The organism is Streptomyces sp. NPDC006296, assembly GCF_040613235.1.
GTDB lineage: Bacteria > Actinomycetota > Actinomycetes > Streptomycetales > Streptomycetaceae > Streptomyces.
Genome location: NZ_JBEXRT010000034.1, coordinates 1 through 57671, shown reverse-complemented (window position 1 = coordinate 57671; position 57671 = coordinate 1). Strand labels below are relative to the sequence as shown.

The following is a 57671-nucleotide window of genomic DNA, read 5'->3' as shown; positions in this document are numbered from 1 at the left end:
GGCGCACCTGCCCAGTGCGGTGTGGGAGTCCGCGGCCTCGAACGCCGACGGCGCCCGGCTGGTTCAGGAGGGCCGGTACGACGCCGCCTTCGCCGGTGAGTTCGCGGCGGCGACCTACGGGCTGGAACCCCTCGTGACGGAGATCCACGACGCGGAGAACGCCCAGACCCGCTTCGTGCTGGTGGGCCGCCCGGCCAGGCCCTCCGCCCCCACGGGTGCCGACAAGACCTCGGTGGTCATCTGGCTCGGCGAGGACCACCCGGGCGCGCTGCTGGAACTGCTCCAGGAGTTCGCGGTGCGCGGCGTCAACCTGATGCTGATCCAGTCCCGGCCCACCGGAGCGGGCATCGGAAACTACTGCTTCGCCGTGGACGCGGAGGGGCACATCGCCGACCGCCGCGTCGGCGAGGCGCTGATGGGGCTCAAGCGGATCTGCCCGAACGTGCGCTTCCTCGGCTCGTATCCGCGTGCGGGAGTGACGCCCGACGAGGTGGGCCCCCTGCGCATCGGGACCTCGGACACCGACTTCACCGAGGCGTCCGACTGGCTCGCGCGCAGCCAGGACGGCCGGGTCTGACGTCCTCCGGGTAGGACCGGCCCCGACCTCGTCGGTCCTACCTGCGGATTTTCACACCCCACACAGAGTTATCCACAGGGCACCGCCGGGACCTGGGGACAAGTCGACATCACTATGCGACATCGTCGACAAATCGCCCCACTCACCCTGGATCACCCACAGGACCCCAGGGCCCCCCGGACCCTCCCTATTGCCGGGATCAGCACACCGAGAGGGGCAATACCCACTCGAATGAGTGCGTGATTCAGGTTTACGTCGCGGATCCCTGTCACTTCATGCCGCTTTCGGAACGATCTCTTCCGACATCCACAGGCCTTCTTCACAGCCTGTGGATAACTAATCGAATCCGCCCCCACCTGTGGACAACCCACCCCCAGGAGCGCCAACTCCCCGCGTCCGCACCGCCGATGCGTCAAGCGGCCATCGCGTCCGCTCCCTTTTCGAGGCAGCGGGACCCTTTTATTGACGGCGCGCACACCAACCCCCGCAAGAATTAACTATTCCGGCAATTCGTGCAAAGCGCCACGCTCGTCGATATCGGTTCGAGCGGCGGATCCCCGCACCGGTAGCCTTGAGGGGTGATTGACCTTCGCCTGCTCCGTGAGGACCCCGACCGTGTTCGCGCCTCCCAGCGCGCCCGTGGAGAGGACGTCGCACTCGTCGACGCCCTGCTCTCCGCCGACGAGCTGCGCAGGTCGTCCGGCGTGCGCTTCGACGAACTCCGCTCCGAGCAGAAGTCGCTCGGGAAGCTGATCCCCAAGGCCACCCCGGAGGAGCGCACCGAGCTCCTCAAGAAGGCCGATCAGCTCAAGGCCGAGGTCAGGGCCGCGGACGCCGCACAGGGCGAGGCGGACGCCGAGGCCAAGCGGCTGCTCCTGCAGCTCGGCAACATCGTCCACGAGGACGTGCCGGTGGGCGGCGAGGAGGACTTCGTCGTCCTGGAGACGCACGGCACCGTCCGCGACTTCGGTGCGGAGGGCTTCGAGCCCAAGGACCACCTGGAGCTCGGCGAGGCGCTGGGCGCCATCGACATGGAGCGCGGCGCGAAGGTCTCCGGATCGCGCTTCTACTACCTGACGGGCATCGGCGCGCTGCTCGAACTGGCCCTGGTCAACGCGGCGATCGCGCAGGCCACCGAGGCCGGTTTCGTCCCCATGCTGACCCCGGCCCTGGTGCGTCCGCGGGCCATGGAGGGCACGGGCTTCCTCGGCCAGGCCGCGGAGAACGTCTACCACCTGGAGAAGGACGACTACTACCTGGTCGGCACCTCCGAGGTCCCCCTCGCCGCGTACCACATGGACGAGATCATCGACGCCGACAAGCTGCCCCTGCGGTACGCCGGCTACTCGCCGTGCTTCCGCCGCGAGGCCGGCACCTACGGCAAGGACACCCGGGGCATCTTCCGCGTCCACCAGTTCGACAAGGTCGAGATGTTCTCGTACGTCGACCCCGCGGACGCCGCGGCGGAGCACCGCAGGCTCCTCGACTGGGAGAAGCAGTGGCTCACCGGCCTGGAACTGCCGTTCCAGGTGATCGATGTCGCCACCGGTGACCTGGGCGCCTCGGCCTCGCGGAAGTTCGACTGCGAGGCGTGGATCCCGACCCAGGGCAAGTACCGCGAGCTGACCTCCGCGTCGAACTGCGACGGCTTCCAGGCACGCCGGCTCTCCGTCCGCATGCGGGACGGCAAGAAGGTCCAGCCGCTGGCGACGCTGAACGGCACCCTCTGCGCCGTGCCGCGCACCATCGTGGCGATCCTGGAGAACCACCAGCTGCCCGACGGTTCGGTGCGGGTGCCCGAGGCCCTCCGCCCGTACCTCGGCGGACGCGAGCTGCTGGAACCGGTCTCCACGTGACCTTCTCCTACAAGCTCGTCGCGACCGACCTCGACGGCACCCTGCTGCGCGACGACCACACGGTCTCCGACCGCACCCGCGAGGCCCTGGCCGCGGTCACCTCCGCCGGCGCCGCGCACATCGTCGTCACCGGACGCGCGGTGCCCTGGACCCGGCACATCCTGGACGACCTGGGATACCGGGGCCTCGCGGTGTGCGGTCAGGGCGCGCAGGTCTACGACGCGGGCGAGCACAAGCTGCTGACCTCCCTCACCCTGGACCGGCAGCTCGCGGGCCTCGCCCTGTCCAAGATCGAGGCGGAGGTCGGTCCGCTCACCCTGGCGGCCAGCCGTGACGGCCTCGACGGCGAGGTGCTGGTCGGGCCGGGTTACCGGGTGCAGGAAGGGCCGCTGCCGGCCCGCTACATGAGCGATCCCGCCGAGATGTGGACCGCTCCGCTGAACAAGGTCTACATACAGCACCCGGAGCTCGACGACGACGCCCTCGCGCACGCCGCACGGCAGGCCGTCGGCAGCCTGGTCAACGTCGTCATGGCGGGTCCGGGCGTCGTGGAGATCCTGCCGCTGGGCCTCAGCAAGGCGACCGGGCTCTCCCTCGCGGCACGCCGCCTGGGGCTCAAGGCCGCGGACACCGTGGCCTTCGGCGACATGCCGAACGACATCCCGATGTTCGGCTGGGCGCAGCACGGCGTCGCCATGGCCAACGCCCACGACGACCTGAAGGCCGTGGCGCACGAGATCACCGCGTCGAACGAGCACGACGGCATCGCGCTCGTGCTGGAGGAGCTGCTCCGGACGGCCTCGCGCGCGTAGCGCCAACGGGCTCGGTACCGGGCGGCACCGGCCGCGACGGCCTTGCGCCCAGCGCGCACGGACAGCTCCGGGCGGCGTCCGACGGCGTGAACCGGCGTTCCGGCAGCGGCCGGGCGTCGGCGCCGCCCCGCCGTGTGCGGGGAGGCACGCACCGGGCAGGCGCGGCGCGACGCCCCTTCGCCGAGGCCGTGGCCCGGGCCGCCCGGATGTTCCGGAGTGGCCCCGGGCCGCCCCTCAGCCGCCCGTGCGGCGGCTCGGATCCCGCAGCCGGCGGTCCCCGGATTCACGCGAGCCCGGCGCCACGGATTCCCGTTGCCCCCACGCACCCTGCCGCCGGGCCGGCCCGGCGTCCGTCACGCCGTCCACCCGCCGGACAGGGGACAACCCCCGCCCGAGGGGCGGGGGTTGTACGGAGGCGGCAGGTCTCACTCCTCGCCGGCGAGCTTCAGCCCGCGCAGCTTCTGACCCGCGTACCAGGTGGCGGCGATCGTGACACCGGCCAGCAGGACGGTCGCCAGCGGCAGGCCGACGTCCGAGGTGACCAGGCCGTCCCCGGCGACCTTCTCGGCGACCGAGAGGGACCACTGCTGCACGCTGAGCGTCCGCGCACCCGGCACCAGGCTGCCGAACAGGGCCTCCCACACCAGGGCGTACACGAGGCCGAACACGACCGCGTGCCGGCTGACCGTGCCGAGCAGCAGGAACAGCGCGCTGTACGCGATCGAGGCCACCAGTGCCGCGATCGTGTAGGCGACGGCGATCTGCCCGCCGTTGCCGTTGAGGATCAGCCCCGCGATCAGGGTCGGCAGGGCGGAGAACAGCATCGTCACACCGATGGCCACGATGAGCTTGGTGAAGATGATGGTGGGCCGCTTCACCGGCTTGGCCAGCAGGTAGACGATCGAACCGTCATCGATCTCCGGTCCGATGGCACCGGTCCCGGCGATGACGCCGATGAGCGGCACCATGGTGGCGAGGGCGAAGCCGCCCAGCACACCGGAGGCCACCTCGTCGTCGGCTCCGGCGAACGCGCGCACCGCCACGGCGATGGCCACCAGCAGCACCGGCAGGACGAACAGGATGGCGGCCCGGCGCCGGCCGAGCAGGGCCCGGTAGGTGAGCCGGGCGACTGTGGGGTCGTACATGACGCTTCACAGCTCCTTTCAGGCCACTACTCAGGCCGCTACGAGATAGGAAAAGACCGATTCGAGGGACTCGTCGGACGGCGACACGGTCAGCAGCCGGATGCCGTGCTGACGCGCGACCTCCGGGAGCAGCGTCGTGAAGCGGCCGAAGTCGACCGCCTGGATGCGCAGGGCGCCTTCCGTCACGTCGACCTCGATACCGGCGGTCGAGGGGTCCGCGATGAGCGCGGCGGCGAGCGCCCGGTCGTCGCTGGACCGCACGAGGTAGCGGTGCGGCCGGTCCGTCATCAGCCGGCGGATCTTCCGGAAGTCGCCCGAGGCCGCGTGCCGGCCCGCCACGATCACCTCGATGTGCGAGGCGAGCTGCTCGACCTCCTCCAGGATGTGCGAGGAGAAGAGCACCGTGCGTCCCTCCGACCCCATCCGGCGCAGGAGCTCCATCAGCTGCATCCGCTGACGGGGGTCCATGCCGTTGAACGGCTCGTCCAGGAGCAGCACGGAGGGGTCGTGGACCAGGGCGGACGCCATCTTGACGCGCTGCCGCATGCCCTTGCTGTACGTGGAGATCTTGCGGTCCTGGGCGTCCTCCATCTCGACCGTGGCCAGCGCCTTCGCCGCGGCCGCGTCGCCCAGGCCGTGCAGCTCCGCGTTGGCGACGACGAACTCGCGGCCGGTCAGGAAGTCGTACATGCCCTCGCGCTCCGGCACGATCCCGATGGCCCGGTAGACCGATTCGTTGCGCCAGATCCGCGTGCCGTCGAGCGTCACGCTGCCGGTGGACGGGGCGAGGAACCCGGCCATCATGTTGATCAGCGTGGACTTGCCGGCTCCGTTGGGGCCGAGCAGTCCGGTGACCCCCGGGCCCACGGTCATGCTCACGTCGTTGACGGCGACCACGTTGCCGAACCAGCGCGAGGTGTGGTCGATCTCGATGGTGGTCACAGCCCGACCCTCCGGTAGCGGCGCATCAGGACGGCGTACGAGCCGGCGACGAGCGCGAGAACAACGATCAGGTAGACCACACCGGCCGCGGCTCCCGGGCCCTCGCCGCCGGGGAAGGCGGAGGCGGCACCGAGGAACGCGGTCTGCACCCCGTCGATCAGCGTGATCGGGGAGAACAGCCCCAGCCAGGTGATGGCATCGGCCGAGTCCGTCTGCCAGGCGATCGCCTGGACCGTGGACACGGCGCCGTAGGTGATGGTCAGGACCGCGATCACCGCGGCGACCCCGAAGCCCCGGCGGGGTGTCAGGGCGGCGACGACCAGGCCCAGCCCGGCGAACAGCACGGAGAGCAGCGCCACCGACACCATCCCCTGCCCGAATCCCGCGGTCTGGTCGGCGAAGTCGAACTTCGCGAGCAGCGAACCCACGTAGAGGATGACGAGGGGCAGCCCGGTGAGGATGAGCAGGGCGGAGGCCATGGCGGCGTACTTGGCGACGACGTAGTCGACCCGCTCGATCGGCCGCGAGAAGTACAGCGGCACGCTCTTGAAGCGCAGGTCCCTGGACACGGACTGCGGCGCCTGGGAGGCGACGAAGAGACCGATCACGGCCTGCAGGTAGAGCGCGAAGTCCGTGTACTTGATGGGGAGCTTCGTCATGTTGGGCGTGGCGATGGCCACCGCCACGAGGATCAGTGCCACCAGGCACATCACCCCGCACAGGAGCATCGGCAGCACCTTGGACTTCGCGGACCTGCCGAGTCCGAACGAGCCCCGCAGGGACTGCGAGTAGAGCGAGCGGCGGGCGTAGGCCCGGCCCAGCCGGACACCGTCGTAGGAGCGGTATCCGATGTTGTGGATGCGGGAGGCGTCGCTCCCGGCCACGGTCCCGGTCTCAGTGCTCATGGTGACCGCTCCCCTTCTGCTGTCCGACGCCGGCCGTCACGGCCGGGGCCACCCGGTGCGCCTCTCCGGCGCGGAAGACCTCGGCGATGCGGTGGCGGCGCTGTTCCATCCGGACGAGGCCCAGTCCGAGCCCGGCGACACTGTCGCGGACCAGGTCGTAGGTCTCCTCGCCGGTCGCCTCGACCAGGAGGATGTGGCCCGCTCCCGGCAGCCCCTCGGCGTCGAGTCCGTCGTGGCCCACCAGCGTGAGGCCGGCCTCGGTGAGGATCGTGCGCAGGGCGGCCGTGCCGTCCGGGTGGTCGTCGCTGTCGGTCACCTCGACCGCCAGGGTCGTGGTCACCGAGGTGAAGTCGCTGGTCGAGCTGGACCGCAGCAGTGCGCCGCCGTCGATGACGACGACGTGGTCGCAGGTCCGCTCCAGCTCCCCCAGGAGGTGGGAGGTCACCAGCACCGAGATGCCGAAGTCCCGGTGGACGCGGCGGATGAGTCCGAGCATCTCGTCCCGGCCGACGGGGTCCAGGCCGTTCGTCGGCTCGTCGAGGAGGACCAGCTTCGGGTCGTGGACCAGGGCCTGGGCCAGCTTCACCCGCTGCTTCATCCCGGTCGAGTAGCCGCCGATGGGGCGGTAGCGCTCCTCGTACAGCCCCACGTGCCGCAGGGTGTCCGCGGTGCGCTCGCGCGCGGCGGTGGGCGGCAGCCCGGACATCCTCGCCATGTGGACGACGAACTCGGTCGCCGAGACGTCGGGGGGCAGACAGTCGTGCTCGGGCATGTATCCGACCCGCTCCCGGATCGCCGCGCCTTCGGTGGCGACGTCGAGCCCGAGCACCGCGGCCCGGCCTTCGGTGGCGGGGGACAGACCCAGCAGGATCTTGATCAGTGTGGACTTGCCGGCCCCGTTGGAACCCACCAGGCCGGTCACGCCCGGTCCGATGTCCAAGGAGAGCCGGTCAAGTGCGGTCACCCTCGGGAACCGCTTGCTCAGGCTTTCGGTTGCGATCACAGTCACGTCCCCGACGTTAGTGGCGTCCGCCACAGGAGTCGTCAGACCAGGCGGCTGGATGCACGTCCGTCTCCAGGCGTACGCACCCGTAGGGGGACCCCCACGGAGAACGACACCGGCCCCGGGTCCGCCCGGGGCCGGTGCGGGTGATCCCTTGACGCGGCGGCCCCCGGTTGCCACATTCGGCGGTGTCACGTTACGGACGCGTACCGCAACGCCGGCACAGGACGAGGAGGCGGCGTGGATCTGCGAAGCGCGCGTGAGCGCTGGGTGCGAACGGGCGGGGTCGAGCTGTGCGTCGCCGAGCTGGGTGAGGCGTCCCGGCCCACGGTCGTGCTGGTGCACGGCTATCCGGACAGCAAGGAGGTCTGGTCCGAGGTCGCCGGACGGCTGGCGGAGCACTGGCACGTGGTGCTCTACGACGTGCGCGGACACGGCAGGTCGACGGCGCCCGCACCGCTGCGCGGCGGATTCACCCTGGAGAAGCTGACCGACGACTTCCTGGCCGTCGCGGACGCCGTGAGTCCGGACCGGCCCGTCCATGTGGTCGGCCACGACTGGGGGTCCGTCCAGTCCTGGGAGTTCGCCACGGTGGAGCGCACCGAGGGCCGCATCGCGTCGTTCACCTCGATGTCGGGTCCGTCGCTGGACCACTTCGGTCACTGGATCAAGCAGCGCACCTCCCGTCCGAGCCCCCGCGGACTGGGGCAACTGCTGGGCCAGGGCGCCAAGTCCTGGTACGTGTACGCACTGCACACCCCCGTCCTCCCGGAGATGGCGTGGCGAGGAGTGCTCGGCAGGCAGTGGCCACGGATTCTGGAGCGGATGGAGAGACTGCCCGCGGACCGGTATCCGACGGCGTCGCTCCCGCGGGACGCGGCGCACGGGGCCTGGCTCTACCGTGACAACGTCCGGTCCCGGCTGCGCCGTCCGCGCGAGGACGCCCACGCGCACGTGCCGGTGCAGCTGATCACACCGACCGGCGACGCCTTCCTCTCCCCGTCGCTCCACGACGCGCTGGAGACCTGGGCGCCCAGGTCGGTGCGCCGCACGCTGCCGGCCAAGCACTGGGTTCCGCGCACCAGGCCGGACCAGCTGGCCTCCTGGATCGGGGAGTTCGTCCGGGACGTCGAAGCCGGCGCCTGGGACGCCCCCGCCGGTCCCGGCACTCCGGAACCGGCCGAACCGGCAGCCACGGTGGCCCGTGCCGGGCGGTTCGGCGGGCAGTTGGTGCTGGTGACCGGCGCGGCCTCGGGCATCGGCCGGGCCACGGCACTCGCGTTCGCCCGGGCGGGGGCACGGGTGGTGGCCGTGGACAAGGACGCCGAGGGGGTGGCCGGGACCGCGGAGGCCGCGCGCTCGGCCGGCGCACCCGGCGCATGGGCCGAGGTGGTGGACGTCGCCGACGAACAGGCCATGGAGGCGCTCGCGTCGAGGGTCGCCGCCGAACACGGCGTCGTGGACGTTCTGGTGAACAACGCCGGGATCGGACTGTCGGGTTCCTTCCTCGACACGACGAGCGAGGACTGGCGCAACGTCCTCGACGTCAATCTGTGGGGCGTCATCCACGGCTGCCGGGTCTTCGGCCGGCAGATGGCCGAGCGGGGACAGGGCGGCCACATCGTCAACGTCGCCTCGGCGGCGGCGTATCAGCCCTCGCGCGCGCTGCCGGCCTACAGCACCTCCAAGGCGGCGGTACTGATGCTCAGCGAGTGCCTGCGCGCGGAGCTGGCCGAGCGTGCGATCGGTGTCAGCGCGGTCTGTCCCGGGTTCGTCACCACGAACATCACCGGGACCGCGCAGTTCGCGGGTGCCGACGAGCCGGAGCAGGAGCGTCTCAGGAAGCGGACGACGCACCTCTACGCGCTCCGCAACTACCCGGCCCACAAGGTGGCCCGGGCGATCCTCGACGCCGTGGTGCACAACCGGGCCGTGGTCCCGGTGACGCCCGAGGCCCGTGCCGCACGGCTGCTGTCACGCATCAGCACCCGGATCCCTCGCGGTGTGGCCCGGCTGAGGCCACCGCTCTGACCGCCGGGCAGCTGGGACTCGGGAGCCACGGCTCCCGGTCGGCTTCGTGAGCCGCCCCTCCCCACGTCAGGACGCCTGTCGGCGGCACTCGTCCCGCCGCCGCACAAGTCGGCCTCGCGGAGGTTGTGTTGGGCATGTCCGTTCAGCCGCTGCCTGGTTGGGCATGTCGTCCTCCGTAGAGCCTCGTTGACCATGAGGGCTGACCACCAGTCACCTCAATCACACCCGGTCAGAACACAGTTTGCCAAAAGCCGCAAAAGGTAAGCCACTTGTCCACAGATTCGCCAAAACTCCTGTGGATAACCTGAGTTGGTTGTGGATCAAACCTCCGGACGCCCGAAGCTCCCGCGCCGTCCGGATGAAATCGGGATGCACCGGGGTACGTGTCGCGGGCATGCTCGCGGGATGGACGAACGACGCACCGTCGCGGTGTCGAAGTACCTGTCGAGGCATCTCCGGCATGAACCCGACAGGATCGGGATCAGCCTCGACGCGCACGGCTGGGTCCCGGTCGACGAGCTCCTGGAAGCCTGCGCCCGGCAGGGCTTCCCTCTCACCCGGGCCGAACTCGACCACGTGGTGGCGGCCGACGACAAGCAGCGGTTCGCCGTGGACGGGAACCGGATCCGCGCGAACCAGGGCCACTCCGTCGCCGTGGACCTCGGCCTGCCCCCGGCGGAACCGCCCGCCCGCCTCTACCACGGGACCGTCGCACGGGTGCTGGACGCCGTCCGCACCGAGGGGCTCCGGCCGATGAACCGGCACCACGTGCACCTCTCGCCCGACCGCGAGACCGCGGTCAGGGTCGGCTCCCGGCGCGGGGCACCGGTCGTCCTCCGCGTGGACGCGCGGGCCATGCACCGGGCGGGCCACGTCTTCCACGTGACCGCCAACGGGGTCTGGCTCACCGACTCCGTGCCGCCGCACCACCTGCGCCTCGGGGAGTGACACCTGCCGCGGAGACCGGGCCCCGGGCACGGGGCCTCCCGCCGGGCCGCACGGCCGGCCGCCCGCCTCCGTTTCCCCGGTGACCGGCCGGGCCCGCGGGAGACGGCCGTAGAGTCGTGACCATGACCTCCTCCCGTCGCCTGAGTACCGTGATCCTGCCCATCCACCGCTGGCACGAGGGCGGTCGCGACCGCTGGCAGCGCGCGGAGGAGCTGGGCTTCCACGCCGCCTACACCTACGACCACCTGGCCTGGCGGACCTTCCGCGACGGCCCCTGGTTCGGCGCCCTGCCCACCCTGACGGCCGCCGCCACGGCCACCGAGCGCCTGCGTCTGGGCACGCTCGTCACCTCACCCAACTTCCGGCACCCGGTGACGCTCGCCAAGGAGCTCATCACGCTGGACGACGTCTCCGACGGCCGGATCACGCTGGGCATCGGAGCCGGCGGCAACGGCTTCGACGCCACCACGCTGCGGGGGAGCACCGAGGAGCCCTGGACTCCGCGCGAGCGGGCCGACCACTTCGCGGAGTTCGTCCCGCTGCTCGACCGGCTGCTCCGGGAGCCCACCGTCACGCAGGAGGGCCGGTTCTACCACGCGCACGAGGCCCGGAACATCCCCGGCTGCGTGCAGCGTCCGCGGCTGCCCTTCGCGGTCGCCGCGACCGGGCCGCGCGGGATGAAGCTGGCGGCGCGGTACGGCCAGGCCTGGGTGACCACGGGTGATCCGAAGCTGTACGAGAACGGCACCCCCGAGCAGTCGGTGGCCGCCGTCCGCGGCCAGATCGACCGGCTCGGCGCGGCGTGCGAGGAGGCGGACCGCGATGTCGCCGGCCTCGACAAGATCCTGCTCACCGGCTTCACGCCCGGCAGCCCCCTGGAGTCCCTCGACGCGTTCGTGGACTTCGCGGGCACCCACTTCGAGCTCGGCTTCACCGAGATCGTCGTCCACTGGCCGGTCCCGGACTCCGTCTTCGCCCTGGACACCCAGGTGTTCGAGCGGATCGCCGGCGAGGCCCTGTCCCAGCTCGGCTGACCGCTCCCGCGCCCCGCCCCCGGCGCCGTCCGGCCCGGGACGGGGGCGGGGACGGGGGCGGGGACGGTGGTGGGGACGCTCCGGCCGGCCGGGCACCTCCCCCGGTCGGCGCGGACCGGTCGGCGGCCTTTGGCATAGGACAGAGGCATGTACCCAGCTCAGGCGCTCGCACTCTCAGATGTGCGCCCCTCTGCACGCCCGTGCGACTCCGTACGGGAGAATGACCGGGTGACCTCAGCTACCGACTCGCCTCTCCCCGCCGTGACCCGGCTGATCGCCACCGATCTGGACGGCACCCTCCTCCGGGACGACAAGACCCTGTCGGACCGCACGATCGCCGCGCTGACGGCGGCCGACGAGGCCGGGATCGAGGTCCTCTTCGTCACCGGGAGGCCCGCCCGCTGGATGGACGTCGTCACCCCGCACGTGCAGGACCACTCCCTGGCGATCTGCGCCAACGGGGCCGCCGTCGCCGACCTCCGGGGCGGGGTCCTCCTCCGGGTGCACCCGCTGGACCGCCCGGTCGCGCTGACCGTCGTCGACGCGCTGCGCGAGGCGGCCCCCGGGGTCTCGTTCGCCGTCGAGCTGTCCACCGGCATCCACTACGAACCGGCCTACCCCCCGTTCCACATGGACCCGGGTGCCACGGTCGCCGTCGCGGAGAAGCTGCTCCGGGAGGAGACTCCCGGCAGCGGGGCGCCCGTGCTGAAGATCCTCGCCCACCACCCCGAGCTGGCCCCCGACGCCTTCCTCGCGCTCGCCCGGGACACCGCCGGCGACCGGGCGTCCTTCACCCGGTCCAGCCCCACCGCGCTGCTGGAGATCAGCGGGCTCGGGGTCTCCAAGGCCGCCACGCTCGCCGCCTGCTGCGCGGAGCGCGGGATCTCGGCGGACGAGGTCGTCGCCTTCGGGGACATGCCCAACGACGTGGAGATGCTCGGCTGGGCCGGCGCCTCGTTCGCCATGGGCAACGCCCACCCCGCCGCCGTGGCCGCCGCGTCCGGGGTGACCCTCACGAACGACGAGGACGGTGTCGCGGTCGTGATCGAACGGATCCTCGCCACCCGCTGAGACCCACGCGCGGGCGGCGCGCACGGTCCGCCCGCGGGGGCCGTCCGCCCGGCCCGCTCTCCGGGGCCGTCTGCCGCCACCACCCGCCCGACCGGCGCGCCGGCCCCTTGCGACGGCGGCACGGGGGAGTGACCGCCGGGGGCGGTACGCGCCGGACGCCGGTCCCGTCGGTGCGCTCAGGCCGTCGCCGGCGCCGTACGGGCGGTCAGAGCGGGACCTCCCAGATCACTTGTGTGCCGCCGCCCTCGCCGGTTCCCGGACCGAACCGGCTCGCGCCGCCGAGGGACTCGGCCCGCCGGGCGAGGTTGCGCAGTCCGCTGCGGCGCCCGCCGTCCGGGATGCCCACCCCGTCGTCGGCGACCGTCAGCCGCACCGCGTCCCGGCCGTCCGGCAGCACCGCGGTCGCGTCCACCGTCACCTCCACCCGGGAGGCCCGCGCGTGGCGGAACGTGTTGGACAGCGCCTCCCGCAGTGCCGCGATGAGGTTCTTGCCCGCGAGCTCCCCCACCAGTGAGTCGACCGGCCCCAGGAAGCGGTGCGCGGGCATGAAGCCCAGGGGGACCCCGGCCATGTTGATCTCCCGCAGCACCCGGGTCCGCAGTCCCGACGGTGCCTCCGCGGGCTCCTGCTGCAGGGCGAAGATGGCGGTACGGATCTCCTGGATGGTCACGTCCAGCTCGTCGACGGCCCGCCCGATACCGGCCTGCACCGCGGGGACCGAAGAACGCCGCTGAGCGCCCTCCAGCATGATCCCGGTGGCGAACAGGCGCTGGATGACCAGGTCGTGCAGGTCCCGGGCGATCCGGTCGCGGTCCTCGTAGACGGCGAGCCGCTCCCGGTCCCGCTGGGCCTCGGCCAGCTTCAGGGCGAGTGCCGCCTGCGCGGCGAAGTGGATGGCCAGGGTGCGCTCGGCCCGGGTGAAGGGCCTCGCGCCCCGGGCCCGCGGCACGGACAGGGCGCCGAGCACCCGGCCGCCGCTGCGCAGGGGCAGCAGCATGTGCGGGCCGAACCCGTCCGCCAGCCGGGTCACCAGCCGGGTGTCGGTCGCCGAGTCGTCCAGGAACACCTGCTCCCCCCTCAGGAGCGCCGCGACCACCGGACTCTGCGGCGGGATGATCACCCCGAGGGACGCGGACGCCCGGTCCCCGGCGACGGCGACGATCTCCAGACCTCCGGCCGCCGCCGGCAGCATCACGATGCCGACCACGCCGTCGGCGAGACGGCGCGCCTGCTCGGCGACGACGCCCAGGGCCTCGTCGGCGTCCCCTCCGGAGAGCAGGGCCGTGGTGACGGCCACCGAGCCGTCGATCCACTGCTCACGCCGGCGGGCCGCCTCGTACGTCCGCGCGTGGCCCACCGCGATCCCGGCCTCCGTGGCCAGCACCCGCAGCATGTGCAGTTCGTCGTCGCCGAACGCGCCCCCGCCGTGCTTCTCCATCACGTAGAGATTGCCGAAGATCTGGCCCTGGACGCGGATCGGGACCCCGAGGAAGGTGCGCATCCTCGGGTGGCCCGCCGGGAACCCGGCGAAGCGCGGGTCCGCCTCCGGATCCTCCAGCCGGATGGACGCGCCCTCCTCGATCAGCGCGCCCAGCAGCCCGGTGTGCCCGTCGGGGATCCGGCCGATCGCCCGGGCGACCTCGTCCGGCACCCCGTACGTGACGAAGTCGGAGAGGTGTTCACCGGGCGCCTCGACGACCCCGATGGCCGCGTAGCGGGCGTGGGCCAGTTCGGCCGCGGTCGCACAGATGCGTTCGAGGGTGGCGCGGAGTTCGAGTCCCGTCCCGACCGACCTCGTCGCGTCCAGCAGTTCCGGCACACGGGCGGTCAGCTCCGCGGAGAGCCCCCGCAGACTCCCTGAGGTCTGGCGTGCGGCTCCGGTCGAGTCCTTCGGATCAGGCTCGGGCATGACCCGAGCGTAATGAGCGGCCCCTGGTCCGGAAAGTCGGAATCCTGACGGACCGGCCGTCCTCAGACCCGTGCGGGCGCCGGCTCCGTCCGTCCCGGCCCGGCACACACCGGCTGCGGCACGCCGCGCACCGGCTCGTGCTCCTGTTCCCGTTCGATCATCCGGCGGAACGGGCCGTCCTGCGTGGCGAGGGTGGCGTAGGGCCCCTGCTGCACCACCCGCCCCCCGTCCAGCACCAGAACCTCGTCGACCGCGTCGAGCCCGGCCAGCCGATGGGTGATCAGCACGGTCGTCCGGCCCTCGGTGGCGGCCAGCAGATCGGCGGTCAGCGCGTCCGCGGTCTCCAGGTCGAGGTGCTCCGCCGGCTCGTCGAGCACCAGCACCGGGAAGTCGGCCAGCAGCGCACGGGCCAGTGCCAGCCGCTGCCGCTGACCGCCGGACAGCCGTGCCCCGTGTTCGCCCACCAGCGTGTCGAGGCCGTCCGGCAGGGACTCGGTCCAGTCAAGCAGCCGGGCCGCGGCCAGGGCGTCCCGCACCTGCGCGTCCGTCGCACCGGTGCGGGCGAGCCGCAGGTTCTCGCGGACGGAACTGTCGAAGACGTGCGCGTCCTGGGCGCACAGCCCGACGAAGGTACGGACCGTGTCGCCGTCCAGCGCCGAGGCCTCCGTGCCGCCGAGGCGGTAACTCCCCTCCCGGGCGTCCAGGAAGCGGAGCAGGACCTGGGCGAGCGTGGTCTTGCCCGAACCCGAGGGGCCCACGACGGCGACCCGCTTGCCGGGGTACAGGGTCAGGTCGAGCGCGCGCAGCGCCTCGTGCTCCGCGCCCCGGTACCGGGCGGACAGTCCGCGCACGACGAGCGGGAAGGGCGAGGCGGGCGCGTCGGCCGGTGCGGCCGGCTCCCGGACCTGCACGGGGGCGTCGAGCACCTCGAAGACCCGCTCCGCGCTCCGGCCGATCCGCTGCCGGTACTGCACCGCGAGCGGCAGACCCGTCACGGCCTCGAACGCCGCGAGGGGCGTGAGGACGACCACGGCGAGTTCCACGCCCGCCAGCCGTCCGTCCGCCACCGCGGGCAGTGCGACGGCCGCCGCGCCCACGACGGTGAGCCCGCCGATGAGGGCCGAGAGCCCGCCGCCCAGCGCGGTCGCGGCCGCCGCCCGCGCGGCGATCCGGGTGAGGACCCCGTCCGCCGTGCGCACCCGCTCCCTGCGGGCGGGCAGCGCGCCCGCCACGGTGAGCTCGGCCGTCCCGCCGAGCAGGTCGGCGACCCGGACCGCCAGCGCGGACCGTGCGGGCGCCAGCCGGCGCTCGGCCCGGCGGGCGCAGACGCCGCTCAGCCAGGGCACGCCGACACCGGCCAGCAGCAGCCCGGCGGCCAGCACCGCGCCCGCCTCCGGCAGCATCCAGCCGGTGAAGGCCACCGCCCCCACGCCGACCGCGAGCGCGGTGCCGGCGGGCAGCAGCCACCGCAGCCAGTAGTCCTGCAGGGCGTCCACGTCGGAGACCAGACGGGACAGCAGATCTCCCCGCCGGGTGGTCCGCAGGCCGGCGGGGGCCACCCGTTCCAGGCCGCGGTACACGGCGACCCTGAGCTCGGCGAGCATCCTGAGCACCGCGTCGTGGGACACCAGCCGCTCCGCGTAGCGGAAGACGGCCCGGCCCATGCCGAAGGCCCGGGTCGCGGTCACCGCGACCATCAGATAGAGCACCGGGGGCTGCTCGGAGGCACGTGAGATCAGCCATCCGGAGACGGCCATCAGCCCGACGGACGACCCCACGGCCAGGCTGCCCAGCAGAAGGGCCAGTCCCAGCTTCCCGTGCTGGGCCCCGGCGGCCTCCCTGACCCTGGCGAGCACGCGGCCACCGGTCCGGGGCGCGGTCTCCCGGAGCAGTGCGGCGGCGGCCTCGACCGGCGCGGACCGCCCCGTGCCCGTACGCCCGTCACCGGCCGGGACCTCCTGGGCGCCGGCGTGGAGGGGCGCATCACCGGCGGAGGCGTCCAGGGCCCCCGCGTCCGGGGCACCCGGAGCCGTCACGCGGGCCGGGTCCTTCGCTCCGGTCGGCGCGCCCGGGGCCGGCTCCAGCGCCACCACCCGGTCCGCGAGCGGGAGGAGCGCCGGCCGGTGCACGACCAGCAGCACGGTGCGGCCCTCGGCCAGCCTCCGTACCGCCTCGACGATGCCCGCCTCCGTCTCGCCGTCCAGGCCCGCCGTCGGCTCGTCGAGCAGCAGCAGCGGACGGTCGGCGAGGAACGCCCGTGCCAGCGCGAGCCGCTGGCGCTGCCCGGCGGAGAGCCCGGCACCGTCCTCACCGAGCGGGGTACCGGCCCCCTCGGGCAGCGCCGTCACGAAGTCGTACGCACCCGCTTCCCGCAGCGCGGCCATGACCGCAGCGTCGTCCGCGTCCGGACGGGCCAGCCGGACGTTCTCCGCGATCGTCCCGGCGAAGAGGTGCGGGCGCTGCGGAACCCAGGCGATCCGCTCACGCCAGCGCTCCGGGGACAGCGCGGACAGATCGGTCCCTCCGATCCGTACCCGCCCCTCCTGCGGCACCGTGAACCCGAGCACCACGTCGAGGAGCGTGGACTTGCCGCTGCCGCTGGGGCCCGTGAGGGCGACCGTCTCCCCGGGCTCGACCACGAGGGAGGCCCCGGCCGGCGAGGGCTCGGTACGGCCCCGGTGGCGCACCGTCACCCCGTCCAGTTCCAGCCGCAGCGACTGCGGCACGTCCGCGGACCCGCCGGCCGCGGGCTGGGTCTCCAGCACCGCGAAGATCTCCTCCGCCGCCGAAAGCCCTTCCGCGGCCGCGTGGTACTGGGCGCCCACCTGGCGGATCGGCAGATAGGCCTCCGGCGCCAGGATGAGGACGACCAGCCCGGTGTAGAGGTCGAGCTCCCCGTGGACCAGCCGCATCCCGACCGTGACCGCGACCAGCGCCACGGAGAGCGTCGCCAGCAGCTCCAGGGCGAAGGAGGACAGGAAGGCGATCCGGAGGGTCTTCAGGGTGGCCCGGCGGTACTGCGAGGTGATGCTGCGGATCGACGCGGCCTGCGCCTTGGCCCGGCCGAACACCTTCAGCGTCGGCAGTCCCGCGACCACGTCGAGGAAGTGCCCGGAGAGCCGCGACAGCAGCTGCCACTGACGGTCCATCCGGGACTGGGTGGCCCATCCGATCAGGACCATGAAGAGCGGGATCAGCGGCAGGGTCACCACGATGATCGCCGCCGAGACCCAGTCCTCGGTGACGATCCGGGCCAGAACCGCCACCGGGACGACGACCGCGAGGCCCAGTTGCGGGAGGTACCGCGAGAAGTAGTCGTCGAGGGCGTCGACGCCCCGTGTGGCCAGCGCGATGAGCGATCCGGTGCGCTGTCCGCCCAGCCAGTCCGGCCCCAGCGCGGAGGCCCGTTCCATGAGCCGGCCGCGCAGCTCCGACTTGACCGCGGCACTCGCCCGGTACGCGGCCAGCTCGGTCAGCCAGACGACGAGCGCCCGCCCCAGCGCGACGGCGGCGAGCGGGAGCAGCGGTGTGCGGAGCCCGGCGGCGGACAGGCCGTCCTCGAACCCGCCCACCACCACCTCGGCGACCAGCATGGCCTGGGCGATGACCAGAGCGGCCCCGACCACCCCCAGCGCCACCACGGCCGCCAGGAAGAGCCGGGTGGTCCGGGCGTACCGGAGCAGACGCGGGTCGATCGGTTTCACGTGAAACAGCTCCCCAGTGCGCTCATGTCAGTGATCCGGCCGGTTCAGTGCGCGTCGGCGATGTGATGCGTGCCGATGCGCTTCCGGAAGACCCAGTACGTCCATCCCTGGTACAGCAGCACCACCGGAGTGGCGATGCCGGCGCACCAGGTCATGATCGTGAGGGTGTAGGGACTGGACGACGCGTTGGAGACCGTCAGGTTCCAGGCGTCGTTGAGCGAGGACGGCATGACGTTCGGGAAGAGCGTCAGGAAGAGCATCGCGACGGCCGCGGCGATGGTGACCCCGGAGAAGCCGAAGGACCAGCCCTCCCGGCCCGCCGCGACGGCACCGACGGCCAGGACCAGCGACACCACGGCGACGAGCAGCGCGACCAGGCTCCGGACGTTGCCGTTGTCCGCCTGGGTCCAGACGAGGAAGACCAGCGCGAGCACCGCCGTCACCGGCCCCAGCTTGACGGCCAGCCCGCGGGCCCGCGCCCTGATGTCCCCGGCGGTCTTGAGCGCGGCGAACACCGCCCCGTGGAAGGTGAAGAGGGACAGCGTCACCAGCCCGCCCAGGAGGGCGTACGGGTTGAGCAGATCCCCGAGGGTGCCGACGTACTCCATGTCGGCGTCGATCTTCACGCCGCGGACGATGTTTCCGAAGGCCACCCCCCAGAGGACCGCCGGGATCAGCGAGGTCCAGAAGATCGCGTGCTCCCAGTTGGTCTGCCAGCGCTCCTCGGGCCGCTTCGCCCTGTACTCGAAGGCCACCCCCCGGACGATCAGGCAGAGCAGGATGACCAGCAGGGGCAGGTAGAAGCCGGAGAACAGGGTGGCGTACCACTCCGGGAAGGCGGCGAAGGTCGCGCCGCCCGCACTGAGCAGCCACACCTCGTTCCCGTCCCAGACCGGGCCGATCGTGTTGATCAGGACCCGGCGTTCCTTGCGGTCGCGGGCCAGCAGCTTGGTGAGGACCCCGATGCCGAAGTCGAATCCCTCCAGGAAGAAGTAGCCGGTCCAGAGAACGGCGATGAGCACGAACCAGACGTCGTGGAGTTCCATCTCTCAGCTCCGCTTGATCTCAGTAGGAGAAGGCCATCGGCCGGTCGGCGTCCTGGTCGTGGCCGCCGATCCGGGTGGGCGGGTCGAGGTCGGCCTCGGTGAGTTCCGGCGGGCCCGCCTTGACGTACTTCATGAGGAGCCTGACCTCGATGACCGCCAGCACCGCGTAGAGCGCCGTGAAGCCGATCATGGACGTGAGGATCTCGCCCTGGGAGACCCCCGGAGAGACGGCGTCGCGGGTCTGGAACACCCCGTACACCACCCAGGGCTGCCGCCCCATCTCGGTGAAGATCCAGCCCCAGGAGTTCGCGATCAGGGGGAAGAGCATGGTCCAGAGGGCCGTGATCCAGTACAGCCGGGCGAGCTTCGGGCTCAGCGCCCGGTTCCTGAAGAGGACCAGGTTCGGCACCTCGTCCTCGCCGGTGCGCAGCGCGGGCGGCAGCAGGAACTTCCGCCGTGTCAGCCACAGCCCGAGCAGGCCCAGCCCGAACGACGCCATGCCGAAGCCGATCATCCAGCGGAAGCTCCAGAAGGCGACCGGGATGTTGGGGCGGTAGTCCCCGGGCCCGTACGTCTCCTGCAGTTCCTTGTTGATGTCGTTGATGCCGGGGACGTACGAGGTGAAAGTGCTGTCCGCGAGGAACGAGAGCACTCCGGGGACGGAGACCTCCACGTCGTTGTGGCCCTCGGCGACGTCACCGACCGCGAAGAGCGAGAAGGGGGCGCCGTGCTCGCCCTCCCACAGGGCCTCCGCCGCGGCCATCTTCATCGGCTGCTGCTTGAACATGACCTTGCCGAGGGTGTCTCCGCTGACCGCGGTGAGCATCCCCGCGGCCACCACCGTGACCAGCCCCACCCGCAGGGAGGTGCGCATCACCCGGATGTGCTTCCTGCGGGCCAGGTGGAAGGCGGAGATGCCGACCATGAACGCGCCGCCGACGAGGAAGGCCGCCGTGATGGTGTGGAAGAACTGGGTGAGCGCGGTGTCCTGGGTGAGCACCTTCCAGAAGTCGGTGAGCTCGGCACGCCCGCGTTCCTCGTTGATCCGGTAGCCGACCGGATGCTGCATCCAGGAGTTGGCGGCCAGGATGAAGAACGTCGAGAGGACCGTGCCGAGGGACACCATCCATATACAGGCCAGATGGATCTTCTTCGGCAGCTTGTCCCAGCCGAAGATCCAGAGCCCGATGAAGGTGGACTCGAAGAAGAACGCGATCAGCGCCTCGAAGGCGAGCGGGGCGCCGAAGACGTCACCGACGAACCGCGAGTAGTCGGACCAGTTCATCCCGAACTGGAACTCCTGGACGATGCCGGTGACCACGCCCATGGCGATGTTGATCAGGAAGAGCTTGCCCCAGAACTTGGTGGCCCTGAGGTACTTCTCGTTCTCCGTGCGCACCCAGGCGGTCTGCAGGCCGGCGGTCAGCGCGGCGAGGGAGATCGTCAGTGGGACGAACAGGAAGTGGTAGACGGTGGTGATGCCGAACTGCCATCGCGCCAGGGTCTCTGGTGCCAGAGCCAGATCCACGACTCTTCTCCTTACGTCGCCGAGCTCACAGTCGCTCACCGCCCGGTCGTACCGCCCGATAGGGGGAGAAACCGGGATGCGCTTGTGAACGCGTTCACATTCACAAGCATTATGGCGCACATGTCTTCGAAGCCTTCGGGTGGGGGGTGCTTTCCGGCCGACCGGGCCGACCCGGTCGAAACCGGACAGCGCCTCCGCCGGCCGCGGGCCGGCAGTCCGGACGTGGGGACGGCAGTGGCCCCGCACCTCGGCGACCGAGGTGCGGGGCCACCGGGCTCCGCGGCGTGCCCCCGCGCTACAGCTCCCGGCGGAAAGACCCGGCGACCTTCAGGAACACGTCGTTGGCCTCCGGCTCCCCGATCGTGACCCGCACACCCTCACCGGCGAAGGGCCGGACGACCACACCCGCCCGCTCGCAGACCCCGGCGAAGTCGAGCGTGCGGTCCCCGAGCCGCAGCCAGACGAAGTTCGCCTGCGACTCCGGAACCGTCCAGCCCTGCCCCACGAGCCCGTCGTACACCCGGGAGCGCTCGCCGACCAGCGATCCGACCCGGCCCAGCAGCTCGTCCTCGGCACGCAGCGACGCCACAGCGGCGTCCTGGGCGACCTGGCTGACACCGAACGGGACGGCCGTCTTGCGCAGCGCGGCCGCCACGGGTTCGTGCGCCACCGCGAAGCCGACCCGAAGCCCCGCCAGCCCGTACGCCTTGGAGAAGGTGCGGAGCACCGCGACATTGGGCCGGTCCCGGTAGATCTCGATGCCGTCCGGCACCTCGGCGTCCCGGATGAACTCCTTGTACGCCTCGTCGAGCACGACCAGGACGTCGCCCGGGACCCGGTCGAGGAATCGTTCCAGCTCCGCACGGCGCACCACGGTGCCGGTCGGGTTGTTCGGGTTGCAGACGAAGATCATCCGGGTCCGGTCGGTGATCGCACCGGCCATGGCGTCGAGGTCGTGCACCTCACCGCGGGTCAGCGGCACCTTGACCGAGGTCGCCCCGCTGATCTGCGTGATGATCGGGTACGCCTCGAAGGAGCGCCAGGCGTAGACGACCTCGTCGCCCGGACCCGACGTGGCCTGCAGCAGCTGCTGGGCGACCCCGACCGAGCCCGTGCCGGTGGCCAGGTGGGAGACCGGCACGCCGAACCGCTCGGCCAGCTCGTTCACCAGGCCGGTGCACGCCATGTCCGGATAACGGTTGAAGGCGGCGGCCGCGGTGAGCACCGAGTCCATGACACCGGGCAGCGGGGGGTACGGGTTCTCGTTGGAGGACAGCTTGAAGGCCACCGGGCCCTCCGCGGACGCCGGCTTGCCCGGCACATACGCAGGGACGCCGTCCAGCTCGGCGCGCAGCTTGGGGCTCGTCTCGCTCACCGCAGGTCCTCCTCGACCGTCCGTACACATCACTACGGCTCACCCTATGAGGAGGGGGTCTCCGTGCGAACGGTCAGGAGGCGAAAACGCGGCCCCCGACCGGATCCGCCCGTCACACACCGCTCCGCCGCGACGCGGCACCCCCCTGAGCACCTCGGGACACTTCGGCTCGCTCCGACCGGGTTCGGCACGCTTCGCGGTATTTCACCGCACTTCGGACGGCCCGGGATCGCTTCGATGTGCTTCGCGGGACTCCGCGGTGCTTCAGGAGGGGGGAGCATTCCGCATTCCTCCGCGCGCCCGTCGCTCACGCCGTGGCGCGCATCCCTCGAACGAGTGAGTTGAGACCTCTTCGAGACATGAGCCATTCAGCAGGTACACGCGCGTCGATGCATGACACATTAATCCTGAGGCCACCAACACCCGTGATTCACAAGGCATTTAGCCCTCTATGATCATGCAGAAACGTGCCTGTCGACGTGTGCATATGCGACCGGCCCCACCCGGCATCGGAGCCCTACTATCGGCTCGCCATGACAGCAGCAGGGAAGCACCAGGTGAGCCGGACAGAGACGCCCCGGCGCAGCGGCCGGCAGGTACGGGCGGGGATCCGGGACGTAGCCGCGGCGGCCGGAGTCTCCATCACGACCGTTTCCGACGCGCTCAACGGCAAGGGCAGACTGCCGGACGCCACCCGCCGGCACGTCCGCGAGGTCGCCGAGCGGCTGGGCTACCGCCCGTCCGCGGCGGCCCGGACCCTCCGTACCGGCAAGTCGGGCCTCATCGGCCTGACCGTGACCACGTACGGGGATGAACCTTTCACCTTCACCGAGTTCGCGTACTTCGCCGAGATGGCGAGGGCCGCCACCTCGGCCGCGCTCGCCCGCGGCTACGCCCTCGTGATCCTTCCCGCCACCTCGCGCCACGACGTCTGGTCGAACGTCGCCCTCGACGGGACCGTCGTCATCGACCCCTCCGACCAGGACCCGGTCGTCACCGAACTCGTCCGTCAGGGACTGCCCGTCGTCTCCGACGGACGCCCGGCGGGCAGCCTCCCGGTCACCGCCTGGGTCGACAACGACCACCGGGCGGCCGTGCTCGACCTCCTGGACCACCTCGCGGCCGCGGGGGCCCGCCGCATCGGGCTGCTGACCGGCACGACCACCGACACGTACACCCGCCTCTCCACCACCGCCTACCTCCACTGGTGCGAGCGGGTCGGCCAGGACCCGGTCTACGAGTCCTATCCGGCCCACGACCCCTGCGCCGGAGCGGTGGCCGCGGACCGCCTCCTCGCCCGCCCGGACCGCCCTGACGCCGTCTACGGGCTCTTCGACCCCAACGGCACCGATCTGCTCGCCGCGGCGCGCCGCTACGGCCTGCGGGTCCCGGAGGACCTGCTGCTCGTCTGCTGCAGCGAGTCCACCGTCTACGCGTCGACCGAACCCCCCATCACCACCCTCTCGCTGAAGCCGCGCAGGATCGGCACGGCGGTCGTCCAGCTCCTCATCGACGCCATCGAAGGAGTCGGACACGACGGCCCCGTGGAGCAGGTGATACCGACGGAGCTCATCGTCCGCACGTCCTCGCAACGGCGTCCACCGCGCACCACGGTCAGCGCTCCTCGATCCCCTGCCGGGGACTGATCGGATCAATCCGGACCAAACGGCCGGTGAACCAGGTGTGCGCGTGGATTCACCACCCCTGGTGCGTCACACAGGGCGATCCGCATTCCTATGATGGGCGCACGACACCGCGGACCACCTCTACCAGGCAGGGACCGTCAGGTGTACGGAGGCGCGACGGTGGTGGAGGGGTCGATGACTCAGGGGGCCGGTCAGGAACCCGTAGTGCGGACAGCGACGTTGCGCGACTTCCGCGTACCGCCGTATGCGCAGGTGCCGATGGGTTCGCCCTCGCCGCACCCCGGCAGCGTCGCGGTGAGCGGCGAGCCGCCGGAGGGGTACACCCCCACCGAGCGCGATCTGCCCGTGATCAACCGCGGCGACACCGTCCAGGTGCAGGCCGTCGCGGACGTGCGGCCCGCCGACGAGTCGGCCCGCGGTCCGCTGTTCGTCGTCGGCGACGTCCACGGCTACCTGGACGAGCTGCTGGCCGCCCTGGGCGAACAGGGCCTCGTCGACGTCGAGGGCCGGTGGGCGGCCGGCAACACCAGGCTCTGGTTCCTCGGTGACTTCACCGACCGCGGACCCGACGGCATCGGCGTCATCGACCTCGTCATGCGCCTCTCCGCGGAGGCCGCGGCGGCCGGCGGGTACTGCAAGGCCCTCATGGGCAACCACGAACTGCTCCTGCTCGGCGCGAAGAAGTTCGGCGACACCCCGGTGAACTCCGGCGCCGGGACCGCGACCTTCCAGGCCGCCTGGCTGCTCAACGGCGGCCAGAAGACGGACATGGAGAGGCTCCAGGACGTCCACCTGCAGTGGATGGCCCGGCTCGACGCGGTCGTCGAGGAGGACGGGCACCTGCTCATGCACTCCGACACGACGGCCTACCTCGACTACGGGACCACCATCGAGGACGTCAACGACACGGTGCACGCGATCCTCACGCGGAACGACGCCGACGAGTGCTGGGACCTGTTCCGCAAGCTCACCAAGCGGTTCGCCTTCCGCGACGAGGGCGGTGCGCAGTCCGTCCGCGACCTGATGGCGACCTACGGCGGCCGGCGCGTGGTGCACGGGCACAGCCCCATCCCGTACCTGCTCGGCGAAGTCGGGTCGGAGGACGGCGAGGACGCCGCGCGGCCCGTGGTGGACGGCCCGCACGTCTACGCGGACGGGCTCGCCATCGCCATGGACGGCGGAGTGACCATGGCCGGAAAGCTGCTGGTCGTCCAACTGCCGCTGCCCGCCTGATGGGTGCCGGGGGAGGACCCGCCGCGGCCCGGCCACCGGTGGCCGGGCCAATTTCCGGAAACCCCCTGTCACGCCCCCGCGTAGGCGCTCTACCATCGGCGTATCAGTAGCAGGCTCTCCTCCGTTTCCGCCTGATCGTCCGCCGCTCGGCCGGTCGGGCCCGACGGAGCATCGGGGGATGCACATGAAAAGCGCTCCGCACCTGCTGGCCGAGGACCGACCCGAGTACGAGCGGATCCTCGCCGACGCACTGCGTCATGCTCAGGCACGGCCGGATCCGGACGGCGTCGGCAACCGCCTCAACCCGGAACAGCTGCGCACGATGGTGCTCGACGCCACGCCCCTGATCGCCGCGGCCGCCTCCACCGAGTACGAGCACTACGTGAAGGTCCGGGCCGAGCTGCGTGGACCGGAGGATCCGGACGCCCGCACGTCCGTGCTCGGACCGGCCGCGGAGGAGACGGCTCCGGAGGGCGCCGGCACCCTCGCGGTCATCGCCGTGCTCGCTCCGCTCCTCGCGGCCACGGCCGCCCTGATATTCCTGCTGATCGGCTATTCCCTGAAGGCGCTGGATCCCGCTCCCGCCGTCGCCGGCAGCATGGTCGCCGCGGGCTGGTTCTTCGCCGCCGTCGCCGCCGCTGCCACCCTCGCCGCCGCCGTCGGGCTGCTCGTCACGGCCCTGCGCAACGGCTCCACCGCGCTCCCCGCCGTGGACGAGGAGGACGAGCTGCCCGAGGACGTGGCGCGCGCCCGGGAGGCCTGGCGCCACGCCCTGCTGGAGCGCGGCATCCTGCCCTTCCTGCGGGACGCGCTGGCGGACCCGGCCGCCGGCCCCGCCGCGCGGACGCCGTACCGCTCCGCCGACCGGATACCGAAGATGGGGTACAGCAGCCCGGACTTCGGGGGGCCGGAGCACCGGCCGGAGTGAACCGGTCCGCGGGCCCACCGGAGTGACCCGGCCTGCGGGCCCACGGGCCGGGAGCCCGCCGTGCGGGAGCCCGCCGGACGGGAGCCGCCGTGCGGGCGGAGACGGCGGAGGCCGGGGCGGCTCACGCCACCCCGGCCTCGCTGTTCGTTCCTGGACGCACCCGGCCCGGCCGGATCCCTCCGTCGCCCCCGGTGAAGCTCAGACGCCGTGCGGCGCGAGCTTCGGGTTGGCGCCGTACTCGTTGGGCTCACGCACACCCTCGATGCACATGAAGACGAGCAGGACGATGCCGCCCACGAGCGGGACCAGACCGATCAGGATCCACCAGCCGGAGCGGCCCGTGTCGTGCAGTCGGCGGACGACCACGGCCAGCGCGGGGATCAGCACCGCCAGCACGTAGATGAGGTACGGGATCTGCGAGTCGATCGCGAGCCCGAGGGCGTACAGGACGGCGGCCGCGATGAAGTTGAAGAGTACGAACATCCAGTACTCCTTGCGGCGCGCCCGCCCGCTGAAGCCCGCGTAGTTCTTGAGCACTGCCAGATACCAGTTCATTGCGCTTCCCCTCCCCTGGCGCCCCCGTTCGGAGCGCACACACTGTTTCGCCGAGCAAATCGGAAGGTAAGACGAAGATAAGGAAACGGTCAAGTCAGGGCAGACGTCCGCCGAAACGTACATCCACCTGGCACTGTTCCGTGTCCTTACCGACTCCAAATGTCCGCCGAAAAGGCGTCAGAGCGCCACAGGTGGAGGGAAAACAGCCCGACCACTGACACACCCTCATCGGTGGGACACCCCCCGTGAGGCGCCCGGAGGCGCTGCCCGGCGACTGCCGTACCGGCGGCACGCCACCGCCGCGGACACGCGCACCCGTCCGCCGGGAGGGCCGGCGGACGGGTGCCGGGCTCAGTCCGCGAGCGGCAGGTAGACCCGGTTCCCGGCGGCCGCGAACTCCCTGGACTTCTCGGCCATCCCGGCCTCGATCTCGGCCTGTTCGGCACCGTGCTCGCGCCGGATGTCGTGCGAGATCTTCATCGAGCAGAACTTCGGCCCGCACATGGAGCAGAAGTGCGCCGTCTTCGCCGGCTCGGCGGGCAGGGTCTCGTCGTGGAAGTCCCGTGCCGTGTCCGGGTCGAGCGCCAGGTTGAACTGGTCCTCCCAGCGGAACTCGAACCGGGCGTCGGACAGTGCGTCGTCCCACGCCTGCGCCCCGGGGTGCCCCTTGGCGAGGTCGGCCGCATGCGCGGCGATCTTGTAGGTGATGACGCCGGTCTTCACGTCGTCGCGGTTCGGAAGCCCCAGGTGCTCCTTGGGCGTGACGTAGCAGAGCATCGCCGTCCCCCACCAGGCGATCATCGCCGCCCCGATACCCGAGGTGATGTGGTCGTACGCGGGCGCGACATCGGTGGTCAGCGGGCCGAGCGTGTAGAACGGGGCCTCTTCGCAGATCTCCTGCTGGAGGTCGATGTTCTCCTTGATCTTGTGCATCGGGACATGTCCCGGACCCTCGATCATGGTCTGGACGCCGAACCGCTTGGCGACGGTGTTGAGCTCGCCGAGCGTCCGGAGTTCGGCGAACTGCGCCTCGTCGTTGGCGTCGGCGATCGATCCGGGGCGCAGCCCGTCACCGAGCGAGTACGTCACGTCGTAGGCGGCGAGGATCTCGCAGAGCTCCTCGAAGTGCTCGTACAGGAACGACTCCTTGTGGTGCGCCAGACACCAGGCCGCCATGATCGAACCGCCCCGCGAGACGATGCCGGTCTTGCGGCGGGCGGTCAGCGGGACGTACGGCAGCCGGACGCCGGCGTGCACCGTCATGTAGTCGACGCCCTGTTCGGCCTGCTCGACGACGGTGTCCTTGTAGATCTCCCAGGTCAGTTCCTCGGCCCGGCCGTCGACCTTCTCGAGGGCCTGGTACAGCGGCACGGTGCCGATCGGCACGGGCGAGTTGCGCAGGACCCATTCGCGGGTGGTGTGGATGTTGCGGCCGGTGGACAGGTCCATGACCGTGTCGGCGCCCCACTTCGTGGCCCAGGTCATCTTGTCCACCTCCTCCTCGATGGACGAGGTGACCGCGGAGTTGCCGATGTTGGCGTTGACCTTCACCAGGAACCGCTTGCCGATGATCATCGGCTCGATCTCCGGGTGGTTGACGTTGGCGGGCAGCACGGCCCGCCCGGCCGCGATCTCGTCCCGGACGACCTCGGGAGCGACGTTCTCGCGGATCGCGACGTACTCCATCTCCGGGGTGATCTCCCCGCGCCGGGCATAGGCGAGCTGGGTGACCGGACGGCCGTCGCGGCTCCGCCGGGGCCGACGCGGACGGCCGGGGAAGACCGCGTCGAGGTTGCGCAGCCCCTCCCCGGGCTCCCGGCTGCGCTCGCGCGAGGGGGAGCCTCCCCGGGGCGAGGTGTGCTTGAGCCCGTCGTCCTCGGGGCGCACGGGACGGCCCGCGTACTCCTCGGTGTCGCCCCGGGCGATGATCCAGTTCTCCCGCAGGGGGGCGAGCCCGCGGCGGACATCGGTGTCGGTGGCGGGATCGGTGTACGGCCCGGACGTGTCGTACAGCGTCACGTCCTCGCCGTTGGTGAGGTGCACCTGACGGACCGGCACCCGGAGGTCCGGGCGCGAGCCCTGGACGTACCCCTTGTGCCAGCCGAGGGACCTCCCGGCCCCGCCGGCCTCCGCGCCGGCGCCGTCCGCCGGGGCCGCGTCCTCCGCCGGGATCTGCGCATTCCGTGCGTTCCGCGCGTTCTGCATCGAGGCAGGCGTGCGTGCGTCCGCTGTGGTCATGAGACCTACTCCCTACGCCGGCATTACCCGGTAACAGGTTCGGCGGTCGACGCAGCGTGTCCCGTACGGATATACGGAGGTCAGCGCCCTCTCAGCCCGGTGCTCCGAGCTCCCGCGTGTACAGATGTGGCTCCACGCTAGCCTCCCTCCTGGCGTGCTGGCCAGAGGGCCTCCCCGGTTCTTGGGATGATCGCCGGGTGACGTCCCCCGGAAGCGCCCCCGAATCCCCCGGCCACGCGGCAGGCAGCACGCAGAGCCATGTGCACGCCCACACGCACCACCACGGTCCGGCCGCGCCCGTGTCCAAGCACCTGCGCAAGGTCATCGCGGCAGTGGTGATCCCCTTCGCGACCGCGGTCCTGGTGGGTCTCGTGGCGCTCTGGCCGGGCGGTGCTCCCGCCCATGAGCGCACGGGCGTCGGGTTCGACCGGCAGACCCAGGACGGGCGGGTGGCGAAGGTCGTCCCGGTCGACTGCGCCGACGTCAACGCCTCGCAGGTGCCGCCCACCGGCGACACCTCCACACCGTCCGGCCGCGAGGCCGTCAACGAGCAGTCGGGGGAGTGCAAGAAGGCCACGGTCGAGGTCACCAGCGGCAAGGACCGGGGCCGTACCTTCGTCGAGGTCGTCCAGCCGGACTCCACGCGTCAACTGCACGAGGGCCAGGGAGTGGTCGTGGCCTACGCGCCCGACGCCCCCCGGGACCTGCAGTACTCGGTGACCGATGTGGACCGCACGCTGCCGATGGCGCTGCTCGCCGGGATCTTCGCCGTGGCGGTGGTCGTGGTGGGCCGGATGCGGGGGCTGATGGCCCTGATTGCGCTCGCCGTCTCGTTCGGCGTGCTGACCCTGTTCATCCTGCCCGCCATCCTGCAGGGCTCGAATCCACTGGTCGTCGCGGTGATCGGGGCCAGCGCGATCATGCTGATCGCCCTCTACGCCTGCCACGGACTGACGGCCCGCACCTCCGTGGCCGTCATCGGCACACTCATCTCGCTGCTGCTGATCGGCCTGCTGGGTTCGCTCTTCATCGGCTGGGCCGGCCTGACCGGGAACACCGACGACAACACCGGCCTCATCCACGGCCTGTACCCGGAGATCGACATGAGCGGCCTGCTGCTGGCAGGTGTGATCATCGGATCGCTCGGCGTGCTCGACGACGTGACCGTCACCCAGACCTCGGCGGTCTGGGAACTGCACCAGGCCGACCCGGCGATGGGAGTGCGCCGGCTCTACCGCGCCGGCATCCGGATCGGGCGCGACCACATCGCCTCGGTCGTCAACACGCTCGTGCTCGCCTACGCGGGCGCGGCGCTCCCTCTGCTGCTGCTCTTCTCGATCGCGCAGAGCAGCGTGGGCACCGTGGCCAACAGCGAGCTGGTGGCGGAGGAGATCGTACGGACGCTGGTCGGCTCGATCGGGCTGGTCGCCTCGGTGCCGGTGACGACGGCGCTCGCCGCCCTGGTGGTCTCCGCGGACCGCACCGGGCCCGGTGCGGAAGCCGGAGCTCCCGCACCCGCGCGCACCGGAAGGGGCCGACGCCGCAAGGCGTGAGCCGGGAGACCGGATGCGGGCATCCGGGTCGCCGTCCCCGGTGTCCGGTCGTGTCCTCGCGGTCAGCCGGCGTTCTGCTCCTTGGCGAGGATGCGGCCCAGCGCCTCCTCCAGATTGCCGTCGAAGTCACCCAGCGTGTGCTCCTGCCCGAGTGGAACCAGCTTGTCCGTCCGATCCAGAAAGGCCACGAGAGGTGCCGTGCCGGCCCTGAAGAGCGCCCGGTCCGCGCCGACCTGAAGGCGGATGTGTACATCCGACAGCCCTTCGGGCTCGATCGGGCCGATGTGCACATCGCCGTCACCACTGGGGCTGTTGAGACCGTCGAGCAGCAGCTCACGGCCGAATGCCCAGGTGACGGGGGCGTCACCGGGCAGGTGGAAAGTCATCCGGATCGCATACGGATCGCTGACCTCGTACCGGAGCTCTACCGGAATACGGAAGGAGAGCTCCTCGGAGACGAGGAAGCTCATCATGACCTCTGCCTGAACCGACTCGCGCATCGTTCAACCCCGCAGTAGATGAAACTGGCCAGGAATGATCCCCCATGGCCCTATTGACGCCATCGTGATGCACGCGATAGCAGATCACAAGGAGTGATTTTTCAGATACTGATAGAGAACACGAACGAGCGCAAGAGGGTGGTGACTTCACAGCGTAGTTGTTCGATTGCGGGGAGCAACTGTTCCTCTTGGTGCACCGGGAAGGAAACAGCCATGGCCGCGACAGCGGAACCGACAGTGATCGGAATGGCCGCGCACACCGTCCCCAGGGCGTACTCCTGGCGCTCGACGACGGGCTCCGTCCGCTTCATCGACCGCAGGCGGTTCAGCAGCGCCTGACGGTCCCTCAGCGAGTGCCGGGTCAGCGGTCGGACGGGGTGGCGGTCCAGGTGATCCTCGCGTGCACGTTCGTCCAGTTGCCCCAGGAGGCACTGCCCGAGGGCGTGCGCGTGGCCCGTCTCGCGGAACGAGGCCCACTCGCGCACCGCGGGGGCGGCGGGGGCGTCGGCCACCGCGACCATCTCGATCTCGCCGTCCTTGTAGAACGCGCAGTACACGGGCGCCCCGACGACGTGCGCCCAGTGCGCGAGCGAGTCGACGATCACGCCGGGCCGCGGGGCGGCGTGGCCTCCGCCCAGGCGCTCGGCCGCCGCACCGAAGAGGAAGACGCCGTTCTCCCTGCGGAGGTATCCCTCGTGGGTCAGGGTGCGCAGCAGGTGGTAGGCGGTGGGGAGGGGAAGTCCGGCCTCACGGGCGAGCTGTTTCGCCGGGGCCCCGTCGCGATGGGCGCCCACGGCCTCCATCAGTCTCAACGCCCGCTGAACCGAACCGATCAACGTCGGGACAGCGGTACTCGATGCCGTGGTCACAGGTCACCCCCGGGCATGGTGACGGGCTCTCGGCCCTCCCGCAGGGGCCGCCCCCACGGGCCCGCCGCGAGCCTGGGGTCCGAAGACCGGACGGTCGCACAAACCACTGGGCGGGATGGTGACAGACCGTCATTTCCCAGCTGGCGGCAGCGATATGTCACTGTATCCGCACGTTCAGTCACGAGTGAGGTTTCGTCCTCGACTTAGCTCCGCTGGGCTAATCGCCGCACAGGTGACCCGTCACGCGTTCCGTGTACGCAGCGTGACCACGTGGCGGGTCCGCTCCTTTACCAGCCGCCGCGCTCGGACGAGGACATGAACGCGCGGACGACAAAGATCAGGCCACCCACGAGAACGACGAACACCAGCACCTTGAACAGCAGCCCGATGACGAAGCCGACCACACTGGCGATCAGGCCACCGAACACGACGATCGCGATGAGGGGCACCGCGATCCACTTCACCCACCAGGGCATCCCCGCGAAAATCTCCCGCACCGCCATCACCGTTACCTCGTCTCCGTGAGTCCTTGCTCCGATGCTAGAGGCGCGGGGGTGGCCGACGGGGGCCCGGGAGCCCTTGAAGTCCCCTGAGCGATCCCCTAAGGGCCGTCCCGCCGCCCCGGGTGGGACCCGCGGCGGTCGGACGCGGTGCCTCGCGGGGCAGCGCAGGTCATCGCGGGCCCCGCCAGAGCGTCGCGCGGCAGCGCAGGGCTGAGGGACCTCCGCGTGCGGGGCGCAGGCGGCCGTTCCGGCCACGCGGCGCGCTGCCGTGGCCGTCCTCGTGCGCCCGGCGGGGACGACGGAACAGCCCTCGGACGGTGTGCGCGGAACCCCTGCGGACCCCCTCCCCGGCGGCGCGGCCGGACGTCCGCCCCGGACGCCGGGCGTCACCCGCGGAGGCCGGGCGTCAGCCCTCGGGCGGGGAGAAGACCACCATCACCCGGAGGTCCTCGGTGATGTGGTGGAACTTGTGGGCGGTCCCCGCGGGCACGTACACGACGCTCCCCCGTCCCACCTGGGTGGTCTCCGTGCCGACCGTGATCGAGGCCCGGCCGCTGACGACGAAGTACACCTCGTCCTGCGTGTGCGGCTGCTGGGGGTCGATCGCGCCGGCGTCCAGGGCGTACAGGCCGACGGACATGTTCCGTTCCCGGACGAACTGCAGATAGGCGCCGTCGTTGGCGGCGCGCTCCGCCTCCAGCTCGTCCAGTCTGAATGCCTTCATCGTCCGTCCGCCCCTCAGGCCCGCGCTCGTCCGCCCAGCCGGTGTCCGCCACCGATCTTGTCTGCCACGATCAGACACATGAAGAATTTCGTAGTCAAGACGATCGCCAACGCGGGTGCCCTGGCCGTGGCCATCTGGCTGCTCCAGGACATCACCCTGACCGGGGACAACACCGGACGCAAGATCCTCACCCTGATACTGGTGGCGCTCCTCTTCGGCCTGGTGAACTTCGTCGTCAAGCCGGTGGTGAAGCTGCTCACCCTGCCCCTGTTCATCCTGACGCTCGGACTGATCACGCTCGTGGTCAACGCGCTGATGCTGATGCTGACCTCCTGGCTGGCCGGCGTCGTCAACCTGAGCTTCCACGTCGACGGCTTCTGGACCGCCGTCCTGGGCGGCCTGATCATCTCGGTCGTGTCCTGGGCGCTCAACGTGGTGCTCCCCGACGAGGACTGAACCGCCCCCGGATGACACAGTGCGGAGCGGACCGGTGGACGCCGGGAGAGACGAGGGAGTGAGCATGAGCACCATGGGCGACGGCACGAGGGCCGTGCGAGCGGGCCTTCCCGAACCGGAGCAGTACGAGCCCACGCTCCCCGGGCCGGTGTTCGCCGCGCACTTCCACCTGTCCGGCGAACCCGTCGGTCCGTACACGTACGGCCGGGACACCAATCCGACCTGGACCCATCTGGAACGGGCCATCGGCGAGCTGGAGGCCCCGGGGGAGGAGGTGGAGACGACGGTCTTCGCCTCGGGGATGGCGGCCGTCTCCGCGGTGCTCCTGTCGCAGGCCCGCACCGGTGACACCGTGGTCCTCCCGGACGACGGGTACCAGGCGCTCCCCCTGGTGCGGGAGCAGCTGGAGGCGTACGGCGTCGAGGTACGCACGGCTCCGACCGGTGGCGACGCCCAGCTGGATCTTCTGGAGGGCGCCAGGCTCCTGTGGATCGAGACGCCCTCCAACCCCGGGCTCGACGTCTGTGACGTGCGCAGGCTCGTCGAGGCCGCGCACGCCGCGGGTGTCCTCGTCGCGGTCGACAACACCCTGGCCACCTCCCTCGGCCAACGCCCCCTCGAACTGGGTGCCGACTTCTCGGTGGCCAGCGACACCAAGGGCCTCACCGGGCACGGAGACGTCCTGCTCGGCCATGTGAGCTGCCGGGACCCACGCCTCGCGGCCGGCGTACGGCGCTGGCGCAAGGTGGTCGGAGCCATTCCCGGCCCCATGGAGGCCTGGCTCGCACACCGCTCGCTGGCGACCCTGCACCTGCGGATCGACCGCCAGTGCGCGACGGCCCTGGCGCTCGCCGAGTCCCTCGCCGGGCGTCCGGACGTGACGGGGCTCCGCTATCCGGGGCTGCCCACCGACCCGTCGTACCCGGTCGCCGTGCGGCAGATGCGGCGGTTCGGCTCCGTGGTCTCCTTCGAGCTGGCGGACGAGCGGACAGCCGAGCGCTTCCTGGCCGCTCTGCGGCTGGTGGACGACGCGACGAGCTTCGGCGGGGTGCGCTCCACCGCCGAGCGCCGGGCGCGCTGGGGCGGGGACGCGGTGCCGGCCGGCTTCGTACGGTTCTCCGTCGGCGCCGAGGATCCCGAGGACCTGCTGGCCGACGTGGCCCGCGCGCTGGACGCGTCCGCACGCTGAACCCTCCGCACGAGCTCCACGGCAGGACCGGTCCGGGACGGGCGTCCCCGTCCGCCGGACCGGTCCTGCTCGGACGAGCGGCCCGAACCTCCCCCCTCGTGGCTCGGACCGCTCCGGTTCTGGCGCCGAGAACCGTCTGGACAAGGCTAGTTGACTGTGCGTCAGTGTCCAATCACAGTAACGACAGCGCCCTATCCGCATATTTATGGTTGAGGCGGTCGCAAGGGACGGTGCGGGCCGGCGCACCGTCGCGCGGAGCCGGAGGGGATGAACCGTGGACCTGGCTCTGCTGCGCACGTTCGTGACCGTGCACAGGGCCGGCTCGTTCACCAGGGCCGCCGGCCTGCTCGGCCTGTCGCAGCCGGCCGTCACCTCGCAGATCCGCACCCTGGAGCGCCAGCTCGGCCGCCCGCTCTTCCTGCGCAGGGCCCGCGGGGTGACTCCGACCTCCGCCGGCGACGAGCTCGCCCACCGGGCCGCCCCTCACCTGGACGCGCTGGTCGACCTCGTCGAGGCAGGACTCGACGGGGACTCCGGGACGCGAACACTGCACCTGGCCGGCCCGCCCGAGTTCACGTCCGTCCGGGCGCTGCCGGCCCTCACCCCTCTGGTCTCCCAGGGACTCGCGCTGCGCAGCACCTTCGTCGCGAACACCGAGGACGCGCGGGAGGGGCTGGCGGCAGGACACCATGATCTGGCCATCACCACCGCCCGGCCCCGGGGCGGACTGCTGACCTCCACCACCCTCTGCGACGAGGAGCACGTCCTGGTCGCCGCACCGCGCTGGGCCGGGCACCTGGGGCCCGGAGCGCTGGGGCACAAGGGATCGGTGCTCCTGGAGCAGCTTCCCGTGGTCGAGGTGCACGAGAGCCTCCCGCTGGTCTCGCAGTACTGGGTGACCGTCTTCGACAGCCGTCCGGCCACCGCCGCCGCCGTGGTCGCCCCGGATCTCCGCACCGTCCTGGAGTGCGCGGTGGCGGGCGCCGGTCTCGCCGTGCTTCCGCGCTACCTGTGCGAGGACGCGCTGGAGCGCGGTGAGGTCGTGGCGCTGCTCGACCCGCCGGTTCCGCCGCTGCGCACGTACTTCCTCGTCGCACGGACCGGCACACTCGGTCTCCCGCACATCGCGCGGGCGCACGAGTGGCTGGTGCGTGCTGCTGTGGACTGGTGACCGGTGGGGCGACAGGAGTTTCAGACGGGGTTTCTCGGGCCACTCTCTTGCCATGACCGAACGCCCGGTGGTCAAGCGCACCGCTCGTGCCGTCCTGCTGGACGGTGACGACCTCATCCTGATCAAGCGCACGAAGCCCGGCGTCGACCCGTACTGGGTCACGCCGGGCGGAGGTGTCGAGCCGGAGGACGCCACCGTCGTCGAAGCACTGCACCGCGAGGTCGACGAGGAGCTCGGCGCCAAGATCGTCGATGTGGTGCCCTGCTTCGTCGACACCGTCGAGCACATCGCCGGCGGCGGCGTCAAAGGCGTGAAGGTGCAGCACTTCTTCGTCTGCCGGCTGGCCTCGATGGATCCGTCGCGTCGGCACGGCCCGGAGATCGAGGAACCCTGCGGGGAGTACGAGATCGTCCGGGTGCCCTTCAGCCGTGTCGGGATCGCCGCCGTCCACCTCGTCCCCCTGTCGCTGCGGCACTACCTGGACGGCAACATCGAGGGCGTACGGGCCCTGCACGCACCTGACCTGGGCTGAACCCCGGCCCGGGAGGAGGCGGTGCGGCACGCGGGCCGCACGCTCACACGCGGTGCCGACCCGACCGACCCGACGGGCGGGCGGGCGTCCCTCCAGCCGGGCAGGCAGTCCCCCAGGAGTGCGGACGACCCGTTCGGTCAGGCGGCGGGCGGGCAACCGCTCACGGCCGGTGTGCGCCCTGATCGTGCCTGGCGCCGCGTTTCACGTGAAACCACTCATGCGTCCGGTGCGCCGGTGCACTCCGGTCACCCTGGAAGCAGGTCACCGAGGCGAGGCGGGAGGTCCTGAGCCCGCCGCCCCCGGTCAGGTGGGCGCTCACCGCGGCGACACCGGCATCGGAGCTGTGGGGACCGACTCACCGGGGCCGCTGTCCGCGACCGAGCCGAGCGACGGTCCCGCGACCGGGGCTCCTGCGGCCGTCCGGCGCTCGATCGCCCCGGAGAGCACGGCCAGCAGCAGCGCCGATCCGGCCAGAGCGGCACCGACCCAGTTGGGCGCGGTGTAGCCGAACCCGGCCGCGATCACCATGCCGCCGAGCCACGCCGCGAGCGCGTTGCCGAGGTTGAAGGCCCCGATGTTGACGGCGGAGGCCAGAGTGGGCGCGCCGGCCGCCTGGTCGAGGACCCGCTTCTGGAGCGGCGGCACGGTCGCGAAGCCGAGCGCCCCGATGAGGAAGAGCGTCACCGCAGCGGTGAACGTGTGATGCGCGGTCACGGTGAACAGCGCCAGAACCGTGGCGAGCGCCCCGAGAGACACGTACAGCATCGGCATCAGACGGCGGTCGGCGAACATGCCGCCGAGCAGATTCCCGCCGACCATCCCCAGGCCGAAGAGGACCAGCAGCCAGGTCACGGACGACGGGGCGAAGCCGGCGATGTCCGTCATCATCGGCGTGACGTAGGTGATCGCCGCGAAGACGCCGCCGAATCCCAGCACCGTCATCGCCATGGCCAGCAGCACCTGGACGTTGCGGAACGCGGCCAGCTCGTGGCTGATCCGCACCCCCTGCGGCTTCGGCTGTTCCGGCACGAGCTTCGCCACACCGATCAGTCCCAGGACGCCGAGTCCCGCGACGACGAAGAACGTCACCCGCCAGCCGAGGTTCTGACCGATGAAGGTGCCCAGCGGAACTCCGACCACGTTGGCGACGGTGAGTCCGGTGAACATCATCGCGATGGCCCCGGCCTTCTTCTCCGGAGCGACCAGGTCCGCGGCGACGACCGATCCGATGCCGAAGAAGGCACCGTGGGCCAGCGAGGCGATCACTCGGCCGGCCAGCATCACGCCGAAGACGGGGGCGAGCGCGGACACCACGTTGCCCACGATGAAGAGCCCCATGAGGAGCATCAGCATGCGCTTCCTGGTCACACGGGTACCCAGCACGGTCATCAGGGGAGCGCCGAGGACCACGCCCAGGGCGTAGCCGGTGACGAGATAGCCCGCGGTCGGGATCGAGACCTGGAAGTCGGCGGCGACCTCGGGCAGCAGCCCCATGATCACGAACTCGGTGGTGCCGATACCGAATGCGCCGATGGCGAGGGCGAGAAGCGCGAGCGGCATGGATGTCACCTTCCTGAAGATTGCGTCTGCTCTTTACGTGCGTACACAATAATTGCAGACGCGCTTTAATTGCAAGCGCGGGCTATTGCGTCTGTGTCCTATCCTGGAGGCACGCAGCTCCCGTACGGAGGAGAGACCCGTGACCGCGACAGATCCCGCCCTGACGTCCCTCGCGCAGAGCTGGTGCGCCCTCTCCCTGCTGCACGGCAAGATCGAAGCCCGCATCGAACGGGCTCTCCAGTCCCGCCACAGCCTCAGCGCACGGGAGTTCTCGCTGCTCGACGTCCTGAGCCGTCAGCACAGCGGCACGGGCGGTCACCTGCAGATGAAGCAGGTGGCGGACGCGGTGGTGCTGAGCCAGAGCGCCACCACCCGGCTGGTCACCCGCCTCGAGGACCGGGGGCTGCTCACCCGGTATCTGTGCGACACGGACCGCCGGGGCATCTACACCGACGTCACGGAAGCGGGTCTCACGCTGCTGGACGAGGCCAGGCCGACCAACGACACCGCACTCCGCGCCGCTCTCGACGAAGCAGCCGAGAACCCGGAGCTCGCTCCCCTGGTCCGGACGGTCGAGGCGCTGAAGATCCCCGCCCGAGCCGGTGGGGATGCGTAGTCTGCCGATCATGAGCGATCTCGACATACGTCCCGCAGCACTCGCCGACCTCTCCGCCGTCGTGGCCATGCTGGCCGACGACCCGCTGGGCGCACAGCGCGAGTCCCCGGACGACCTCACCCCGTACCAGTGCGCGTTCCGGCGGATGTGCGACGACCCGAACCAGCATCTGGTCGTGGCCGTGCGCGAGGATCGCGTCGTGGGAACGCTTCAGCTCACCGTCATTCCCGGACTGTCCCGACGCGGCGCGACTCGTTCGGTCATCGAGGGCGTGCGCGTCCACGCCGATGAACGGGGCGGCGGCCTCGGCACCCAGCTGATCCAGTGGGCGGTCGACGAATCCAGGCGCCAGGGGTGCCAGTTGGTGCAGCTGACCTCGGACACCAGCCGCGTCGACGCCCACCGCTTCTACGAGCGGCTCGGATTCACCGCCAGCCATGTGGGTTTCAAACTCGCCCTCTGAGCCGCTGGTCCGGGCGGCTCCGCACTCCGGGAGGCAGCAGGTGCACCGCATCGACGACGCACAGCGGAGGATCAGGCTCGGCCGGCGGCATCTGCTCGCCCCCTCCGCCCGGGCCGCGTCCGTCGTCGCGGTCGCCGACGCCGTCGTCGCCCTGCACGCGACGGACGCCGCCACGGTCTACCTCTCCGCCTGCGCACGGCTCACCGACCCCGAGGTCGGAGCGGTGGAGCGGGCGCTCTACGAGGACGTCTCCCTGGTGCGGCTCCTGTCCATGCGGAACACCCTGTTCACGATGTCCAGGGCCGTCGCGCACGCCGTCGACGCCTCCAGCGCACGGGGCGTGGCCGCCAAGGAGCGCAAGAAGCTGGTCCGGCATCTGCGCGAGGACGGGAACGGTCTGGACGAGAGTTGGCTCGCCGAGACCGAGCAACAGACGCTCACCGCTCTGGCCGCACGCGGTCACGCCTCGGGAACCGAACTCTCGGCAGCGGTCCCGGCGCTGCGCACCAGGATCACCGTCTTCCCCGGGACGAAGCAGGAGACGGTGCAGGGCGTCGCCTCACGGGTGATCCGGGTGCTGGCCGCCGAGGGACGCATCCGGAGGGACCGGCCGCGCGGTTCATGGACCTCCAGCCAGTTCCGCTGGACTGCCGCCGATCCGTGGCCGGCGTCGGATCCCGCCCGGGCCCGGGTGGAGGTGGCCCGGCGCTGGCTCCGCTCCTACGGTCCCGCGACCGAAGGCGATCTGAAGTGGTGGACCGGCTGGGGCGTCCGGGAGACGCGCGAGGCCCTGGCGGCGCTGGCTCCCGAGAAGGTGCTGCTCGACAGCGGAGCCGTCGGCTGGGCCGCCCCCGGGGACCTCGGCGCCGAGCCTCCCCTGGAGCCCTGGGCGGCTCTGCTGCCCGGTCTCGACCCCAGCGCGATGGGCTGGGCCGACCGCGGTTTCCACCTGCCCCCGGAGCACCGGGCCGCGCTCTTCGACCGCGCGGGCAACGTCGGCCCCACCGTGTGGTGGAACGGCGAGATCGTGGGCGGCTGGGCCCAGCGGTCCGACGGCGAGCCGGTGTGGCGGCTGCTGTCCGATGTGGGCGGGGAAGCCGTCGGGCTCATCGAGGCAGAGGCGGCCCGGTTGTCGGCCTGGACGGGCGACGCACGGATCACTCCGCGCTTCCGCACCCCGCTGGAACGCGAGCTGGCTGCCTGATCCTCCGAGGACCGCGTGACCTGCCGGTCTGCCGCCGCAGGATCGGGCGAGATCCGGGGAGGGGTCCGCGTTTCACGTGAAACGCGGACCGGCGTCCTCCCCGCTCCCGTCATACGTTCCTCAGGGGGCGATTCCCCGCCAGCCGTCCGCGTCCACTCCACCGGGGATGGCCGCGGTCCGGTCGTACGGCTCCCGGGTGAAGACGAACGATCCCAGATCCAGATGGTCGACCGTGCCGTCCTCGGCCCGCACGACCCGGAGCGTCTCCCCCGCGTAGTAGCCGTTGAGGCCGACCCAGGTGCCGTCGGGGCGTGCCCGGAACCGTGCCGCGCGGCCGACGCCGCGCAGCGGCTCGAACTCCAGCCCCCGGTCCGCGAGCAGCTTCAGGGCGTGGACCTGCGTGCCCCAGTACCAGGGTCCGGTCAACGCCAGCAGTTCCTGGTCGACTTCGGGCAGCGGGCGCCAGGGTTCCGGCATCCTCGGCTCCGCATCGGCGACGATCCGGATGAGATCGGCGGCGATCGTGCCGGTGAGCGGGCCGGAGGTCGCGTTCGTGAGAACCACGGCCGCCACGTCGTCCTCGACGCTGAACAGCAGCGTCGCCAGGAAGCCGGGCAGCGATCCCGAGTGCCCGAGGAGCGTCCGGTCGCCTCGCCGCAGGACCTGCAGACCGAGGCCGTAGGCGCCGGTCCGGTCATCCGGCTCGGACGGGGCGGCGGGGGCGCGCATCTCGGCGACCGAGGACGCGCACAGCACCCGTTCGTCGCCCTGCGCGAGAAAGGCCGCGAAGCTCAGCAGATCGGTGGTGGTCGACCAGAGCTGACCGGCCGGGGCCATCAGCCCGAGGTCCTCGGCCGGCTCGGGCAGCATGACGTCGGCCCAGGGATGGACGGCCCAGCCCTCGGCATGCGGGGCCCGGGCCTGCGGAGTCGTACGGTCCATTCCCAGGGGCTCCAGGATCTCGCGCCGCAGCACGTCGGCCCACGGCTCACCACGCAGGCGCTCGACCAGCGAGCCGAGCAGGGTGTAACCCGGGTTCGAGTAATGGTGCCCATGACCGGACGGGTGCAGCAGCGGCTGTCCGCCGAGTACGTCCACAAGCTCGGGACGTACGGTCCCCGGCGTCCGCTCCCACCAGGGCGCGGGTGTCTCGGCCCCCAGCCCCCCGCTGTGGCCGAGCAACTGAAAGACGGTCACCTGCCCGACCCCCGTGCCCGGCAGGTACGTCTCGATGGGATCGTCCAGATCGAGCAACCCTTCGTCGCGCAGGCGCATCACCAGCACCGCGGTGAACGTCTTGGTGAGGGATCCGATCCTGAACTGCGTGTTCCCATCGGGTTCATGGCCGTCCACACCACCGCACGCACCGCTCCAGGCGGTCCGCCCCTCCCGCCGCACGGCGGCGACGAGGGACGGCGTCCGGCCTTCGGACTGTGCGGTCGCGACACGGTGGAGCAGGGCACGCCGGGTGCCGGGAAGCAGGACTTCACAAGAGGTCATGCCCCAGGATGACCCGCGCCCCCGTCGTCCGACGACCGCATCCAGAGCCGACGCCTCCGGCACCGGGCCGGAGGGCGAGCAGGAGACCTCAGGTCTGGGCCATGTCGACGAAGCGGGAGTAGTGGCCCTGGAACGCCACCGTGATGGTCGCCGTCGGGCCGTTACGGTGCTTGGCCACGATCAGGTCCGCCTCGCCCGCACGCGGTGACTCCTTCTCGTACGCGTCCTCGCGGTGCAGCAGGATCACCATGTCGGCGTCCTGCTCGATGGAGCCGGATTCACGCAGGTCGGAGACCATCGGCTTCTTGTCCGTGCGCTGCTCGGGCCCACGGTTCAGCTGGGAGAGCGCGATGACCGGCAGCTCCAGCTCCTTGGCGAGCAGCTTGAGGTTACGGGACATGTCCGAGACCTCCTGCTGACGGCTCTCGGCCCGCTTCGCCCCGCCGGACTGCATCAGCTGCAGGTAGTCGATGACCACGAGCTTGAGCTCGTTGCGCTGCTTGAGGCGACGGCACTTCGCCCGGATCTCCATCATGGAGAGGTTCGGCGAGTCGTCGATGTAGAGCGGGGCGGCCGACACGTCCGGCATACGCCGGGCCAGTCGCGTCCAGTCCTCGTCGGTCATGGTGCCGGAGCGCATGTGGTGGAGCGCCACACGGGCCTCGGCCGACAGGAGGCGCATCGCGATCTCGTTCCGTCCCATTTCGAGGGAGAAGATCACGCTGGGCAGATTGCCCTTGATCGAGCAGGCACGGGCGAAGTCCAGGGCCAGCGTGGACTTACCCATGGCAGGACGGGCCGCGATGACGATCATCTGGCCGGGGTGCAGGCCGTTGGTCAGGGCGTCGAGATCGGTGAACCCGGTCGGCACACCGGTCATCTCGCCGCTGCGGGACCCGATGGCCTCGATCTCGTCGAGAGCCCCCTCCATGATGTCGCCGAGCGGCAGGTAGTCCTCGCTGGTGCGCTGCTCCGTGACGGCGTAGATCTCGGCCTGCGCCGAGTTGACGATCTCGTCGACGTCGCCGTCGGCCGCGTATCCCATCTGCGTGATCTTCGTGCCGGCCTCGACGAGGCGCCGGAGCACCGCACGCTCGTGGACGATCTCCGCGTAGTACGAGGCGTTGGCCGCGGTCGGCACCGACTGGACCAGCGTGTGCAGATACGGGGCTCCACCGACCTTGGTGATCTCGCCCCGCTTGACCAGCTCGGCCGCCACCGTGATCGGGTCGGCCGGCTCGCCCTTGGCGTACAGGTCGAGGATCGCCGTGTACACGGTCTCGTGGGCCGGACGGTAGAAGTCATGGCCCTTGATGATCTCCACGACGTCCGCGATGGCGTCCTTGGAGAGGAGCATGCCGCCGAGCACCGACTGCTCGGCGTCCAGGTCCTGCGGAGGCACCCGCTCGAAGCCGGACGACCCGCCGTCCCAGCCGCCCTCACGGCCGCGCTCGTGCTGCTCCTCGCGTCCCTTGCCCTCACCGCGGCGCTGACGGGAGACGGGCAGACGGTCACTGGGACCGACATCCGCCCAGGGGTCGTCCAAAGGCTCGGGAATGCTCACCGGGCCACCTCCTCCCGTCCGCTTCGCGGACCTAGCCGTGCCACTCTTTCTTACGCCACGGCACCGACAAACAGGACGCCCGACTCCGGTTCCGGCGCATCAAGTTCTGGGACTTCGAGCCGGAACGGAGTACGGGCGCCGCTCCACGGTAGGCCGGTCCGCACCGTCAGCCAATCTGGTTATCCACAGGGCATGTGGACGACGGAGCAGATGCTGTGGAGAAGTGCTCGGATCCTGTGCACGGACCGGGGGACAGCACTGTGGACAAACTCATAGAGGTTGATCAACTACCCCCCTGACCTGCCCTTTATCCGTCCACCGGCTGTGGGGGAGAAAAACTTTCACGGCTAGCCCAAGATCATCGACGCCGCCCCGCCACCGGAGCCCTGAACCAAGCCCAAGTAAGGATCTCAACTGGATTGCATCTCTTACCTGTGGAAGATTAGATTGACCCCCATGACCCAGGCACCGACGGCTCGGCCGCCCTCCCGCCGCCGGCACGACCGCGAGATCATCGCTCTCGCCGTGCCGGCCTTCGGCGCGCTCGTCGCCGAGCCTCTTTTCGTCATGGTGGACAGCGCCATCGTCGGTCACCTCGGCACCCCGCAACTGGCCGGTCTGGCGGTCGCAGCGGCACTGCTGACGACTGCGGTGAGCATCTTCGTCTTCCTCGCCTACGCGACCACGGCCGCGGTGGCCCGCCAGGTCGGAGCGGGAGACCTGGCCTCGGCCATCCGCCAGGGAATGGACGGCATCTGGCTGGCTCTGCTGATCGGCGCCGCCGTCGTCGCCGTCACCCTGCCTCTGGCACCGTGGCTCGTCGACCTCTTCGGGGCGTCCACCACCGCGACCCCCTACGCCACCACCTATCTGCGCATCTCCAGCCTCGGTATCCCCGCGATGCTCGTGGTGCTCGCGGCCACGGGAGTGCTCCGCGGGCTCCAGGACACCCGCACACCGCTGTACGTCGCCATCGGGGGATTCGCGGCCAACGGCGCCCTCAACGCAGGGCTCGTCTACGGCGCCGGGCTGGGGATCGCCGGATCCGCATGGGGAACCGTCATCGCCCAAGTGGGCATGGCGCTCGCCTACCTGATCGTCGTGGTGCGCGGCGCCCGGAGACATGGGGCCTCCCTGCGCCCGGACGCTGCGGGGATCCGTGCGTGCGCCCAGGCCGGCGTGCCCCTGCTGATCCGCACGCTCTCCCTGAGGGCGGTCCTGATGATCGCCACCGCCGTCGCCGCCCGCCTCGGCGACACGGATATCGCCGCGCACCAGATCATCCTGTCGCTCTGGAGCCTCACCGCCTTCGCGCTCGACGCCATCGCCATCGCGGGGCAGGCCATCATCGGCCGCTACCTGGGAGCGAACGATCCCCAGGGCGCCCGGGAGGCATGCCGTCGGATGGTCCAGTGGGGCGTCGCCTCCGGCGTGGTCCTCGGAGCGGTGATCATCCTCGCCAGGCCGGCCTTCGTCCCGCTGTTCACCAGCGACGCATCGGTGCAGGACACCCTCCTGCCGGCGCTTCTGGTCGTGGCCCTCTCCCAGCCGATCTCGGGTGTGGTCTTCATCCTCGACGGCGTACTCATGGGTGCCGGTGACGGCCGCTATCTCGCCTGGGCCATGGTTCTGACCCTGGCTGTCTTCGCCCCGGTCGCTCTCCTCGTGCCCCGCTTCGGTGGCGGACTCACCGCACTCTGGGGAGCCATGACGCTGATGATGACGGTCCGATTGCTGACCCTGTGGGTGCGGACGCGGTCCGGTCGCTGGGTCGTCACCGGCGCCACTCGCTGAATCCGCGGGCGAGCAGCGACCGGGCGGCGCGTTTCACGTGAAACGACGAAGGGCCGCACCCACGGGGTGCGGCCCTTCACCTGACTCTGCTGTGCTGTGCTGTGCCCTTAGGCGGCGACGACCTCGATACCGAGCTTCGCGGCAACCTCGGGGTGCAGACGCACGGACACCTGGTGTCCGCCGAGCGTCTTGATCGGCGAGCCGAGCTCGACGCGACGCTTGTCGACGTCCGGACCACCGGCGGACTTGATCGCCGAGGCGATGTCGGCCGGGGTGACGGAGCCGAAGAGCCGGCCGGCGTCGCCGGAGCGAACAGCCAGACGGACCTTGACGGCCTCGAGCTTGGCCTTGATCTCGTTGGCCTGCTCGATCGTCGCGATCTCGTGGATCTTGCGGGCGCGGCGGATCTGCGCCACGTCCTTCTCGCCACCCTTGGTCCAGCGAATGGCGAAGCCACGCGGGACCAGGTAGTTACGGGCGTACCCGTCCTTGACGTCCACGACGTCGCCGGCGGCACCGAGGCCAGTGACCTCGTGGGTGAGGATGATCTTCATGATTCGGTCACCCTTCCCTTATCGCGCGGTGGACGTGTAGGGCAGCAGCGCCATCTCACGGCTGTTCTTGACTGCCGTGGCGACGTCACGCTGGTGCTGCGTGCAGTTGCCGGTGACGCGGCGGGCACGGATCTTGCCGCGGTCGGAAATGAACTTCCGCAGCATGTTCGTGTCCTTGTAGTCCACGTACTGGGTCTTGTCCTTGCAGAACGCGCAGACCTTCTTCTTAGGCTTGCGCACAGGCGGCTTCGCCATGGTGTTTCTCCTGTGTGATCAAGAAGTGGGGGTACGAGCAGCCCTAGAATGGAGGCTCGTCCGAGTAGCCGCCGCCGGAGCCACCGGAGCCGCCGGAGCTTCCGCCCCAGCCGCCCCCGCCGCCCTGCTGGCCCCCGCCCTGCTGACCGCCGGACGGAGCGTTGGTCGCCCACGGGTCGTCGGCGGGAGCACCGCCGCCGCCCTGCTGGCCACCGCCACCGGGACCGCCGCCCCAGTTGCCGCCGCCCTGCTGGCCGCCGCCGTATCCACCCTGGCCGCCGCCCTGGCCACCTCGACCCGCGGTCTTGGTGACCTTGGCCGTGGCGTTCTTGAGGCTGGGGCCGACTTCCTCGACGTCCAGCTCGTAGACCGTGCGCTTGACGCCCTCGCGGTCCTCGTAGGACCGCTGCTTCAGCCGGCCCTGCACGACGACGCGCATGCCTCGCTGAAGCGACTCCGCGACGTTCTCCGCCGCCTGACGCCAGACCGAGCAGGTGAGGAACAGGCCTTCGCCGTCCTTCCACTCATTGGTCTGCCGGTCGAAGATGCGGGGAGTGGACGCGACACGGAACTTCGCGACCGCCGCACCGGACGGGGTGAAGCGCAGCTCGGGGTCGTCGACGAGATTGCCGACGACCGTGATGACGGTCTCGCCTGCCATGGGTGAACCTCTCGGCGGGGATTGCTTCTGGCTGCTTGCTACTCGAACCCGATGACCGCTGAGCTAGATGCTCAGTGGGTCTCGGGACGGAGGACCTTGGTCCGGAGGACCGACTCGTTCAGGTTCATCTGTCGGTCGAGCTCCTTGACGACCGCAGGCTCGGCCTGCAGGTCGATGACCGAGTAGATGCCCTCGGGCTTCTTCTTGATCTCGTAAGAGAGACGACGACGGCCCCAGGTGTCGACCTTCTCGACCTTTCCGTTGCCCTCACGGACGACGGAGAGGAAGTTCTCGATCAGCGGGGAGACTGCTCGCTCCTCGAGATCGGGGTCGAGGATGACCATCACCTCGTAGTGACGCATGTGGAACCCACCTCCTTTGGACTCAGCGGCCACGGTCGTTCCGTGGCAGGAGGGTCGTGATGCGTGAGCAACAGTGTCTCCGAGTGAAACAGCCACCACTGACAACGCCCTTCTTCGCGATGCGAGGGGGGCCGCAGTGCTGGCTCGGGGCAGACACCGGTGCAGACCGTACAGAGTACCCGCAGACCGGCTTCCGGTTGAAATCCGGTGTTCAGGGCGCACAATCGAGACAGATGCGGTGTGAGAGGCGCTACATCGCGGCGCCCGTCCCGCCAGGAGGTGCTCCATGGCACAGACAGTCCGCCCCGCCGGAAGCCGGTCCGCTTCCCGCTCCACGGCCAGGGTCCGTCCGGCCACCGGATCCCTCTTCGCCACGGACGGCAGGCCGCACCCGCTCCAGGACGTGCTGATGGCGGTGACCGGGGTGCTGGGCGTCCTCGCCTTCGTGACGGCGATGTTCCACCACCTGCACCTGATCAGCTCGTGGGCCGGTCTGATCGGCATCCTGACCGGCGCGTACGGACAGTTCGTCTCCCGGACCACCTGGGAGCGGTTCGGCCTGATCATGGGTCTCGGCGCGTCCGCCGTCGGCTTCTACCTCGGCATGGCGCACGGCGGCCTCTTCGGCGGCGTCGTCACCTGACCGGCACAGCCGCGGCCGCCCGGCCGGGCACCCCGCACGGTGCCCCGCCGGGCGGTCCGGCGAGGGCGGCGTCCGGTCCGGTCCCCCTGGGCCAGACCGGGGGCTCCTCGGTCACAGTAGGCTTCGGCGCGAGAGCCGGAGCCCCTGACCGATGGGGACACACCTGCCGAGGAGCGCCCCGCATGAGCCTGACCCTGAGGACCATCAGCCGAGAACAGCATCTGGCGTACATCCAGAGCCTGCCCTCGGCCAGTCACTGCCAGGTCCCGGCGTGGGCTGACGTGAAGACCGAATGGCGCTCGGAGAACCTGGGATGGTTCGACAAGAGCGGCGAGATGGTGGGCGCCGGTCTGGTGCTGTACCGCCAGCTGCCCAAGATCAAGCGCTACCTCGCGTACCTGCCGGAGGGGCCGGTCATCAACTGGTACGCCCCCAACCTGGACGAGTGGCTGACGCCGATGCTCGCCCATCTGAAGCAGCAGGGCGCCTTCTCGGTGAAGATGGGGCCCCCCGTCGTCATCCGCCGCTGGGACTCGGCCGCCATCAAGTCGGGCATCCAGGACCCCGACGTGAAGCGGCTGCGCGACGTCGAGGCCAGCCACATCGAGCCGCGCGCCTTCGAGGTCTCGGACCGGCTGCGGAAGATGGGCTGGCAGCAGGGCGAGGACGGCGGCGCCGGCTTCGGTGACGTGCAGCCCCGCTACGTCTTCCAGGTCCCGCTGGCCAACCGCTCCCTGGAAGACGTGCTCAAGGGCTTCAACCAGCTCTGGCGACGCAACATCAAGAAGGCCGACAAGGCCGGCGTCGAGGTCGTCCAGGGCGGCTACGAGGACCTCGCCGAATGGCAGCGGCTCTACGAGATCACCGCCGTGCGCGACCACTTCCGGCCGCGCCCGCTCTCGTACTTCCAGCGCATGTGGTCGGTCCTCAACTCCGAGGACCCCAACCGCATGCGGCTGTACTTCGCACGGCACAACGGCGTGAACCTGTCCGCCGCCACGATGCTCGTCGTGGGCGGGCACGTCTGGTACTCCTACGGTGCCTCGGACAACATCGGCCGTGAGGTCCGCCCGTCCAACGCCATGCAGTGGCGGATGCTCCGCGACTCCTACGCGATGGGCGCGACCGTCTACGACCTGCGCGGCATCAGCGACTCGCTGGACGAGACCGACCACCTCTTCGGGCTGATCCAGTTCAAGGTCGGCACCGGCGGCGAGGCCGTCGAGTACGTCGGCGAGTGGGACTTCCCGCTGAACAAGCTCCTGCACAAGGCACTGGACATGTATATGTCCCGTCGCTGACCGCACCCCCGATCCCCGTCCTCAGCTCCTCCTCCCTCACCGCTTCACCTTCACACCGCAGCCACCAGAAAGGTTCCGGGCCGGCCATGGCGCTCTCCCTCTACGTCGACACCGCGCGCTGGCGGGCGCACCAGAAGTCCGTGCTGGACCAGTTCCCCGGGCTCGTCCCCGTCTGCAAGGGCAACGGATACGGCTTCGGTCACGAGCGGCTGGCCGACGAGGCGATCCGTTTCGGGTCCGAGACGCTCGCCGTCGGGACCACCTACGAGGCCGCGCGCATCAAGGACTGGTTCAGCGGCGACCTGCTGGTGCTCACGCCCTTCCGGCGGGGCGAGGAGCCGGTGCCCCTGCCGGACCGCGTCATCCGGTCCGTCTCGTCCGTCGACGGGGTGCACGCCCTGGTGGGCGCGCGGGTGGTCATCGAGTGCATGAGCTCGATGAAGCGCCACGGCGTGAAGGAGGAGGAGCTCGGGCGGCTGCACGCGGCCATCGAGGACGTCCGCCTCGAAGGCTTCGCGCTGCACCTGCCTCTCGACCGCACGGACGGCTCGGACGCGGTCGAGGAGGTCATCACCTGGATGGACCGGCTGCGCGCCGCCCGGCTGCCGCTGCACACGATGTTCGTCAGTCATCTGCGGGCCGAGGAGCTGGCCCGTCTGCAGCAGCAGTTCCCGCAGACCCGGTTCCGCGCGCGCATCGGCACGCGGCTCTGGCTCGGCGACCACGAGGCGACGGAGTACCGCGGCGCGGTGCTCGACGTCACCAGCGTCGTCAAGGGGGACCGCTTCGGCTACCGCCAGCAGAAGGCGGCGTCCGACGGCTGGCTGGTCGTCGTCGCCGGGGGGACCTCCCACGGGGTCGGCCTGGAGGCGCCCAAGGCCCTGCACGGGGTCATGCCGCGCGCCAAGGGCGTGGCGCGTGCGGGGCTGGCCACGGTCAACCGCAACCTCTCGCCGTTCGTCTGGGCGGGCAAGCAGCGCTGGTTCGCCGAGCCTCCGCACATGCAGGTGTCGATCCTCTTCGTACCCTCGGACGCCCAGGAGCCCAAGGTGGGCGACGAACTGGTGGCCCACCTGCGCCACACGACCACCCAGTTCGACCGGCTCGTGGACCGGTAGCCCCGGCCTCCCTCAGTCGGAGGCCGCTCGTCCGGCGGTGCCCCACTCCACCCGCGGTCCTTCGGCCGCGGGTGCCGTGTGCGATGCGGGGTGCGGGCGCACTTGGAGGAGGGGCGTCCGGTCCGGCGCGCCGTCGAGCACCCCGCCCGAGGGATCGTCGGACCCGTCACGCCGGACGGGGTCCCGGTCCGGCCTCAGGATGTCCCTGACGACCAGGCCGCACAGGTAGAGCGTCCCCAGCAGGTGCAGGAGGACGGCGACCTGGTAGCCCTCCTGCGGCAGCCCCTGGTGCTTGTCGCCGCTGGTCGTGTACGCGAGGTAGAACCAGATCCCCAGGAAGTACGCGACCTCGCAGGCCTGCCAGATCAGGAAGTCCCGCCAGCGGGGCCTGGCCAGCGCGGCCAGGGGGATCAGCCAGAGCACGTACTGCGGTGAGTACACCTTGTTCGTCAGGATGAAGGCGGCCACCACGAGGAAGGCCAGCTGGGCGAAGCGCGGCCGGTGCCGTGCGGCCAGCGCCAGCCCGGCGATCCCGGCGCACAGCACGATCATCAGCAGCACCGAGGCCGTGTTCACGGTGCTGACGTCGATGGGCCGGCCGGTGCGCTGGGTGATGACCAGCCAGAACGAGCCGTAGTCGATCTGCCGCTCCTGGCTGAAGGTGTAGAACTTCTTCCACCCCTCCGGGGCGTACGCCATCACCGGCACGTTCACCAGCAGCCAGGACGCCCCGGCCCCGAGGACCGCCACGCCGTACTCCCGCCACTTTCCGGCGCGCCAGCAGAGCACCAGCAGCGGTCCGAGCAGCAGCACGGGGTAGAGCTTGGCGGCGGTGGCGAGGCCGATGAGGACGCCGAAGGCGAGGCTCCGGCCGCGGGACCACATGAGCATCGCCGCGGCCGTCAGCGCGACCGCGAGCAGGTCCCAGTTGATCGTCGCGGTGAGCGCGAGCGCCGGGGCGAGCGCGACCAGGAGGCCGTCCCACGGCCTGCGCCGGTGCGTACGGGCGACGCACAGGGCGGCGACCACGGCGCAGACCATCAGCATGCCCGCGTTGACCATCCAGTACATCTGCTCGCGCTGCTGCATCGGGTCCGAGGACGGGGTGAGCGTCAGCCAGGACGCGACCTGCATGAAGAGGCCGGTCAGGACGGGGTACTCGAGGTAGGCCATGTCGCCGCCGAGGCGGTCGAAGTAGGGCACGAGACCGTCGGCGAAGCCGCGTCCGACGAAGAGGTGCGGGATGTCGGAGTAGCAGGCGTGCGTGTACTGCGAACTGGTGCCGCGGAACCACGCCCAGTCGTAGCAGGGGATCTTCTGCACCATGCCGAGCGCGAACGTCCCGATCGCCACGAGCGCGATGACGCGCAGCGGGGTGAGCGGACCCGATCCGAACCGTGCCCAGCGGCCCGCGGGCCCGCCGATCAGCTCGCTGCCCGCCGCGGCGATCTCGTCCTGTCGCGTGGGCGGTACGACGGACGGCTCCTGGTGCACGCTCGTGTCTTCTGCGCTTGGCATGCCGCACATCCTGCCGTACGGGGCTGTGGACGGGTGTGGCACGCCTCCAGGACACACGGAAGGGCCGCCGGCACCCGGAAGGTGCCGACGGCCCTCGTACGCGCGTCCGGACGCCCCTGGCGGGGTTCCCGGCGGGCGGCGCGTCGTCGGCGCCTCCCCGGGCGGGTGCTATCCGCCGCCGCCGAAGATCCCGCCCCCCCGGGTGGTGTCCCCGTTCGTGGTGGTCCCGTCGGTGCTTCCGGTGGTCGTGCCGGTGTCCGTGCCGCCGTCCGTGGTGCCGGCGTCCGTCCCGCCGTCGGTGGTCCCGTCCGTGGTCCCGCCGTTGCTGTTGCCGTTGGTCGTCGTCCCGCCGGTCTGGTTGTTCTTGCACTCCCAGTCGAGCGGCTCGCACGTCTCGCTCGGCGAGGGCGACGGGGACGACGGGGTGGGCGACGGGGTCTCCGGCTCCTCGGTGGTCTCCGACGGCGTGGGCGTCGGGCTCGGGGTCGGGCTGGGGCTGACCGCGCCGCCGCCGAAGACCTTGTCGCCGATCGGCTCCGGCTTCGGGAACCTGATGACCTTCGAGCCCTGCAGCGCTCCGGTCATGTAGTCGTGGAAGATCTGCGCGGGGAACGAGGCGCCGTGGATCGACTTCTCGCCACCCGTGCCGTACATCTCCAGGAACTCGCGGTTCTTCTGGGTCTCGTCGTCGTCCATCCGGAACATGCTGACCGCGGTCGCCAGCTGCGGGGTGTAGCCGACGAACCAGGCGGACTTGTTGCCGTCCGTGGTACCGGTCTTGCCGGCCACGTCGCGCCCCGGGATCTGGGCGGGCGTGCCCGTCCCGTTGTCGACGACGTTCTTCAGCACGTCGGTGACGTTGTCCGCGACACCGCTGGAGAACGCGCGCTTGGTCACCGTCTTGTGCTGGTAGATGACCTCGCCCTTGTGCTTGACCTCGATGACCGAGAAGGGCTCCCGCTGCTGGCCGCTGGTGGCGAAGGTGGAGTACGAGCCGGCCATCCGGATCGCGCTCGGCGACGAGGTGCCGATGGAGAACGAGGGGACGCTGGAGTCCGCCATGTAGTCGTCGTCACGCAGACCGGCGGCGACGGCGACGTCCTTCACCTTGTCGGTGCCCACGTCCATGCCCAGCTGGACGTACGGCGAGTTCGCCGACTCCTGCATGGCGTACCGGAGGTTGATGTCGCCGTAGCTGTGGTCACCGTCGTTGGTCTGGAGCCACTCCTTGCCGTCCTTGTTCTGCCAGACCTCGCCGTTGTACTTGTTGATCTTCAGCTTGTTGTCGCCGTTGTAGATGCTCTTCGGCGAGACGAGCTGGCGCTCCGACTCGCTCTGCTCGGGGCCGAGCTCCGGATCGCGCCGTCCGTACTGCATGCCGGCCGCCAGCACGAACGGCTTGAACGTCGAGCCGACCTGGGCGCCGGTCGCGTCGGCGTTGTTGGTGTAGTGCTCCGTCGCGTTCTGGCCGCCGTACGTAGCCACGATGGCGCCGGTCTTGGTGTCCACCGACGCGCCGCCGAACTCGACGTGCGTGTCCTTGTCGGGACGCTTCTTCGGGTTGATCTTGGCCTTGTACACCTTGTTGATCGACGTCTCGAGCTGGCTGACCTTCTTCTTGTCGAAGGTCGTGTGGATCTCGTAGCCGCCCCGGGCCAGTTCCTTCTCGGTGACGCCCTCCTCGTTGTGCGCGAGGAAGTACTTCGTGGCGAGGTCGACCAGGTAACCGGTCTGGCCGCCCAGTTTGGCGTCCTTCTTCGGCTTGTCCGGCATGGGGAACGTCGTGTACTTCGCGCGCTCGGCCGCGCTCATCGAGCCGTCCTTGACCTGCTCGTCGAGGATCCAGCCCCAGCGTGCCTTGGCGCGCCGGGTGTTCTCCTTGGCGGAGGCCTTGACCGGGTCGACCTCGGGGGCACCCGCGGGGTCGTAGTAGCTCGCTCCCTTGAGCAGCGTGGCCAGGAAGGCGCACTCGCTCGGGTTCAGCTCCGTGGCGTCCTTGCCGTAGTAGGCACGGGCGGCCGCCTGGAGCCCGGATGCGCCGCGGCCGTAGTAGGAGACGTTGAGGTAGCCCTCCATCACCTTCTCCTTGCTCACGGTCTCACCGACCTTGAGCGTGATGAAGAGCTCCTTGACCTTACGGGTCACCGTCTGGTCCTGCGTGAGCATGGAGTTCTTCACGTACTGCTGGGTGATGGTCGAGCCGCCCTGGGTGTCGCCGCCCTTGGCCATGTTGTAGAAGGCCCGGGCGATACCCATGGGGTCGATGCCCCTGTCGTCCTTGAACGACTTGTTCTCGGCCGAGATGACGGCGTTGCGCATCGCCGCGGGGATCTGGGCGTACTCGAGCGACTGGCGGTTGACGGAACCGCCGGTGGCGACCATCTGCGTGTCGTCGGCCCAGTAGTAGACGTTGTTCTGCGCGGTGGCGAGGTCCTTGGGCTCGGGCGGCACGACCAGCGCGTACGCGATGCCGGCCGCGCCCATCATGAGCCCCAGGAAGCCCAGGGCCAGGCCCGAGAAGAGCTTCCACGACGGGACCCAGCGGCGGAAGCCGTACTTCCCCGCACGGGGGTAGTCGACCAGGCGCTTCTTGCCGGAGTCCGTGTGGCCCCGGCCCTCGTGGCCGGGGTCGCCGCCGCCCCGCCGTCTGCCCCCGCCGCGCTGGGCGGCGCGACGGGCCTCGGCGCGGCCGCCGTAGGACGGCTCCTCACCGTGTGCAGCGGAGTGCGACTCCTCGGTTACTCTGCGTGACGCGTCGGAACGACGTCCGGCAGACTGTTGGGCAGCTCGTCTGGCCGCTGCACGCCCGCCACCTTGAGATTGCGGCGCTTTGCGACGGTGCTCGCTCATCGAACGACTACTCCTCGGGCAGGCGAGAGCGCCTGGAAGCGGCAGTTGAGTTCCGGTCCCCCCGAACGACGGACGAACCTCGCGGGAGGCTCACCCGCAGTGCATCCGGCAGTCCGCGATAACTGACGCCCGACGGCGTCTCGCGGTTCCCGGTGGTCTGCATGCCGCACAGACTACGCACGGTCGAAAACCTCCGTGGACCGAACTTCACCCCAAATGGCGCAAGTCGCTCCCTGTGAATCGATGATGTGACGCCGCTCACGAAACCTCCTCTTGTCGAACATCACGAGTCGATCTATCGTGCTGATGTATCGATTCGATACATCAGCACGGCATAAGGCGGGGTCGGCAACCCGCGGGACCAGGCAGAACAGGAGGCGAAGGTGAGCAGACGCTCCGGCATCCTCGAATTCGCCGTACTCGGCCTGCTCCGCGAGTCACCCATGCACGGGTACGAGCTGCGCAAGCGCCTCAACACCTCTTTGGGGATCTTCCGCGCCTTCAGCTACGGCACGCTCTACCCCTGCCTCAAGACGCTGGTCGCGAACGGCTGGTTGACCGAGGAACCGGTGAGCGTCCCGGCGCCGCCACCCGCGGCGGGCCGTGGGGCCGCACCCGCGTCCTCACTGGCCGGGCGCCGCGCCAAGATCGTCTACCGGTTGACGGCGGACGGTAAGGAGCACTTCGAGGAGCTCCTCTCGCACACCGGTCCGGACTCCTGGGAGGACGAGCACTTCGCGGCCCGCTTCGCCTTCTTCGGGCAGACCGAGCGCGAGGTGCGGATGCGCGTCCTGGAAGGGCGCCGCAGCAGGCTGGAGGAACGCCTCGAGAAGATGCGTGCCTCCCTCGCCCGCACCCGGGAACGACTCGACGACTACACGCTCGAGCTGCAGCGACACGGCATGGAGTCCGTGGAGCGCGAGGTGCGCTGGCTGAACGAGCTCATCGAGAGCGAGCGGTCGGGACGGGATCAGCGACGGTCCTCGCCCGAGAGCTCCGCTCAGCACGACACATCAGGAGAGACGGGCGGCCTGCCCCGGCACCGGGACGACACCGGGCCGGATCCGTCCGACGACACCAAGTGACATCTCCGCAGACCCGTACGGCGTCTCCGGGGAACACCGAGAACACACAGGGAGCAATCGGCATGGGTTCGGTTCGCGTAGCCATCGTCGGCGTGGGCAACTGCGCCGCCTCACTGGTGCAGGGCGTCGAGTACTACAAGGACGCCGATCCGGCCGGCAAGGTGCCCGGCCTGATGCACGTCCAGTTCGGCGACTACCACGTGAGCGACGTCGAGTTCGTCGCCGCCTTCGACGTCGACGCGAAGAAGGTCGGCCTCGACCTCGCGGACGCCATCGGCGCCAGCGAGAACAACACCATCAAGATCGCCGACGTGCCGAACACCGGCGTGACCGTCCAGCGCGGCCACACCCACGACGGCCTGGGCAAGTACTACCGCGAGACGATCGAGGAGTCCGCCGAGGCCCCCGTCGACGTCGTCCAGGTCCTCAAGGACCAGCAGGTCGACGTCCTCGTCTGCTACCTGCCCGTCGGCTCCGAAGTGGCCGCGAAGTTCTACGCGCAGTGCGCCATCGACGCCAAGGTCGCGTTCGTCAACGCCCTCCCGGTCTTCATCGCCGGCACCAAGGAGTGGGCGGACAAGTTCACCGAGGCCGGTGTCCCGATCGTCGGCGACGACATCAAGTCCCAGGTCGGCGCCACCATCACGCACCGTGTGATGGCGAAGCTGTTCGAGGACCGGGGTGTCATCCTGGACCGCACGATGCAGCTGAACGTCGGCGGCAACATGGACTTCAAGAACATGCTCGAGCGTGAGCGCCTGGAGTCGAAGAAGATCTCGAAGACCCAGGCCGTCACCTCGCAGATCCGCGACCGCGAACTCGGCGCGGACAACGTCCACATCGGCCCCTCGGACTACGTGGCCTGGCTGGACGACCGCAAGTGGGCGTACGTGCGCCTCGAAGGCCGCGCCTTCGGCGACGTCCCGCTGAACCTGGAGTACAAGCTGGAGGTCTGGGACTCCCCGAACTCCGCCGGCGTCATCATCGACGCCGTGCGCGCTGCGAAGATCGCCAAGGACCGCGGTATCGGCGGCCCGATCCTCTCGGCCTCCTCGTACTTCATGAAGTCGCCGCCGGTCCAGTACTTCGACGACGAGGCCCGCGAGAACGTCGAGAAGTTCATCAGCGGCGACGTCGAGCGCTGATCCGGCGCGTCACCGCACCGGTGACGCCGCCTCTCCGTACGGGGGGTCCCCGGGCAATCCGCCCGGAGGCCCCCCGCATGTGTGACCCTTGCCCACATGGCTGTCGTGCGTGATCTGGGCGTCCTCCTGCGCCTCCGGAACTTCCGCCGTCTCCTCGCCGTACGGCTTCTCTCCCAGTCGGCCGACGGCGTCTACCAGGTCGCGCTCGCCACCTACGTGGTCTTCTCACCGGAGAAGGAGACGACGCCCGCCGCCATCGCCTCCGCCATGGCGGTGCTGCTGCTCCCCTACTCGCTCATCGGCCCCTTCGCCGGCGTGCTGCTCGATCGCTGGCCCCGCCGGCAGGTCTTCCTCTACGGAAACCTGCTGCGCGCCACCCTGGCCTGCGGCACCGCCCTGCTGCTCCTGAGTTCCGTCCCGGCCTGGCTGTTCTACGTCTCCGCGCTCTGTGTCACCGCGGTCAACCGTTTCGTGCTCGCCGGGCTGTCGGCGTCCCTCCCACGCGTGGTCGACACCGAACGGCTCGTCCTCGCCAACTCCCTGTCCCCGACGGCCGGCACGCTGGCCGCCACGGCCGGCGGAGGGCTCGCCCTGGCCATACGGCTGCTGACCGACGGCTCGGATGCCGCCGTGGTCCTGCTCGGCGCGGTCCTCTACCTCCTCTCGGCCCTGGTCGCCATGACGCTCTCCCGCACCCTCCTCGGGCCGGACCGGGACCTGCACCACGTACCGCTGCGCGATGCCCTCGCCACCACGGCGCGAGGACTCCGCGACGGCCTGCGTCATCTGGCCGAGCGCAGGGACGCGGCGCACGCACTGGCCGCCATGACCGTGGTCCGCTTCTGCTACGGGGCCCTGACGGTCATGGTGTTGATGCTGTGCCGCTACGCCTGGTCCGACGGCCAGTCCGGCGGCCTGGCGCTGCTCGGCCTCGCTCTCGGCGCCTCCGCCGCCGGTTACTTCGTGGCCGCCCTGATGTCCCCCTGGGCGGTCGGGCGCTTCGGACGCTACGGCTGGCTGGCCGGCTGCACCGGAGGAGCCGCCCTTCTGGAGCCGGCGCTGGGACTGCCTTTCGCGCCCGTACCGATGCTGGCGGCGGCGTTCGTCCTCGGGCTCGTGACCCAGGGCACGAAGATCGCCACGGACACCGAGGTGCAGACCTCGGTGGACGACGCCTACCGCGGCCGGATCTTCTCTCTCTACGACGTGCTGTTCAATGTCGCCTTCGTGGCCGCAGCAGCCCTGTCCGCACTCGCGCTGCCGCACGACGGCCGGTCCGTCGTCGTGGTGCTCACCGTGGCCGTGCTCTATGCCGGCGTCTCGGTGTCCATGCTGCGCCGACGCCACGTCAGAACGACGGGCCCGCAGCCCCGGACCGAGGAATGAGGGGTGCTGTTTCACGTGAAACAGCACCCCTCACCGGCCGGGCTTCCGGGGGGGGGGGCGGTGGTGGGTTTTTAGATCAAAACGCACCCCACCCCCCCACCCCCCACCC

At 70.6% G+C, this 57671-nt stretch carries 49 protein-coding genes and 1 riboswitch (1 of these 50 running past the window's edge); of the genes, 25 read left to right on the top strand and 24 right to left on the bottom strand.

All coding sequences use genetic code 11. The features are described 5' to 3' along the window. The 3 genes from pheA to ABZ172_RS22540 all read left to right on the top strand — a co-directional run. Positions 1-577, top strand: partial view of a prephenate dehydratase gene (gene pheA / locus ABZ172_RS22550; protein ID WP_356885711.1) — the 3' portion only. It extends 359 nt beyond the left edge of the window; only the last 577 of its 936 coding nucleotides appear in the window; its start codon lies beyond the left edge, outside the window; its stop codon occupies positions 575-577. A 578-nt stretch (positions 578-1155) separates the two neighbouring features. Then, positions 1156-2433 carry a serine--tRNA ligase gene (gene serS, locus ABZ172_RS22545; protein ID WP_356885709.1) on the top strand — a complete coding sequence of 426 codons (1278 nt, stop codon included), beginning with the start codon at positions 1156-1158 and terminating at the stop codon, positions 2431-2433. Next, positions 2430-3245, top strand: coding sequence for an HAD family hydrolase (locus tag ABZ172_RS22540; RefSeq protein ID WP_356885707.1), 816 nt, complete (start codon positions 2430-2432; stop codon positions 3243-3245). The genes serS and ABZ172_RS22540 overlap by 4 nt, the downstream gene beginning before the upstream one ends. A gap of 425 nt (positions 3246-3670) precedes the next feature. Here ABZ172_RS22540 and ABZ172_RS22535 read toward each other — a convergent pair whose 3' ends face one another. From ABZ172_RS22535 to ABZ172_RS22520, 4 genes are read right to left on the bottom strand one after another with little or no spacing between them, the layout of a single operon-like run. Further along, the gene (locus ABZ172_RS22535; protein WP_356885705.1) at positions 3671-4390 is read right to left on the bottom strand and encodes an ABC transporter permease; all 720 of its coding nucleotides are present in this window, start codon (positions 4388-4390) and stop codon (positions 3671-3673) included. 30 nt (positions 4391-4420) lie between these two features. Further along, entirely contained in the window at positions 4421-5332 is a 912-nt protein-coding gene (locus ABZ172_RS22530; protein WP_356885703.1) for an ABC transporter ATP-binding protein, read from the bottom strand. After that, positions 5329-6237 (bottom strand): ABC transporter permease, encoded by a 909-nt coding sequence (locus ABZ172_RS22525; RefSeq protein ID WP_356885701.1) that lies wholly within the window; start codon positions 6235-6237, stop codon positions 5329-5331. Before ABZ172_RS22525 ends, ABZ172_RS22530 begins: the two co-directional genes overlap by 4 nt. Continuing rightward, positions 6227-7240, bottom strand: coding sequence for an ABC transporter ATP-binding protein (locus tag ABZ172_RS22520; protein WP_356885745.1), 1014 nt, complete (start codon positions 7238-7240; stop codon positions 6227-6229). The genes ABZ172_RS22525 and ABZ172_RS22520 overlap by 11 nt, the downstream gene beginning before the upstream one ends. Positions 7241-7480: 240 nt before the next feature. Between ABZ172_RS22520 and ABZ172_RS22515 the strand changes: the two genes are divergently transcribed. The 4 genes from ABZ172_RS22515 to ABZ172_RS22500 all read left to right on the top strand — a co-directional run bounded on the left by ABZ172_RS22515 (position 7481) and on the right by ABZ172_RS22500 (position 12324). Next, on the top strand, positions 7481-9271 hold the full coding sequence (locus tag ABZ172_RS22515; protein WP_356885699.1) for an SDR family oxidoreductase: 1791 nt from the start codon (positions 7481-7483) through the stop codon (positions 9269-9271). A gap of 405 nt (positions 9272-9676) precedes the next feature. Further along, the gene (locus ABZ172_RS22510) at positions 9677-10219 is read left to right on the top strand and encodes an RNA 2'-phosphotransferase (RefSeq protein ID WP_356885697.1); all 543 of its coding nucleotides are present in this window, start codon (positions 9677-9679) and stop codon (positions 10217-10219) included. Positions 10220-10341: 122 nt separating this feature from the next. After that, complete coding sequence (locus tag ABZ172_RS22505) at positions 10342-11253, top strand: LLM class flavin-dependent oxidoreductase (RefSeq protein WP_356885695.1); 912 nt, start codon at positions 10342-10344, stop codon at positions 11251-11253. Positions 11254-11481: 228 nt separating this feature from the next. Continuing rightward, the gene (locus ABZ172_RS22500) at positions 11482-12324 is read left to right on the top strand and encodes a Cof-type HAD-IIB family hydrolase (protein ID WP_356885693.1); all 843 of its coding nucleotides are present in this window, start codon (positions 11482-11484) and stop codon (positions 12322-12324) included. Between the two features lie 205 nt (positions 12325-12529). Here ABZ172_RS22500 and ABZ172_RS22495 read toward each other — a convergent pair whose 3' ends face one another. The 5 genes from ABZ172_RS22495 to hisC form a co-directional block, all read right to left on the bottom strand. Then, entirely contained in the window at positions 12530-14233 is a 1704-nt protein-coding gene (locus ABZ172_RS22495; RefSeq protein WP_356885691.1) for a GAF domain-containing protein, read from the bottom strand. A gap of 62 nt (positions 14234-14295) precedes the next feature. After that, a complete protein-coding gene (gene cydD, locus ABZ172_RS22490; RefSeq protein ID WP_356885689.1) occupies positions 14296-17937 on the bottom strand; it encodes a thiol reductant ABC exporter subunit CydD in 3642 nt (1213 codons plus the stop codon). Between the two features lie 44 nt (positions 17938-17981). Further along, positions 17982-18983, bottom strand: coding sequence for a cytochrome d ubiquinol oxidase subunit II (gene cydB / locus ABZ172_RS22485; RefSeq protein WP_356885687.1), 1002 nt, complete (start codon positions 18981-18983; stop codon positions 17982-17984). A gap of 19 nt (positions 18984-19002) precedes the next feature. Further along, the gene (locus ABZ172_RS22480) at positions 19003-20511 is read right to left on the bottom strand and encodes a cytochrome ubiquinol oxidase subunit I (RefSeq protein WP_356885685.1); all 1509 of its coding nucleotides are present in this window, start codon (positions 20509-20511) and stop codon (positions 19003-19005) included. A 295-nt stretch (positions 20512-20806) separates the two neighbouring features. Continuing rightward, positions 20807-21886, bottom strand: a complete 1080-nt coding sequence (gene hisC, locus ABZ172_RS22475) for a histidinol-phosphate transaminase (RefSeq protein WP_356885683.1) — start codon at positions 21884-21886, stop codon at positions 20807-20809. 533 nt (positions 21887-22419) lie between these two features. Here hisC and ABZ172_RS22470 point away from each other — a divergent pair. The 3 genes from ABZ172_RS22470 (at position 22420) to ABZ172_RS22460 (ending at position 25693) form a co-directional block, all read left to right on the top strand. Then, positions 22420-23532 (top strand): LacI family DNA-binding transcriptional regulator, encoded by a 1113-nt coding sequence (locus ABZ172_RS22470; RefSeq protein WP_356885680.1) that lies wholly within the window; start codon positions 22420-22422, stop codon positions 23530-23532. A 174-nt stretch (positions 23533-23706) separates the two neighbouring features. After that, the gene (locus tag ABZ172_RS22465; RefSeq protein ID WP_356885678.1) at positions 23707-24765 is read left to right on the top strand and encodes a metallophosphoesterase; all 1059 of its coding nucleotides are present in this window, start codon (positions 23707-23709) and stop codon (positions 24763-24765) included. Between the two features lie 178 nt (positions 24766-24943). Then, a complete protein-coding gene (locus tag ABZ172_RS22460; RefSeq protein WP_356885676.1) occupies positions 24944-25693 on the top strand; it encodes a hypothetical protein in 750 nt (249 codons plus the stop codon). 198 nt (positions 25694-25891) lie between these two features. Here ABZ172_RS22460 and ABZ172_RS22455 read toward each other — a convergent pair whose 3' ends face one another. After that, complete coding sequence (locus ABZ172_RS22455; protein ID WP_356885674.1) at positions 25892-26248, bottom strand: DUF805 domain-containing protein; 357 nt, start codon at positions 26246-26248, stop codon at positions 25892-25894. Between the two features lie 351 nt (positions 26249-26599). Continuing rightward, positions 26600-28486, bottom strand: coding sequence for a phosphomethylpyrimidine synthase ThiC (thiC, locus tag ABZ172_RS22450; protein ID WP_356885672.1), 1887 nt, complete (start codon positions 28484-28486; stop codon positions 26600-26602). Continuing rightward, positions 28479-28612: riboswitch (TPP riboswitch) on the bottom strand. Its footprint overlaps the gene before it by 8 nt. A 71-nt stretch (positions 28613-28683) precedes the next feature. On the opposite strand from thiC, the gene ABZ172_RS22445 reads away from it, so the two are divergent. After that, a complete protein-coding gene (locus ABZ172_RS22445) occupies positions 28684-30039 on the top strand; it encodes a YibE/F family protein (protein ID WP_356885670.1) in 1356 nt (451 codons plus the stop codon). A 62-nt stretch (positions 30040-30101) separates the two neighbouring features. Here ABZ172_RS22445 and ABZ172_RS22440 read toward each other — a convergent pair whose 3' ends face one another. From ABZ172_RS22440 to ABZ172_RS22425, 4 genes are all read right to left on the bottom strand, one after another. Beyond that, a complete protein-coding gene (locus ABZ172_RS22440) occupies positions 30102-30539 on the bottom strand; it encodes an SsgA family sporulation/cell division regulator (protein ID WP_030123081.1) in 438 nt (145 codons plus the stop codon). A gap of 101 nt (positions 30540-30640) precedes the next feature. Beyond that, positions 30641-31408, bottom strand: a complete 768-nt coding sequence (locus ABZ172_RS22435; protein WP_356885668.1) for a helix-turn-helix domain-containing protein — start codon at positions 31406-31408, stop codon at positions 30641-30643. A 287-nt stretch (positions 31409-31695) separates the two neighbouring features. Continuing rightward, complete coding sequence (locus tag ABZ172_RS22430; RefSeq protein ID WP_356885666.1) at positions 31696-31911, bottom strand: DUF5326 family protein; 216 nt, start codon at positions 31909-31911, stop codon at positions 31696-31698. A gap of 406 nt (positions 31912-32317) precedes the next feature. Beyond that, positions 32318-32635 carry a cupin domain-containing protein gene (locus tag ABZ172_RS22425; RefSeq protein ID WP_356885664.1) on the bottom strand — a complete coding sequence of 106 codons (318 nt, stop codon included), beginning with the start codon at positions 32633-32635 and terminating at the stop codon, positions 32318-32320. A 78-nt stretch (positions 32636-32713) separates the two neighbouring features. Here ABZ172_RS22425 and ABZ172_RS22420 point away from each other — a divergent pair, with 78 nt between their 5' ends. The 4 genes from ABZ172_RS22420 (at position 32714) to ABZ172_RS22405 (ending at position 35983) form a co-directional block, all read left to right on the top strand. After that, a complete protein-coding gene (locus ABZ172_RS22420; protein ID WP_356885662.1) occupies positions 32714-33091 on the top strand; it encodes a phage holin family protein in 378 nt (125 codons plus the stop codon). 64 nt (positions 33092-33155) lie between these two features. Further along, on the top strand, positions 33156-34280 hold the full coding sequence (locus ABZ172_RS22415; protein ID WP_356885660.1) for a cystathionine gamma-lyase: 1125 nt from the start codon (positions 33156-33158) through the stop codon (positions 34278-34280). 274 nt (positions 34281-34554) lie between these two features. After that, positions 34555-35451: a LysR family transcriptional regulator gene (locus ABZ172_RS22410; protein ID WP_356885658.1), complete on the top strand. Its 897-nt coding sequence runs from the start codon at positions 34555-34557 to the stop codon at positions 35449-35451. 52 nt (positions 35452-35503) lie between these two features. Next, positions 35504-35983, top strand: coding sequence for an NUDIX hydrolase (locus tag ABZ172_RS22405; RefSeq protein WP_356885656.1), 480 nt, complete (start codon positions 35504-35506; stop codon positions 35981-35983). Positions 35984-36298: 315 nt separating this feature from the next. Here the strand turns inward: ABZ172_RS22405 and ABZ172_RS22400 are convergent, their stop codons facing one another. Continuing rightward, a complete protein-coding gene (locus ABZ172_RS22400; RefSeq protein WP_356885654.1) occupies positions 36299-37543 on the bottom strand; it encodes an MFS transporter in 1245 nt (414 codons plus the stop codon). A gap of 139 nt (positions 37544-37682) precedes the next feature. Here ABZ172_RS22400 and ABZ172_RS22395 point away from each other — a divergent pair, with 139 nt between their 5' ends. From ABZ172_RS22395 to ABZ172_RS22385, 3 genes are read left to right on the top strand one after another with little or no spacing between them, the layout of a single operon-like run. Beyond that, the gene (locus ABZ172_RS22395) at positions 37683-38159 is read left to right on the top strand and encodes a MarR family transcriptional regulator (protein WP_356885652.1); all 477 of its coding nucleotides are present in this window, start codon (positions 37683-37685) and stop codon (positions 38157-38159) included. 10 nt (positions 38160-38169) lie between these two features. Beyond that, entirely contained in the window at positions 38170-38622 is a 453-nt protein-coding gene (locus ABZ172_RS22390) for a GNAT family N-acetyltransferase (RefSeq protein ID WP_356885650.1), read from the top strand. A 40-nt stretch (positions 38623-38662) separates the two neighbouring features. Then, positions 38663-39826 carry a winged helix DNA-binding domain-containing protein gene (locus ABZ172_RS22385; RefSeq protein ID WP_356885648.1) on the top strand — a complete coding sequence of 388 codons (1164 nt, stop codon included), beginning with the start codon at positions 38663-38665 and terminating at the stop codon, positions 39824-39826. Positions 39827-39946: 120 nt separating this feature from the next. Here ABZ172_RS22385 and ABZ172_RS22380 read toward each other — a convergent pair whose 3' ends face one another. After that, positions 39947-41326, bottom strand: coding sequence for a serine hydrolase domain-containing protein (locus ABZ172_RS22380; RefSeq protein WP_356885646.1), 1380 nt, complete (start codon positions 41324-41326; stop codon positions 39947-39949). An 88-nt stretch (positions 41327-41414) separates the two neighbouring features. Further along, positions 41415-42872, bottom strand: coding sequence for a replicative DNA helicase (dnaB, locus tag ABZ172_RS22375; protein ID WP_356885743.1), 1458 nt, complete (start codon positions 42870-42872; stop codon positions 41415-41417). 474 nt (positions 42873-43346) lie between these two features. Here dnaB and ABZ172_RS22370 point away from each other — a divergent pair, with 474 nt between their 5' ends. After that, positions 43347-44684 (top strand): MATE family efflux transporter, encoded by a 1338-nt coding sequence (locus tag ABZ172_RS22370; RefSeq protein ID WP_356885644.1) that lies wholly within the window; start codon positions 43347-43349, stop codon positions 44682-44684. Between the two features lie 107 nt (positions 44685-44791). On the opposite strand, the gene rplI is transcribed toward ABZ172_RS22370, so the two are convergent. The 4 genes from rplI to rpsF all read right to left on the bottom strand — a co-directional run bounded on the left by rplI (position 44792) and on the right by rpsF (position 46516). Beyond that, on the bottom strand, positions 44792-45238 hold the full coding sequence (gene rplI, locus ABZ172_RS22365) for a 50S ribosomal protein L9 (RefSeq protein ID WP_014155197.1): 447 nt from the start codon (positions 45236-45238) through the stop codon (positions 44792-44794). Positions 45239-45256: 18 nt separating this feature from the next. Continuing rightward, positions 45257-45493, bottom strand: coding sequence for a 30S ribosomal protein S18 (rpsR, locus tag ABZ172_RS22360; RefSeq protein WP_003967857.1), 237 nt, complete (start codon positions 45491-45493; stop codon positions 45257-45259). Between the two features lie 43 nt (positions 45494-45536). After that, positions 45537-46154 (bottom strand): single-stranded DNA-binding protein, encoded by a 618-nt coding sequence (locus ABZ172_RS22355; RefSeq protein ID WP_356885642.1) that lies wholly within the window; start codon positions 46152-46154, stop codon positions 45537-45539. A 71-nt stretch (positions 46155-46225) separates the two neighbouring features. Continuing rightward, positions 46226-46516, bottom strand: a complete 291-nt coding sequence (gene rpsF / locus ABZ172_RS22350) for a 30S ribosomal protein S6 (RefSeq protein WP_006604399.1) — start codon at positions 46514-46516, stop codon at positions 46226-46228. A 286-nt stretch (positions 46517-46802) separates the two neighbouring features. Here rpsF and ABZ172_RS22345 point away from each other — a divergent pair, with 286 nt between their 5' ends. The 3 genes from ABZ172_RS22345 to ABZ172_RS22335 all read left to right on the top strand — a co-directional run bounded on the left by ABZ172_RS22345 (position 46803) and on the right by ABZ172_RS22335 (position 49578). Next, positions 46803-47159: a hypothetical protein gene (locus ABZ172_RS22345; protein WP_356885640.1), complete on the top strand. Its 357-nt coding sequence runs from the start codon at positions 46803-46805 to the stop codon at positions 47157-47159. 182 nt (positions 47160-47341) lie between these two features. Next, positions 47342-48460, top strand: a complete 1119-nt coding sequence (locus ABZ172_RS22340; RefSeq protein ID WP_356885638.1) for a peptidoglycan bridge formation glycyltransferase FemA/FemB family protein — start codon at positions 47342-47344, stop codon at positions 48458-48460. An 86-nt stretch (positions 48461-48546) separates the two neighbouring features. Then, positions 48547-49578 (top strand): alanine racemase, encoded by a 1032-nt coding sequence (locus ABZ172_RS22335; protein ID WP_356885636.1) that lies wholly within the window; start codon positions 48547-48549, stop codon positions 49576-49578. A 12-nt stretch (positions 49579-49590) separates the two neighbouring features. Here ABZ172_RS22335 and ABZ172_RS22330 read toward each other — a convergent pair whose 3' ends face one another. After that, on the bottom strand, positions 49591-51096 hold the full coding sequence (locus tag ABZ172_RS22330) for a glycosyltransferase 87 family protein (protein WP_356885634.1): 1506 nt from the start codon (positions 51094-51096) through the stop codon (positions 49591-49593). A gap of 168 nt (positions 51097-51264) precedes the next feature. Then, on the bottom strand, positions 51265-53946 hold the full coding sequence (locus ABZ172_RS22325) for a transglycosylase domain-containing protein (protein WP_356885632.1): 2682 nt from the start codon (positions 53944-53946) through the stop codon (positions 51265-51267). 383 nt (positions 53947-54329) lie between these two features. Between ABZ172_RS22325 and ABZ172_RS22320 the strand changes: the two genes are divergently transcribed. The 3 genes from ABZ172_RS22320 to ABZ172_RS22310 all read left to right on the top strand — a co-directional run bounded on the left by ABZ172_RS22320 (position 54330) and on the right by ABZ172_RS22310 (position 57562). Continuing rightward, positions 54330-55031, top strand: a complete 702-nt coding sequence (locus ABZ172_RS22320; RefSeq protein WP_356885630.1) for a helix-turn-helix transcriptional regulator — start codon at positions 54330-54332, stop codon at positions 55029-55031. A gap of 62 nt (positions 55032-55093) precedes the next feature. After that, complete coding sequence (locus ABZ172_RS22315; RefSeq protein WP_356885628.1) at positions 55094-56176, top strand: inositol-3-phosphate synthase; 1083 nt, start codon at positions 55094-55096, stop codon at positions 56174-56176. Between the two features lie 96 nt (positions 56177-56272). Beyond that, entirely contained in the window at positions 56273-57562 is a 1290-nt protein-coding gene (locus tag ABZ172_RS22310) for an MFS transporter (RefSeq protein WP_356885626.1), read from the top strand. Positions 57563-57671: the final 109 nt, after the last annotated feature.

Coding starts and splice junctions, on each gene's coding strand:
- ABZ172_RS22405 (WP_356885656.1), top strand. CDS start 35,504: ATGACCGAACGCCCGGTGGTCAAGCGCACCGCTCGTGCCGTCCTGCTG.
- ABZ172_RS22455 (WP_356885674.1), bottom strand. CDS start 26,248: ATGAACTGGTATCTGGCAGTGCTCAAGAACTACGCGGGCTTCAGCGGG.
- ABZ172_RS22355 (WP_356885642.1), bottom strand. CDS start 46,154: ATGGCAGGCGAGACCGTCATCACGGTCGTCGGCAATCTCGTCGACGAC.
- ABZ172_RS22430 (WP_356885666.1), bottom strand. CDS start 31,911: ATGGCGGTGCGGGAGATTTTCGCGGGGATGCCCTGGTGGGTGAAGTGG.
- ABZ172_RS22465 (WP_356885678.1), top strand. CDS start 23,707: ATGACTCAGGGGGCCGGTCAGGAACCCGTAGTGCGGACAGCGACGTTG.
- ABZ172_RS22440 (WP_030123081.1), bottom strand. CDS start 30,539: ATGCGCGAGTCGGTTCAGGCAGAGGTCATGATGAGCTTCCTCGTCTCC.
- ABZ172_RS22310 (WP_356885626.1), top strand. CDS start 56,273: ATGGCTGTCGTGCGTGATCTGGGCGTCCTCCTGCGCCTCCGGAACTTC.
- ABZ172_RS22425 (WP_356885664.1), bottom strand. CDS start 32,635: ATGAAGGCATTCAGACTGGACGAGCTGGAGGCGGAGCGCGCCGCCAAC.
- ABZ172_RS22505 (WP_356885695.1), top strand. CDS start 10,342: ATGACCTCCTCCCGTCGCCTGAGTACCGTGATCCTGCCCATCCACCGC.
- ABZ172_RS22315 (WP_356885628.1), top strand. CDS start 55,094: ATGGGTTCGGTTCGCGTAGCCATCGTCGGCGTGGGCAACTGCGCCGCC.
- ABZ172_RS22415 (WP_356885660.1), top strand. CDS start 33,156: ATGAGCACCATGGGCGACGGCACGAGGGCCGTGCGAGCGGGCCTTCCC.
- ABZ172_RS22535 (WP_356885705.1), bottom strand. CDS start 4,390: ATGTACGACCCCACAGTCGCCCGGCTCACCTACCGGGCCCTGCTCGGC.
- ABZ172_RS22525 (WP_356885701.1), bottom strand. CDS start 6,237: ATGAGCACTGAGACCGGGACCGTGGCCGGGAGCGACGCCTCCCGCATC.
- ABZ172_RS22325 (WP_356885632.1), bottom strand. CDS start 53,946: ATGAGCGAGCACCGTCGCAAAGCGCCGCAATCTCAAGGTGGCGGGCGT.
- cydB (WP_356885687.1), bottom strand. CDS start 18,983: ATGGAACTCCACGACGTCTGGTTCGTGCTCATCGCCGTTCTCTGGACC.
- rplI (WP_014155197.1), bottom strand. CDS start 45,238: ATGAAGATCATCCTCACCCACGAGGTCACTGGCCTCGGTGCCGCCGGC.
- ABZ172_RS22370 (WP_356885644.1), top strand. CDS start 43,347: ATGACCCAGGCACCGACGGCTCGGCCGCCCTCCCGCCGCCGGCACGAC.
- ABZ172_RS22400 (WP_356885654.1), bottom strand. CDS start 37,543: ATGCCGCTCGCGCTTCTCGCCCTCGCCATCGGCGCATTCGGTATCGGC.
- ABZ172_RS22495 (WP_356885691.1), bottom strand. CDS start 14,233: ATGCCCGAGCCTGATCCGAAGGACTCGACCGGAGCCGCACGCCAGACC.
- ABZ172_RS22460 (WP_356885676.1), top strand. CDS start 24,944: ATGCACATGAAAAGCGCTCCGCACCTGCTGGCCGAGGACCGACCCGAG.
- thiC (WP_356885672.1), bottom strand. CDS start 28,486: ATGACCACAGCGGACGCACGCACGCCTGCCTCGATGCAGAACGCGCGG.
- rpsF (WP_006604399.1), bottom strand. CDS start 46,516: ATGCGTCACTACGAGGTGATGGTCATCCTCGACCCCGATCTCGAGGAG.
- ABZ172_RS22340 (WP_356885638.1), top strand. CDS start 47,342: ATGAGCCTGACCCTGAGGACCATCAGCCGAGAACAGCATCTGGCGTAC.
- ABZ172_RS22390 (WP_356885650.1), top strand. CDS start 38,170: ATGAGCGATCTCGACATACGTCCCGCAGCACTCGCCGACCTCTCCGCC.
- ABZ172_RS22335 (WP_356885636.1), top strand. CDS start 48,547: ATGGCGCTCTCCCTCTACGTCGACACCGCGCGCTGGCGGGCGCACCAG.
- ABZ172_RS22380 (WP_356885646.1), bottom strand. CDS start 41,326: ATGACCTCTTGTGAAGTCCTGCTTCCCGGCACCCGGCGTGCCCTGCTC.
- rpsR (WP_003967857.1), bottom strand. CDS start 45,493: ATGGCGAAGCCGCCTGTGCGCAAGCCTAAGAAGAAGGTCTGCGCGTTC.
- ABZ172_RS22330 (WP_356885634.1), bottom strand. CDS start 51,096: ATGCCAAGCGCAGAAGACACGAGCGTGCACCAGGAGCCGTCCGTCGTA.
- ABZ172_RS22470 (WP_356885680.1), top strand. CDS start 22,420: ATGACAGCAGCAGGGAAGCACCAGGTGAGCCGGACAGAGACGCCCCGG.
- ABZ172_RS22345 (WP_356885640.1), top strand. CDS start 46,803: ATGGCACAGACAGTCCGCCCCGCCGGAAGCCGGTCCGCTTCCCGCTCC.
- ABZ172_RS22420 (WP_356885662.1), top strand. CDS start 32,714: ATGAAGAATTTCGTAGTCAAGACGATCGCCAACGCGGGTGCCCTGGCC.
- ABZ172_RS22510 (WP_356885697.1), top strand. CDS start 9,677: ATGGACGAACGACGCACCGTCGCGGTGTCGAAGTACCTGTCGAGGCAT.